We start from the raw sequence: 46,594 nt of genomic DNA on the forward strand, positions 1-46,594 counted from the left end.
GTTCGAATCGTTCCGGGTGCGCCATTTCCCTGATGAAAGCTACAACAGCAGCTTTCTTGGCCTCTATCCTTCCTGCGCCAGCGTGATCAGAGCATCCACATCAACATGCCGTTCCAGATGGTCGGCGAGCGCGTCGAGCGCGTCTTCGACCGACTGGTCATAATCTGCCTCTATCGACGTCGCGCCAATCCGATGCAGCAGGGCTGCGCGCAGCGAGGTGCTGGCAAGCAGGCCATGGACGTAACTGCCCATCACCCGCCCGTCCGGGCTGATCGCCCCGTCGGGCCTGTTTCCGAGCATCGCAAAAGGCCGCGCGCAGCCGGGTCCGTCGCTGCGGCCCATATGCATTTCATAGCCTTGGAAATCCGCCCCGAGCGCGCGGCCACGCACATGCTCCAGCGTCTTGTCACCAGCAAGCATCGTGTCCACTTCCAGCAGGCCCAGGCCATTGATGCTCCGCACTGACCCTTCGATCCCGGCGGGATCGCGGATCGTCCGCCCCAGCATCTGATAGCCCCCGCACAATCCCAGCACCGCGCCCCCGCGCCGGTGATGCGCGCGTATGTCGATGTCCCAGCCCTGCCCGACCATGGCGCGCATGTCCGCGATCGTCGCCTTCGATCCGGGCAGGATCACGAGCGCCGCATCGCCGGGAATGGCTTGCCCAGGCCCAATCATGCGCAGGTCGACGGCTGGCTCCAGCTTCAACGGGTCGAGATCATCGAAATTCGAAATGCGCGGCAGCACGGGGCAGGCGATGATGATCGGGCCGTCGGCGCAAGGCACCGGGCGTTCCAACACCACCGCGTCCTCGCTGGGAAGCCGCGCGACGTCAGCGAGCCGGGGAATGACGCCAAAGCCGCGCCAGCCCGATAGCGCCTCGATCTGACGATAGCCATCTTCGAACAGCGTCAAGTCGCCCCGGAATTTGTTGATGAGGAAGCCCCGGATCATCTTGGCATCGGCGGGGTCCAGCACCGCGCGCGTGCCGACGACCGCAGCAATCACGCCGCCCCTGTCTATGTCGCCCACCAGCACGACCGGAACATTGGCGGCGCGCGCAAAGCCCATATTGGCAATGTCGCCCGCGCGCAGGTTGATTTCTGCCGGAGAGCCTGCGCCTTCTACGACCACGATGTCACATTGCGCGCGCAGCCGATGATAGCTTTCGAGAACCTCGTCCAGCAGTGCGCCCCGCGCCGCGCGAAAATTGCCCGATCCCAACGTGCCGCGCACTTTCCCGTGCACGATCAACTGCGAACTACGGTCGGCCTGCGGCTTCAGCAGCACCGGGTTCATGTCCGTATGCGCGGGAACGCCGCAGGCTATCGCTTGCAGCGCCTGCGCGCGGCCAATTTCTCCACCGTCGATCGTGACTGCGGCATTGTTCGACATATTCTGAGGCTTGAAGGGGCGCACATCATGGCCATGACGCTTGAGCGCCCGGCACAGCCCAGCGACCAGAACCGACTTGCCGACGTCAGAGCCGGTCCCCTGCAACATGATCGCGCCCATGGCGCGTCCATGCCCGACCGACCAAGGCGAGGCAACTTAAAGCCCGCGCTGATAGTCCAGCGCGTCGATGATCTTGCCGCCGGCCATGAAGACTGCGCCAGTGCAGGCGAGTGCCAACAACTGACCGCCAAAACCGGGATATTGCTGCATATAGACAGCGCCGCGCTCAGTCGCGCCAAGCGCGAGCGCATAGATGATCAGAAACGCCTCGAACTTGGTCTTGATCGTGAAAAGGCCCTTGATCCGTTCCATCATCGTCCCATCGGCTTGTCGCCCCTCAGGGAAGAAGATCGCCGGAAAGCTGCAAATGGTCAACAAGCGTTAACCATGATTGCTCGATCCGGGCGATGAGGCGGGTGTCCCCCAAATCATCGGGCGCGATTTCCTCCGGCCAGTAGGTCGCGACGATGCGACCGATTTCGTCCAGCTTGCGCTCGTCGAGCAAGAACCGCGGGTCGATCGTGGCAGGATCGGCAACAACGCGCAGGCGCAGGCAGGCTGGGCCGCCGCCATTGGCCATGGACTGGCGCACATCGACGGGGATGAGCCGGCGAATCGGGCCATTGCCCGCCACCATCTGCTGCAACCAGGACCAGACGGCGGGCGTCTCCTGCGCCTCGGTCGGCAGCACCAGTGCCATGACGCCGTCAGGCAGGGTGACAAGCTGCGCATTGAACAGATAGCTGCGGATCGCGTCGGCCAGGCTGACGGCGCTCGCCGGCACTTCGACAATCTCCACGCAAGGCAGCGCGTCGCGCAAGTCCGCATAGAAACCGTCTTTGTCCACGAAGGCCTGCTCATGGGTGAAGAGCACACGTTCATTGGCCACGGCGACCACGTCATTGTGGAAAGCGCCCGCAGCAATCGCCTCTTCCGATTGTTGGACGAACAGGCAGCGCTCGGGGGCCAGGCCATGCAGCCGTGCGACCGCCTTGCTTGCCTCCACATGCTGGCGCGCGGGGAAGGGACCGCCAGACTGGCCATAGACGAATATTTCCACCCCCGGCAGGTCGTGCCGTTCGGTCAAGCGCATATGGTTCGCCGCGCCTTCATCGCCAAAGGGCGGCGGCACCGGGTCATGGACGGCAAAGCTGCGCGCATCGGAAAAGGCCAGGCGCAACTGCGCCAGCGTCTGCGGCCACTCATGGCTGCGATGTGGCATGGTGACGAGATTGGCGACGGTCAGGTGCGTGCGCCCATCGCGCGTATCGGCCGCAGGCGACACCGTCGCCGCATTGGCCGCCCACATGGAGGATGCCGACATGGCGGCCGCGCGAATATGCGGCTCAGCGCCGGATACGTCCGTTCCCAATCGCGCAAGCCAAGCGCCATCGGGGCGCCACTGCGGCAGGAAAAGCCCCTGAGCCAGGCCGAGCGCTATATTGCCGCGCATCTTGTCCAGCCCCTGCAACGCGGCGGCGCGCGGCTGCGACACCGCGCCCGCATTGCGCGCGGAGGCGAGATTGCCCAGGCTCAGGCCCGCATAATTATGGCTGGGACCGATCAGGCCGTCGAAATTGATTTCGGTGATGCTCATGCGCGCCCCGCCATGGTGAAGCTGTCGCCGATGCCAAGGCCAATCCGCTTTGCGCTGTCCGCGTCGAGCGAAACCGCGCCGTCCGCATCCTCCTCGACAAGGCCCCAGGTACAGCGATAATCGGCAAGCGTTCCGCAGGCGATCAGCATTTTCTGCCCACCGCCATCATGCGTGGCGGCCAGTATGACATCGCGCGCGGCGGCAATCGTCTTCAACTGGTCGACCTGTCCCACCATGGTCGGCCCGCCGTCGAAAATATCGACATAGCCGGCATTTTCGAACCCTTCGGTTTCCAGCATCCGCATCGCCGCCCGGCCATTGGGGTGGGGCAGGCCGATGACAGCGCGCGCGCTGTCGGTCAGCATCGCGGTGTAGATGGGCGTCTTGGGCATCAGGTCGGCGATGAATTGGTTGCCATTGACGGCATTGAACTCGTCGGCTTCCTGAAAGCTCATGCCGAAGAAACGGCCCGCCAGGCCATCCCAGAAGGGCGACCCTCCCGCTTCGTCGATGACGCCGCGCAATTCGGCGATCACCCGGTCGCCAAAGCGCGCGCGGTGATTGCGGATATAGAGGTAACGGCTGCGCGCCAGCAGCAGCCCCAGGCCTTCCGCCCTCTCGCGCGGATGGAGGAACAGGCCGCCTACTTCGACGGATCCTTCCAGATCGGTGGTGAGCGAGAGCATCTGCGCGCGAAATGTCCGGCCCAGTTCGCGGCTATGCTGGGTCAGCATGCCCAAGCGGTAGGAATAAAAGGGCCAGTTCTGCCCGACGGTCGAGAATATCTGGCACGTGCCGCGCACCTGCCCCGTCTCGACATTTTCGAGCACCATGACGATCAGCTCGTCCTCAATGCCATCGCTGGTGCGGGCGAGCGCCTGTTCGGTTCGTTCGAGCTTGGCCGACAGGGACGCGCGATCGGGCGGCAAATTGGTGAAGCCGCCACCGGTCAGCTTAGCCATTTCATACAAGGTCTGCAAATCGTCCGCGCGCGCGATGCGCATGATGAAGCTCAAGCGGTCATCCTCTCTCTTGTCCCGGTTGAAACTGGCCCTGGGCAATCCGCCAAAGGGAAAGCGCCGACAGCCGCGCTCGTTCGGGCAGGCTGTCGGTCAGCAGAAATTCGGCGTCGCTATGGATGCTGCCACCGCGCACGCCCATCGTATCGACCACCGGCACGCCGCACGCCGCGATGTTGTTGCCGTCGCACACGCCGCCCGTATCGCGCCACCCGATCGACAGGCCCAGGTCGGTGCCGCATTGCCGGACGAGGCCGAATAAGCGATCCGCCTTGGCATCCATGGGCTTAGGCGGGCGGCCAAAGCCGCCGTGCAGATGCAGCATGACGTCATGATCGCGCGCGATGTCGGCGATCGTGCGATCAAGAAGCGCGCGGGCGGCCTGTTCGTCCTGCGGTGTGCGGGGACGGAAATTGACGCGCAGAACGGCATGGTCGGGCACGACGTTATTCGGCCCACCGCCGTCGATCTTGGCGGGATTACAGGAAAATCCCGCGCCGCTGGCGGCCTTGAGACGCAGCGCCAGATCCGCCGCCGCGAGCAGCGCATTCCGACCATCGTCGGGGTTCCGCCCGGCATGGGCGCTGCGCCCAGTGACGATCACCGAAAAATTGCCGCTGCCCGCGCGCGCGCCGGCCAGCGTGCCGTCCGGCAGCGCGGGTTCGTAGGTGAAGGCGGCCAGTTTCCCCGCCGCCCTGTCGCGCAGCAAAGCGGCAGACGAGGCGCTCCCGACTTCTTCGTCGCTGTTGATGACCACGTCATAGCCGACATGGTCGACCCCGCCAGTCGACTCCAGCGCCGTCAGCGCGGCCAACATGACCGCGATGCCGCCCTTCATGTCGGCAACGCCCGGACCATTGAGGACGCCCGGCTCCAGCCAGCGTTGGTCCTGAAACGGATGATCGACGGGAAAGACCGTATCCATATGGCCGGTCAGCAGCAGGCGTGTTGGCGCGTCCGGGCGCACGGACAGAAGCAGATGCTGGCCATGGGCAAGCGGCTGGAGCCGGCCGTCCGGGGCGACATTCTCGACAGGCGCCGGATCAATCAGCGACAGCGCGCCGGGCAGGGCGCTGAACGCGTCGGCCAGCATCGTCGCCATGCGCGCCAGGCCGTCCAAGTTACGCGATCCGCTGTTGATCGCCGCCCATCGCTGCACCTGATCCAGCATTGGCGCGCTCGTCACATGGTCCAGCAGCCGCTCTTCTTGGGGAGACAATCGGGTCATCCCGATCATCTATCAGAGCCAGGAAGGCGGCTCCACCCCCGCACGAAAATTACGCGGATCAGAAATCATATGTCAGGGTTAGCCGGCTGAGCGTGTCGAAATCCCGGGCGGCCAACACCGTCTCGGACTCATATTGGATATTGTATGAGAAGGCGGCCGACCAACGCGTGCTCACCTTTGTTTCCAGCGAAGTCAGGGCATTCAGCGTATAGACGTCGCTTTCGGCATAGCCCGACGCCGTCTGCTTGAAAGTCAGGGTCGGACTGGCGCGCCAGGCCAGTGCCATGGAGCCGCGCGCGCCCAATTTGGTTTCGCGTTCCCCGATCAGATATTTCACATGACGGATCGACGGGCCGATATCGGCCGAAAGGTCCACGGGCTTGCTGACGATCAGCTTGTACCCAACGCCCGCCGACGCCGTGTAGCGTTCGGCATAGCCGATCGAGGTGTCGCGTTCGAATTGGGCAAGGCCATAGGCAAAGCCCCTTGGATCAAATTCATAGCGCGGCTCGTAGCCGGCGAAGTAGCGTTCGCGCGACGTCACGCCATTGGCGCGGCGATAATCGGCGCTGGCCGTCAATTTGTGCGTCCATTGAATACCGGTGCGCGTGGCGGTGGCCGATGCGCTGATCCCCAATTCGCTGGTCGACCCAGTGGACCGGAACCCCCCAGCCTCGATCCGGCCGGTCCACAGGTCACCAATGCCGGCTTCGCGGATGACGGTTTCATGCGTCGCCTTGGTCCGTTCCTTCCAGCTGTTGACCATGCGCTGGATCTGGTCGGCCGATGCTGGATTGGTCTGCTTGGCGATTTTTGCGACGGTCGCGATATCGGTTTCGTTGCCATTGGCGATGGCGGCTTCCAGCATCTCGCGCACGGCCGCTGGCAATAGCGCATCCTCCGCGGCTTTAGCGGTGACGGGCAGGGCGGCGAGAGAGAGCGATAACGGTAACAGGACGGCGCGCATGGCGCCCCTCATATCGAATCGACCGCGAAAATTAACCCCTTTCGCGGCGAAAAGATCAGATAAGCGCCCGAAATTCCTGTACGATGTCCCGATACAGCTTGCGCTTGAACGTCACGATCATGTCGGGCAGCGTTTCTGGCGCCGCCCATTTCCAAGCCCTGAATTCGGGATGTTCGGTCGCGATGTCGATATCGCTGTCCTGCCCCAGGAAGCGGGCGAGAAACCAATATTGCCGCTGGCCGCGATATTTTCCGCCCCACAGCTTGCCCATCAATTCGGGCGGCAGATCATAGAAATGCTCGTCCTTCGCCTTGGCGATGATGTCGACATGCGCCCGGTCGATCCCGGTTTCCTCACGCAATTCGCGCAGCGCGGCCGTGCGGGCATCTTCCCCGTCATCAATGCCACCCTGCGGCATTTGCCAGGCTTCAACGACATTATCGAGTCGCTGGCCGACAAAGACCTTACCCTCCCTGTTGACGAGCATGATGCCGACGCAGGGGCGATACCCCATTTCCTGTTCCTTGGTCGCCAAGTCCGTAAATCCCCAATTGCCTTTGTCCGGCAGTTCTTCCCCAAAACCGCCATCGCCGCCCTGATGACGCCAGCCAACGATAATTCGGGGGCGGGATGCCGTCCATGGGCCGAATCGGCGTGGCGCTGCCAGTCTGGGGGTAAATGCGGCAAGATGCCCGAAGGAACATTTGGAACCGCCATGGGCCAAGCGGCATTGGATGCGGATGACCGCTCCTGTCCTGCTCTGGTTCCGCCAGGATCTCCGCCTTTCCGATCAAGCCGCTCTGGCCGCCGCCGCTGCGGAGGGGCCGGTCATCCCGGTCTATGTGCTGGATGACGAAACGCCCCGGCAATGGGCGATGGGTGGCGCTTCCAGCTGGTGGCTGCATCATAGCCTTGTCAGCCTCGACAAGGCGTTGCGGGACAAGGGGTCGCGCCTGATCCTGCGCCGCGGCAAATGCGCTGATGTGCTCCAGGCGCTGGCCAAGGAGAGCGGGGCGGAGCGCGTCCATGCCCTGCACCATTATGAACCCTGGTGGCGCAATGCGGAAAAGTCCGTCGCCAACGCACTCGACCTCTGCCTGCATGACGGCATGCTGTTGCTGCCGCCCGGAGCGGTGCGGACAGGGTCGGGCGGCATCTATAAAATCTATACACCATTTGCCCGCGCCATGATGGAACAGATGCCGCCGGCGGCCCCGAACCGAACCCCGGCGACTATCGAATCGCCTGCGTCCTGGCCGGATAGCGATCGGCTGGACGATTGGGACCTGCTGCCGACCAAACCCAATTGGGCCAGCGGCTTCCACGCGGACTGGACGCCCGGCGAAGACGGCGCACGGGCCAATGTCGCTGCTTTCATTGACGAGGTCGGCGACTATCCTACCGCGCGCAACCTGCCGTCGGTCGAGGGAACGTCCCGCCTTTCGCCGCACCTGCACTTTGGCGAAGTGTCGCCGGCCTATGTCTGGCATCGGGTCACATCTTCCGATGCTGACGCAGAGACATTCCTCAAGGAGTTGATCTGGCGGGATTATACCCATAGCCAGATTTGTGAGATGCCGACTTATGGGTCGGAAAATGCGCGCGACGATTTTGACCGGATGGACTGGCGCGACTTGCGAGAGGCACGCGGCGATTTTGCCGCGTGGAAGGAGGGGCGTACGGGCTATCCGATCGTCGACGCCGGCATGCGGCAATTATGGGCCACCGGCTGGATGCATAATCGCGTGCGCATGATCGCCGCCAGCTTCCTCATCAAGCATCTGCTGATCGACTGGCGGCACGGCGCAAAATGGTTCTGGGATACGCTGGTCGATGCGGACTATGCCAATAACAGCGTCAATTGGCAGTGGGTCGCGGGCAGCGGCATCGACGCCAATATGTTCAGCCGCATCATGGCGCCGCTCACCCAGTCCGAAAAGTTCGACGCCGGGGACTATATCCGCCAATGGGTGCCGGAACTGGGCGACCTGTCCGATGACGTCATCCATGACCCTGACGCCCATGACGCCAGGCCGAAGGACTATCCGGCCAAGATCATCGGGCACAAGGCGGGCCGTGAACGCGCGTTGGCGGCCTATCGCCGCATCAAGGGATGATTGCAGCGCGCGATGGCTTGCGGCAGGATCGCCGCCATGAACGCGACCGATCCTCGCCGTGGCCGGCAGGCCCCGACCATCCGCAGGGCCACCCGTCCGCTGGGTAATGCCCGGCTGTCGCTGTGGCTCGCCCGCCTGTTCCATCGGATGCTGGACCGGATCGACCGGGGTCTGGACGCCGGATCGCTGGAAGCGGCCCTGCCGGACGGCACGCGCAGGCTGCTCGGGGGCCGGGCAGCCGGACCCGATTGCGTCGTTCATCTGCATAGCTGGCGCGCCCTGGTGCGACTGGCGACCGGCGGGTCGGCAGGTTGGTATCGCGCCTGGGCGGCGGGCGAATGGGCCAGTCCCGATCCTGTTCCGCTCTTTGCCCTGTTCATGCGCAATGCCGTCAGTCTGGGCCAGGTCGCGCGGCCGCACGGACCCACCCGATGGATTGGCCGCCTCTGGCATTGGCTCCGGCGCAACAGCCGTGCCGGATCACGGCACAACATCGCCTTTCATTATGACCTGGGCAATGATTTCTACCAGCCATGGCTGGATGAAGACATGCACTATTCCAGTGGGTTGTTTGCTGACACGGGCAATTGGCTGGAGCCGCTGGAAGCGGCGCAACGGCGCAAGGTCGATGCCATATTGGATCGTCTGGACCTTGGGGATGGGGACGCCCTGCTGGAAATCGGGTGCGGTTGGGGCGGGCTGGCGGAGCGAGCGATGGAGCGGCGGGTGCTGCGCTATACCGGCCTCACGCTGTCGACCGAGCAGGCCGACTATGCCCGCGACCGGCTGGGGTCAGGCGCAAGCGTGGAACTGACGGACTATCGCGACGCACAGGGCGCCTATGACGGCGTTGCCAGCGTTGAAATGGTGGAGGCGGTGGGGCAGCGTTACTGGCCCGACTATCTGGAGGCGATTTACCGGCTTCTGAAACCTGGTGGCCGCGCCGCGATCCAATATATCCTGATAGACGATGCGATTTTCGAGCGCTATGCGCGCGGCGTCGATTTCATCCAGACCTATATCTTCCCCGGCGGCATGCTGATTTCGCCAAGCCGGTTCCGGCAAATCTCTCAGGAAACCGGTCTGGAATGGCGCGATGAAACCCGATTTGGCCTCCATTATGCCGAAACGCTGCGCCGGTGGCGGCAGCGTTTTGATCGCGCCATCGAAGACGGACGATTGCCCGCCAGTTTCGACCAGCATTTCGTCGCCCTGTGGCGCTATTATCTCATGTATTGCGAAGGCGGTTTTCGCGGTGGCGGCATCGACGTCGCGCAGGTGACATTAGTAAAGCCCGCATGAGGTTCAGCCTTCGACCCGCATTTTGTGGCCAGTCGGCGTATCGCTCGTCACCAGATTGACGATCGCGTCCGCGACAACATCGGGGGCTTTCAGCGTGGCGGGGTCTTCCCCGGGGAAGGCGCGGGCGCGCATGGCCGTGCGGGTCGCGCCGGGATCGACGATGTGCGTGCGGATCGCCGAAATGTTGCGCACTTCCTCGCCATAGGCGCCGATCAACGTCTCCAATGCCGCCTTGGACGCGCCATAGGCGCCCCAATAGGCGCGAGGGGCTGAACCGACCGACGACGTCAGGGCGATGACGCGCGCGTCACCGCTTGCCCGCAACATGGTGTCGAACGCCGCGATCATGGCTTGCGGCGCGGCGATATTGAGCGTCAGCAGGCGCGCAAATTCTTTGGCATCTATCGCCTGCACCGCCGCCAGTGACCCAAGGGTTGCCGCATTCAGCACAAGAATGTCGAGTGCGGACCAGCGTCCCCCAATGGCTTGCGCCAGCCGGCCGATACTGTCGCCGTCGATCAGATCCAGCGGCGCGATCGTCGCGCTGCCCCCGGCGGCGTGGATGCGCTCCTCCACTTCCTCCAAGGCGCCGGGCGTTCGCGCGGTCAGAATGACATGCGCGCCGGCCTTCGCCAGCGCCTGCGCCGTCGCAGCGCCGATCCCGCGACTGGCCCCGGTGACGAGCGCCAGCTTGCCGGAAAGAGGAAGATTGGACATGGCACTCCCGTTCATGCCGGCCGCCGGCCGAGCTGGTCTGATGTCTGGAAAGAGCGAGCGGCCATCCCCGGCCGCCCGCGCATGCGTGTCAAACGACGCGTTCGGCCAGCAGTTCGAACTGGTTCTGCACGACCGCTTCGTCCTGATCCGTCAGCGTGGTGGGATAATCGCCGGTGAAGCAGGCGTCACAATATTGCGGCCGTATGTCGGCGCGCTTCGCCTCGCCAAGCGCCTTGTACAGGCCGTCGATCGAGATGAAGGACAGGCTGTCGGCATGGATGAAGTCCTGCATGCCGCCAATGTCGAGCCGATGCGCCAGCAGCTTGGTCCGCTCGGGCGTATCGACGCCGTAGAAGCAGCTATGCTTCGTCGGCGGCGAGGCTATGCGCATATGCACTTCCGCCGCACCCGCTTCGCGCATCATCTGCACGATCTTGAGCGAGGTCGTGCCACGCACGATCGAATCGTCGATCAGCACGATGCGCTTGCCTTCGATCAGCGCGCGATTGGCGTTGTGCTTGAGTTTGACGCCGAGGTGACGAACCTTGTCGCCCGGCTGGATGAAGGTGCGGCCGATATAATGCGACCGGATGATCCCCAGCTCGAACGGAATCCCCGATTCCTGGGCATAGCCGATGGCCGCTGGCACGCCGCTGTCGGGCACGGGAATGACATAATCCGCCTCGACCGGGTTTTCGATCGCGAGCTGCGCGCCGATCGCCTTGCGCACCGAATAGACGCTGGACCCGTCCACGATCGAATCGGGCCGGCTGAAATAGACATGCTCGAAAATGCATGGGCGCGCATGGGTTTCGCCAAAGGGACGATGCGACCGGATTTCGCCGCTGTTGGTGACGATCACCAGTTCGCCCGGCTCGACGGTGCGGACATAATCGGCGCCAACGACGTCGAGCGCGACGGTTTCCGACGCAAAGATGGTCGCGTCGCCCAAGGTGCCCATGACCAGCGGACGGATGCCCAGCGGATCGCGGCAGGCGATCATGCCCTCGGGCGTCATGACGATCAGCGAATAGGCGCCTTCCACCTGCTTCAAAGCGTCGATGAACTTGTCGAGCAGGGTCCGGTAGCTGGAGGTTGCCACCAGATGGATGATGACTTCGGTGTCGGACGTCGACTGGAAGATGGAGCCGCGGCGAATCAGCTCGCGGCGCAGCTTCATCGCGTTGGAGATATTGCCGTTATGGGCCACGGCAAAACCGCCCGAATTCAGCTCCGCATAAAGCGGCTGGACATTGCGCAGCGATGTTTCGCCGGTCGTCGAATAGCGGACATGGCCGCAGGCGCTTTCGCCGGGAAGGCCGCGAATCACGTCGTCGCGGTCAAAATTGCCAGCCACATGGCCCATGGCCCGATGGGTATGGAATTCATGCCCGTCCCAGCTGGTGATGCCGGCTGCTTCCTGGCCGCGATGCTGCAGCGCATGGAGGCCGAGCGCGACGATAGCGGACGCCGTTTCGGCGCGGGACACGCCGAAAATGCCGCATTCCTCGCGCAACTTGTCGTCGTCGAAGGGATTGGTCGTGATCATGGGTGCGAACCGGTTCCGTTGCCGTTCTTGCCGCCCGTCCGGGCCGCGTTTGACCGCGCATATAGTCGCTTGGGGCTGGTTTGTCGCCTCCCTGTCACAAAAAAGCCGGCCCGGCCGCCCCAACGCAGCGTTTCCCGACCTGCGCTATCGGCAAAAAGCCCTACTGGCGCAGCCCGCCCGGCGCAGCTACACACGCAGCCCTGATGCATCGTTTCGCCAATCCCGCCCGCTTCCTCAAGATTGCGCGCCCCCTGACCCAGTGGCTGTTCTGGCCGGGCCTGGCGCTGATTCTGATTGGCGCTGGCTGCGGGCTGCTGGTGACTCCGGCTGATTATCTGCAAGGGCAGACGGTGCGCATCCTCTATATCCACGTGCCCGCTGCCTGGCTCGGCATGGGCGGCTGGACGGGGATTGCGCTTGCCGCCTTGGTGCAGCTGGTGTGGCGGCACCCGCTGGCGGCCATAGCGGGACGCGCGATCGCCGCGCCCGGCGCCCTGTTCACGGTCATCTGCCTGGCGACCGGTTCCATATGGGGGCGGCCGACCTGGGGCACATGGTGGGAATGGGACGGGCGCATGACGTCGATGCTGGTGCTGCTTTTCCTCTATCTCGGCTATATCGCGCTTGCTCAGGCCAGCGCCCGCGACGGGCAGGGCGGCGTCAGTCATGTGACGGCGATTTTCGGCCTGGTCGGTGCGGTCAACATTCCCATCATCAACCGATCGGTGGTGTGGTGGAACAGCCTGCACCAGGGACCCAGTATCACGATGCGCGGATCGACCATCGAAACGACTTTATTATGGCCATTGGGGCTGACCTTGTTGGGCTTTTCCCTGTGGTTCGGCGCGATCGTCCTGATGCGGATGCGCGCGATACTGGCGCAAAACAAGGTCGAGGCGCGAATGCAGCGCCTGGCGAGAGGCTAGAATGAACCAGTGGGCCTTCGTGATCGCCGCCTATGCCGTGACGGCTGGCGCGACGATCGTCATGAGCATCATGAGCTGGCGCGCCATGGCAAGCGCCGAGCGCGCGGCGGACAGGCTGTCGGACAGGGCATGAAGGCGAAGCATCAAAGGCTGGTGCTGGCGCTTGTGGCGCTGGCCGCGATCATCGGCGCGGGGCTTCTCGCGGCGTCGGCGCTCAAGGATGAAGCCGCCTATTTTTACGCGCCCGCCGACGTGGAGGCCAAGGGCGTGGAGCCGGGCCGCGCGATCCGTTTGGGGGGCATGGTGGTGAAGGGCAGCCTCAAGCGGGCGGCCGATGGCGTCACCATCCGCTTCGACGTGACCGATGGCAAGGCACGCGTGCCCGCGACATTCAGCGGGATCGCGCCGGACCTGTTCAAGGAAGGCAGCGGCGTCGTGGCCGAAGGCGCTTTTGACGACAAGGGAACCTTCGTCGCGACCAACCTGCTCGCCAAGCATGACGAACGCTATATGCCGCGCGAGCTGGAGGGGATGCAGTATAACGAAACGACGCATGAGATGAAGGTGACGCCGTGATTGCCGAAGCCGGTCTTGCCGCCCTCTGGCTTGCCGCCTCGCTCGCGCTGCTTCAGCTGTTCCTCGCCATCGCCGGGTTGAAGGGGGGCAAGGCGGAATTGCTGGCCGCGATGCGTCCGGTCGCGGTGGGGCAGGGGATGCTTACGGCGATCGCCTTCTCGCTGCTCATCACCCTGTTTCTGCGATCGGATATGTCGGTTTTGCTGGTGGCGATGAACAGCCATTCGGCCAAGCCCTGGCTATATAAATTCGCCGGGACCTGGGGCAATCATGAAGGGTCGATGCTGCTATGGGTCACGGTGATGGGCGTGGCGGGCGGTGCGGTGGCCCTGTTCGAACGGGCCTTGCGGCGCGACACGCACATGGCGACATTGGGCGCGCAGGCGGCGATGTCGCTGGGCTTCTATGCCTTTCTCCTTTTCTCCTCCAATCCCTTTGCCCGGATCGACCCGCCGCCACCCGACGGGCAGGGCCTCAATCCCTTGTTGCAGGACCCCGGCCTCGCCTTTCACCCGCCGACGCTTTATCTTGGCTATGTCGGCCTGTCCGTCGCCTTCTCCTTCGCGGTGGGCGCGCTGCTGACCCGCACGGTCGACGCTGCTTTTGCGCGGGCGATGCGCCCCTGGGTGCTGGGCGCGTGGATATTGCTGACGCTCGGCATCACGGCAGGCAGCTACTGGGCCTATTATGAGCTTGGCTGGGGCGGATGGTGGTTCTGGGACCCGGTGGAAAACGCCTCCTTGATGCCATGGCTGGCGGCGACGGCGCTGCTGCATAGCGTCACCGTGCTGGCGACCCGCGATGGCTTGCGCGCCTGGACCATCATGTTGGCCGTGATCGCCTTCTCCATGTCGATGGTCGGCACCTTCCTGGTGCGATCGGGCATTTTGACGAGCGTTCACGCCTTCGCGGTCGATCCCGAACGCGGCAGCTTCATCCTCGCGCTGCTTGCCATCTATATCGGCGGAGCGCTGGCGCTGTTCGGCTGGCGGATCGGGTCGGTGCGGGAAGGCGCGCCGTTCGAGCTGGTCAGCCGCGAAACGCTGCTGGTGGTGAACAATCTGCTGCTGTCGGTGATCCTGGGGATCGTCCTCATCGGCACGCTCTACCCGCTGATGACCGAAGCCTTCGGTCACAAGGTATCGGTGGGCGCGCCCTATTTTGACCGGATTGCCGGCCCCATTGCGCTGATATTGATGCTGGCGATGGCCGCGGGGCCGCTGACGCGATGGCGGCGCGATCGCGTGCCTGCGGTGGCCAGGCGCCTGGCGATACCGGCGGCGGCGGGCGCGCTTGCGGCAGCTATCCTGGCCACTCTGGCCTGGGGACGGATGGGCCTGCTGCCCTTTTTCGGGCTGACCGTCGCAATCGGCGTCGGCATCGCCAGCCTGGCCCCGCTCTGGAAGCGCAAGCTGCTGCGCACGCCATTATTCACCTGGGGGATGGTGATCGCGCATCTGGGCTGCGCAGTCAGTCTGGCGGGCATGGCGTGCGATGCGGCCTTCACAGTGGAAAAGCTGGTAGCAGCGCGACCGGGCGACACGATCCGAACGGCTGGTTGGGCCTTGCGCTTCGTGCAGATCATGCCGCTGGCCGGTGATAACTGGACGGCATTACAGGCGGACCTGGCCGTCGATCGTGGCGGCAGCGCAGTGATGATGCGCCCGCAGTCGCGCTTTTTCACGTCCCCGCCCACGACCACCAGCGAAGCGGCCTTGCTGCCGCGCTGGAACGGGCAGCTCTATGTGGTGCTGGGCGAAGAGGTCGAAGGCGGCCGCTGGCAGCTGCGCATCTGGTGGAAGCCGTTTGTGACGCTCATCTGGCTTGGCGGCATATTGATCGCCTTTGGCGGCGCGCTTGCGCTGATCGGGCGGGAACGGCGCGGATGGCTGGCGAAATGGCGCGCGCGGAGGGTTGTGGCATGAGGCGCATCCTCATCTGGCTGCCGCTGCTGCTTTTTGCCGCGTTCATCGGCTTGTTCGCAAGCGGCCTGTTCCAGCCGGACGATCGCATCATCCAGTCCCGGCTGGTCGGTCAGCCGCTGCCGGACTTCGACCTGCCGGCCGCCGCGAGCGACCGGCCCGGCCTTGGCAGCCGTGACATGGCGCGCGGCAAACCCCGTCTTCTCAATATCTTCGCCAGCTGGTGCGTGCCTTGCGCCGTGGAAGCGCCGCAGCTCATGGCGCTGAAGCGGGCCGGCGTCGCGATCGACGCCATCGCCATTCGCGATGCGCGCAGCGATGTCGATGCGTTCCTGGCGCGCAACGGCAACCCCTATCAGCGGATCGGGCTGGACGCGCGCAGCGCTGTCCAGATCGCGCTCGGCTCCTCCGGCGTGCCCGAAACCTTCGTCATCGATGGACGGGGACGCATCGCCTATCAGCATATCGGCGATATCCGCGCGGACGATGTGCCGGCGATCCTGGCCCGGCTGGAGGATGCGCGATGAAAATGCTGATCGCCATGTCGCTGGCCCTGGCCGCCGCGCCTGCACTGGCGCAGACCGCGCTCCCGCCCGCGCCCTGGGCGGACCGGCAGATACCCGACGCCGACCAAGAACGCGCGGCCAAGGCGCTGATGGAAACCATCCGCTGCCTGACCTGCCAGAGCCAGTCGATCGCCGATTCCAACGCCAGCATGGCCGCCGACATGCGATCGCAGATTCGCGAACGCATCATGGCGGGAGAAAAACCTGAAGCGATCCGCGCCTGGCTGGTGTCCCGTTATGGCGATTGGGTGAGCTACGCCCCGACCGCCGATCCCATATTGTGGCCGCTATGGGCCGCGCCGCTCATCCTGCTGGCCTTGGGCCTGTTTCTCGTGCGCGGGCGGATAGGGAGGAAGAAGCCATGACCGGCTGGCTCATCGCTTTTGCCCTGGCGGCATTGGTGCTCGCTGGCCTTGTGCTGCTGGGCCGCATTCCGCGATCGGCATGGGAAATCAGCGCCGCGGCCTTGCTGTTCGGTCTTGCCGGCTATGCCTGGCAGGGCAACCCCGGACTGGCAGGGGCGCCGCGCCAGCACGCGCAGGCTGATGCGCAGCCGTTCGATGAGGCACTCGCGGAAAAGCGGCGCGGTCTTGCCGAACGCTTTGGGCCAGCGGCGCAATGGATGATGCTGTCCGATGGCCTGGCGCGGCAGGGCAAGACGAAGGCGGCGGCCAATGTGCTCCTGTCGGCGCTGCGGGATCAGCCCGATGATGCGAACCTGTGGCTGGGGCTGGGCAACGCCCTGGTCGCGCATGGCGACGGCATGCTGTCGCCCGGCGCGCAATTTGCCTATCGCAAGGCGCTGGCCATCGACCCTGACGCGCCTGCGCCACGCTATTTCTACGGCTTGGCGCTCGCCCGCGCAGGTCAGTTGCAGGCGGCGCGCGACCTGTGGGCGCCCCTGGTCGCGCGCGCACCCGCCGACAGCGAAGTGCGCAAGGAACTTGAGAGCAGCATCGCGCGTATCGACGCCATGCTGGCGGGTAATCAGTCTGGTCAGCCATGATGCGGTGCAGCGTTCGCGTTGCACGGCGACAGGAGCCGTGATAGGGCGCGGCGGTTTGCGGGGGTAGCGGACTGTTCCGCCCATGCCCCCGAGTGGGTGTCCAGACGAGCATGACCATTCGGCATATCATTCATGGCTGATCTTCTTCCCAATACCGCTCCTTCGTCGCCTGACGAGGGAGAGGGCGGTCACGGCCATGTGCGACAGAAGGCTACGCTGAAGCTGGTCGTCGGTGCGATCGGCATCGTGTTCGGCGACATCGGCACCAGCCCGCTCTATGCGTTCCGGGAAACCTTCGCCGGCCATCATCATCTCGATCTCGACCCCGATCACATATTGGGCGTCATCAGCCTGATGTTCTGGTCGATGATGCTGGTGGTGACGCTCAAATATGTCAGCATCATCATGCGGGCGGACAATAAGGGCGAAGGCGGCAGCCTGGCGCTGCTCGCGCTCATCAACGGCCAGACGAAGACCCAGCGCTGGTCGCGCGGCATCGTGCTGCTGGGCGTGTTCGCCACGGCGCTGTTCTACGGCGACTCGATGATTACGCCCGCGGTGTCGGTGCTGTCGGCGGTCGAGGGTATTGCAGTCTATAACCCCAATCTGGCCCCCATGATCCTGCCGGTGGCGATCCTGATCCTGCTCGGCCTGTTCTGGATCCAGGGGCTTGGCACCAACAAGGTGGCGTCCCTGTTCGGGCCGATCATGCTCGCCTATTTCGTGACGATCGCGACATTGGGGCTGATTTCGATCTTTCAGACCCCCGGCATCCTGTTCGCGCTCAACCCCTATTGGGCGTTCATGTTCTTCGTCACCGATCCGCTGCCTGCGTTCCTGGCGCTGGGGTCCGTCGTGCTGGCCGTAACCGGCGCGGAGGCGCTTTACGCCGATATGGGGCATTTTGGCCGCAGCCCGATCCGCGTGTCGTGGCTGGCCTTCGTCCTGCCGGCGTTGATGCTCAACTATATGGGGCAGGGCGCCCTGCTGTTCCGCGAAGGCGCGCCGGCCCTCGACAGCCCCTTCTACAATCTTGCCCCGCAATGGGGGCAGTTGCCGCTGGTCATCCTGGCCACCATGGCGGCGATCATCGCGTCGCAGGCGGTCATATCGGGCGCATTTTCCGTGACGCAGCAGGCGATCCAGCTGGGCTTCATGCCGCGCCTGCGCATTTCGCACACCAGCGCTTCGGCGGCCGGGCAAATCTATATTCCCCTGATCAACTGGGGCCTGATGACGATGGTCATCCTGCTGGTGCTGGTGTTCCGCACCTCGTCCAACCTGACCGCGGCCTATGGCATCGCGGTGACGGGCGCGATGTTCATCGACAATCTGCTGCTCACCGTGCTGCTCTATCGCCTGTGGCATTGGAAATGGTATTATGCCGCGCCATTGCTGGCGGTCTTCTTCCTGGTCGACGGCGCCTATCTGGCGGCGAACCTGACCAAGGTGCCCGACGGCGGGTGGTTCCCGCTGCTGATCGGCTTCATCGTCTTCACCCTGCTCACCACCTGGTCGCGCGGGCGCAGACTGGTGCAGGACCGGTTGCGCGAAGCCGCCATGCCGATCCCGGTCTTTGTTGCGTCAGCCGCCAACAGCGCGGTGCGCGTGCCCGGCACGGCCGTGTTCATGACGTCCACGCCCGACGGCGTGCCGCATGCGCTGCTGCATAATCTGAAGCATAACAAGGTACTGCATGAGCGGGTCATCCTGCTGACGGTTAAGATCAAGGACGTGCCCGTCGTCGAGGATGAAGGGCGCGCCAAATTGGAGGATCTGGGCCGGGGCTTCTTCCGCCTCGTGCTTCAATATGGCTTCATGCAGGAGCCCGACGTGCCTGCCGCGCTCAAGAATGTCACGGGCTGCGGGCAGGCGTTCAAGATGATGGACACCAGCTTCTTCCTGGCGCGGCAGACGCTGCTTCCATCGGCCAAGCCGGGTATGCCGCTCTGGCGGGAAAAGATTTTCGCCTGGATGCTGCGCAACGCGGAAAGCGCGATGGAGTTTTTCCGCTTGCCCACGAACCGCGTCGTCGAACTGGGCAGCCAGGTCGAAATCTAGGCCCGCGTTTTACACTAACCGGCCATCAAAAAGGGCGCGACCTTCACGGCCGCGCCCCAATCATCTTCGATGATCCGCCGATCAGGCGGCGTCGCGATCCTGCGCGTTGATGTCGACCAGTTGACCGCCGTTGATGGCGATCTTCTTGGGCTTCATCGCTTCGGGCACTTCGCGCACCAGTTCGATCACCAGCAGGCCGTCGGCCAGATCGGCCTTTTCGACACGTACGAAATCTGCCAGCTCGAACCGGCGTTCGAAGCTGCGATTGGCAATGCCGACATGCAGGAATTTGGAACGATCCGCTGCGGAGTCATCCTTGCGACCAATCACCTGCAACAGATTCTGCTGCGCGGTGATATCGATCTCGTCGGGGCGGAAACCCGCGACGGCCAGGGTCACGCGATACCGATCCTCCGACAGGCGCTCAATATTGAAGGGCGGATAATTGTCGCTCTGCTGCAACCGGGCGTTGTTTTCGATCAGGTCGAACAGACGATCGAAGCCCACGGTCGAGCGGCGATAGGGGGTCAAGTCAAAAGCACGCATCGTCATAATCTCCTAAAGAGCAAAATGAACCATGCCGAACCCGTTAAACTGGCGTTCGGCGATACTGAGCCCGGTCCCATGCGGCGACCGGACGACATGAATATGGTTTGACGAATAGGGCTTTCAAGAGGGCCGATGGCGCCCGAAATTTCCTGGTGACGCCCACGCCTCTGTCGAACGATTGTCGCCCGGTACAGACATATCACGTGGCCGAGATCAATATTGGCTGTGCCGCAGCAAGCAGACGTGAAGACGCAGATGCCTGATCGCTATGTGGCCAAAGAAAAAGCACCCGGATCATGCTTTCATGATCCGGGTGCTTAATGGACGATTGCTCGTCTCCCCCTTGGCCTGCCTCAACCACTTCTTAGCCCCCTAAGCTCGAAGCGGGAAGCAGTATCCCTGAACCACGGCCTTTCACCTGTGCTTCGATTGTCTTGCTATGCTTACGGACGCAGCGAGTCACGGGCAAAATCGGGATGTTGTGATTTTCGCTGCGACCCTGTTGCGACGATGCAACAATCCGGCAATGCTTGCCGTGGGTGCCGGCCGGTCCTAGAGCCTGTTCCAAATCTCCATGACAAGGGCCATTCGCGCCACATGATTCTGTCCCGTTACGAACGCATGATCGCCAAGCGCTATTTGCTGCCGGGCAAGGGTGAAGGCTTCATCTTCCTGGTCGCTGGCATCAGCCTGGTCGCCGTGATGCTGGGTGTCGCGGCGCTCATCATCGTCATGAGCGTGATGAACGGCTTTCGCGCGGAGCTGTTCGACAAGATTGTCGGTTTGAACGGCCATGCGGTGGTGCAGGGCTATGGCGGACGCCTGCCCGACTGGCAGTCCATCCTCAAGCAGGCAAAGGCGACGCCGGGCGTCACCAGCGCCACGCCCATGATCGAGCAGCCCTTGCTGGCGACGTTCAACGGCCGTGTCGAGGCAATTCTGGTGCGCGGCATGACGGTGCCTGACATTCGCGCGAACAAGACGCTGAAGGGCAAGGTGCTTGCCGGCAGCCTGGACAGCCTGACGCCGGGCGCAGGGAAGGTCGGCATCGGCTCACGGCTTGCCGAAAATCTGGGCGTGCAACTGGGCGACAGTCTGACGATCATCAATCCCGCAGGCCGGTCGACCCCATTTGGAACCGTCCCGCGGCAAATATCCTATCAGGTGTCGGCGATCTTCGAAGTCGGCATCTATGATTATGACAAGGCGATGGTTGTCATGCCGGTGGAGGATGCGCAGACGCTCCTCCTGTTGGGCGACGTCGTTGGCATGATAGAGGTGGAGACGGTCAATCCCGACCGTGTCGGCCAGATTTTGGAGCCGCTGGCCGCCAAGGTCGCCGGCCGGGCGGTCATCACCGACTGGCGGCAGATGAACGCATCCCTGTTTGAGGCGCTGGCGGTCGAACGGGTGGCGATGTTCGTCGTCCTGTCGATCATCGTGCTCGTCGCCGTGTTCAACATCCTGTCCTCGCTCATCATGCTGGTGCGCGCAAAGACCCGCGACATCGCGATCCTGCGCACCATGGGGGCAAGCAGGGCGGGACTGGTCAAGATATTCATGACGGTCGGGGTCACCATCGGCACGCTTGGCATGGTGGCGGGCATGATCTTGGGCTTCACCTTCCTCTTTTTCCGGCAGAATGTGGTCAATGCCATCCAGTTCGTGACCGGTCAGAATTTGTGGGACCCCTCGATCCGCTTCCTGACCGAATTGCCGTCTCAGCCCGACCCGGTCGAAATCGCGGTGATATGCGTCATGGCGCTGCTGTTCAGCTTCCTTGCCACCCTCTATCCGGCCTTCAAGGCTGCCAATACCGATCCGGTCCAGGTGCTGCGCTATGAATGATGTTCTGAAAGTCACGGGCCTCGCGCGCAGCTTCACGCAGGGCGGCGTGACGATCGACGTGCTGCGCGGGGTCGACCTGCGCGTGGGCGAGGGCGAGATCGTCGCGCTGCTCGGTCCATCGGGATCGGGCAAATCGACGCTCTTGCAGGCGGTCGGTCTGCTGGAGGGCGGATTTGAAGGGTCGATCCGCATCGCTGGCGAGGAAGCGGCGAAACTGGACAATGACGGACGCACCCGGCTGCGCCGCGATGCTTTGGGCTTCGTCTATCAATTCCATCATCTCCTGCCCGATTTCAACGCGACCGAAAATGTCGTGTTGCCGCAGGTCATTCGTGATGCGGACATGGCGACGGCTCAGTCGCGCGCGGAATCCCTGCTGACGTCGCTGGGGCTTGGCCACAGGCTGGACCATCGCCCCAGCCAATTGTCGGGTGGGGAGCAGCAGCGTGTCGCCGTGGCCCGCGCACTCGCCAACCGGCCGGCGCTCGTGCTGGCCGACGAACCGACAGGCAATCTGGACGAGCGGACGGCGGACGTGGTGCTCGCAGAATTTCTGCGGCTGGTCAGGGGCGAAGGCTCCGCCGCGCTGGTCGCCACGCATAATGAGCGGCTGGCGCAGAAGATGGACCGGGTGGTGCGCCTGCACGAAGGGCGCTTGCAAACGGCCTGACGCAGCGGAATCGGGGGTCAGGCTGCGTCCCGCACCACCGCCACCAGTACCCGGTCGCGCCCTTCCGCCTTGGCGCGCAACAGCGCGGCGTCCGCCGTCTGGATCAGCCGGTCGGCGCGGCCATGATCGGGGAAGGCGGACAGGCCGAAGCTGGCGGTCACGGGTCCCAATGGCTTGCCGTCATGCTGGACCCGCAAGGATTGGAGTCGCTGCTGTATCTGCGCCGCGCGCGCCATCGCCTGATCCAGCGAGAAACCGGGCATGAGGACCACAAATTCCTCGCCTCCCAGGCGAAAGGCGTGGCCGTCTTCCCGCAGCGATTCATTCAGCAAGCCACCGACCGCGCGCAAAATCGCATCGCCGGCATCATGCCCATGATTGTCGTTGAACCGCTTGAAATGGTCGATGTCGATCATCAGGCAAGACAGCGGCGTGGCGTTGCGCTCGGCCTCCTGTGCCAGTCTGGTGAACAGCATGTCGAACTGGCGGCGATTGGGCAGGCCGGTCAGCGGATCGACCATCGCCATGTCGCGCAGCACGTCACGAAGCCGCAGGTTAGACAGGGCCAGGCCGATATTTTCCGCCAGCATCTCCAGATAGGTGCCGCTGCGCTCCAGATGCGCCTGGCTCGCGCCCGCCGGCTCCTCGAAGTAGAGCAGGCCGATGCTCTCGCCCTGCGCCGTGAGCGGAATGCAGATCGTCTGGAGCGTGTCCCGCGCGCCCAGATGCTCACAGGGAATGTCCACCATTTCCCCGATGGGCCGATGGGTCTGGCCCCGGCGCAAGGCCCAGCAGGCCGATGGCGCGAATTCCGTCAGCGAATGGGCGGGGTCCAGCCATTGGCACGCCTGCGCCATCGCATTGCGATGGGCGTCATAGATATACAGCCTGCCTGGAAAATCAGGCGTGATTTCCGGCACGAAGCGGCGCACCACGCCCACCAGATCGGCGGTATCGTCGCATCCCTGCAACCGCTGCGTCAGGCGCGACAACAGGTCGCGCATCCGGTGATCCACGTCCCGCTCACGCTCCAGCCTTTGGCGTTCCAGCCCGTTCTCCCGGAAGATGCGGATCGCCTGCGCCATATCGCCAATCTCGTCGACATGCGCCATGTCGGGCGGGACCGCATCATAATCCTGCGCCGCGAGCCGCGTGACGACATCGCTCAATCGCACCACCGGGCGAAGAATGCGCTGTTTGAGGATGAAATAGAGGACGCACAGGAACAGCAGCGCGGTAACGCCCAGCATGATTTCCGACATGGTGCGCCACAGCCGCGCGCTTTCGGTCGCGCGCGCCACCGCCTGATCGGTACGTTGATCCAGCATATATTGAAAGCGGTCAATCTGCGCGGCGACCCGGTCCATTTCCCGCCCATATTCGTCGCCGAACAGGATGGCCCGCGCGGATTGCGCGTCGCCGCTTTGCGCGGCCTTCAGCGCTGCTTCCTGCTCCTCCATCAGCGCGTCCGCCCAATGGATGCCCTGCCGCAATGCCTGAAGCTCGGCATAATTCGCGCCGGCGTCCTTCAGATGCGCAATCCGTTCCTCGACCGATCGCAATCCTGCCCGTTCGCGGCGATAGGCGATCAAATGGCTGGGGTTGCCGGTGACGACGAAGCCGCGCGCCTGCTCGCTCAGGCGATAGACATCCTCCTCCAGCGTGGCGGTAAGCTGGTCGAAGGTCGCGCGCTGGCTGACGGCGGCGCGCTCCTGCTCCTCGACGGACGAGGCGCGCAGCATTGTCGCGCCGGACACGAGTGTCAGCGCGACGGTAGCGCCATAGGCCCAGTTGGTGATGGTGGAAAGCCGCATGGCAGCAATCTACCGGTCAGAAGTTGGCGATTGATTAAGCATGACGGCAGATTGGACGAAAGTGCGGCCCGCATGCGCTTTCGTCCACAGCTTTCGCGCCGCAGGGGCTGGCGTCGACTCATGCGCGCCGCCTAAGGTGCCGTCATGTCCCATGCCGCTTTCGTCCCGCTTCGCGTCTTTTCCTCCTTCACCATGCTGGAAGGGGCGATAGATCCCAAGAAGATCGCCAAGCAGGCACGAGCGCTCGGCTTTCCGGCGGCGGCGATCACCGACCGCAACGGCCTGTACGGCTCCATGGCCTTTTCCGACGCCTGCAAAGGGGAAGGCGTGCAGCCGATCATCGGCGCGATGCTGGGCGTGCTGCGTCCCGGCCGGCCCGCCAATGCGGCGCAAGTCCATGACTGGATCGCGCTTTATGCGCAGGATGCGCGCGGTTACGACAATATCTGCGCGCTCGTGTCGATGGCGCATCTCGATCGCCCGGTGGAGGAAGTGCCCCATGTGACGCTCGATGCGCTGGAGGGGCGCACCGATGGCGTCATCGCCCTGACGGCGGGCGGCGAGGGCGCGTTGGCGCGGCTGTTCGCGGAGGATCAGCCCGAGGCCGCTTTGGCCTATGCCGAGCGGCTGGAGGCGCTGTTCCCCGACAGGCTCTACGTCGAAATCTGCCGTCGCCTCGACCCGGTGGAGGGCAAGGCGGAAGGCGCGCTGCTCGACCTGGCCTATGATCGCGGCCTGCCCCTGGTAGCGACGAATCCCACCTGCTTTACCGAACCGCATTTCCACGAAGCCCATGATGTCATGCTGTGCATCGCTGATAGCGCCTATGTGGACACGGCCGACCGTCGCAGAAGCTCGCCCGACGCTTGGATGAAGCCGGCGGCGGAGATGCGGCGCCTGTTTGACGACCTGCCCGAAGCGCTGGCCAACACCCTCGTCGTCGCGCAACGCTGCGCCGTGGCCGCCCCCAAGCGCAAGCCCATTCTCCCCAGCCTGGCCGGCGATATCGAGGGGGAGGCCGCGATGCTGCGAGATCAGGCGGCGGCGGGGCTGGAAGCGCGGCTGGAAAAGGCCGGCATCCTGGGTGAGGAGATGCGGCGGCCCTATTATGAACGGCTGCAATTCGAAACCGACATCATCATCCAGATGGGCTTCCCCGGCTATTTCCTGATCGTGGCCGATTTCATCAAATGGGCCAAGGATCAGGATATTCCCGTGGGGCCGGGGCGCGGATCGGGCGCGGGCTCGCTCGTCGCCTGGGCGCTCACCATCACCGATCTTGATCCCTTGCAACTGGGCTTGCTGTTCGAACGCTTCCTCAACCCCGAACGCGTGTCGATGCCCGACTTCGACATCGACTTTTGCGAAACCCGACGCGGTGAGGTCATCCGTTACGTCCAGCAGAAATATGGCGCGGATCATGTGGCGCAGATCATCACCTTCGGGAAGCTCAAGGCGCGCGCGGTGCTCAAAGACACCGGCCGCGTGCTCCAGATGAGCTATGGCCAGGTCGACCGCCTCGCCAAGCTGGTGCCCAATCACCCGACCGACCCCTGGACGCTGGAACGGTCCCTGAATGGCGTCAGCGAGTTCAAGGCCGAATATGACAATGACAATCAGGTCAAGCGCCTGATCGACTATGCGATGAAGCTGGAGGGCTTCCCGCGCCACAGTTCCACCCACGCGGCGGGCGTGGTGATTGGCGACCGGCCGTTGAGCCAACTGGTGCCGCTTTATCGCGACCCGCGCTCCGACATGCCGGTGACGCAATTCGACATGAAATATGTCGAGGGCGCCGGGCTGGTGAAGTTCGACTTTCTGGGTCTGAAAACGCTGTCCGTGTTGCAAAAGGCTGTGCAATTGCTCGCCGCGCGCGGCGTCACGGTGGACCTCGATACACTCGCCTGGGATGACATGGCGGTCTATGACCTGCTCCAGCGCGGCGACACGGTCGGCGTGTTCCAGCTGGAATCGGAAGGGATGCGCAAGACGCTTGCCGCCGTGCGCCCGACCAATTTCGGCGACATCATCGCGCTGGTGTCGCTCTATCGTCCCGGCCCGATGGACAATATCCCGATGTTCGGCCGTCGCAAGAACGGCCAGGAAGATATTGAATATCCCCATATTCTCCTGAAGCCGATCCTCGAAGAAACCTATGGCATCTTCGTCTACCAGGAACAGGTGATGCAGGCCGCGCAGATCCTGGCGGGCTACAGCCTGGGGGACGCCGACCTGCTGCGTCGCGCGATGGGCAAGAAGGTGAAGGCGGAAATGGACGCGCAGCGTTCCCGCTTCGTCGAAGGCTGCGCCGCCAAAAGCGATATTCCGGTGGCCAAGGCGAATGAGCTGTTCGACTTGATCGACAAATTTGCCGGCTATGGCTTCAACAAGTCCCACGCCGCCGCCTATGCGCTGCTCGCCTATCAGACGGCGTGGCTCAAGGCGCATTACCCGGCCGAATTCTATGCCGGGTCGATGGCGTTCGACATTCACCTCACGGAAAAGCTGACGGTGTTCGTCGACGATATGCGGCGCATGGGCCTGACATGCCTGCCCCCCGACATCAATCGCAGCGAAGCGGATTTCACCGTCGAGCCCATTGCTTATGAGGGCGAAGACGCGCGATTGGGCTTTGCCGTGCGCTATGCGCTGGGCGGCCTCAAGGGCGTGGGCGAAAAGGCGATGGAACAGCTGGTCGAGGAGCGCAACAAGGGCGGCGCCTTCAACAGCCTGGACGATTTTGCGGACCGGATCGAGCCGCGCCTGCTCAACCGGCGCCAACTCGAAAGTCTGGCGGCGGCGGGCGCGTTCGATGGCATCCACGCCGACCGCGCGGGGGTCCATGCGGCGGCGGAGACGATCCTGTCCGTCGCTGCCAGCAACGCCGCCGCGCGCGAAAGCGGGCAGGGCGGCCTGTTTGGCGACGTGGAAACGCCCCATGCCGATGTGCGCATCCCCCCGCATCAGGCCTGGACGGTGGCGGACCGCATGGCGCAGGAAAAGGAAGCGTTCGGCTTCTATTTCTCCGCGCATCCGGTGGATCGCTACAAGCATCTGGCCGACGCGCGCGGCGCACGCAGCTATGGCCTCATCTGCCAGTCGCCCATGCCTGCGCCCAATGCCGAAGCGCGGGCGATGACGATCATGGCGGCGATGGTGGAGGATGTGCGCTGGCGCGAGACAAAGCGCGGCGCGCGCTACGCCAGCGCCACCTTCTCCGACCAGAGCGGCCAGTTCCAGGCCAGCTGTTTCGACGAGGATGGCTGCAAGGCGATCGAGGAACTGGCGCGCGATGGCGACTGCGCGCTGCTGATCGTCGAACTGGACCGCCTGCCGGGCGAGGAAACGCCGCGCGTTACCGTGCGCAGCGTCGAACCCTTCCGCGCGATCGCCAGCGCGTCGCGCATGGAATTGACGGTCGATGTGGAAAGCGCCGAAGCGGTCGAGGCGCTGGCGGCGCTATTGGCCGGCGCGGGCGGGGGCCGCAGCGAAGTCTTCCTGCGCGCGCGATTAAGCGACGGGCAGGCGGCGCGGGTGTTTCTGGGTGATGGATATAGCCTGGGCGCCGATCAGGTGGACGCGATCGCAACCATCAAGGGGCTGACTATCCACAAATTCGAGCGGATGGACGTGAAGGCCGACGGCTACCGCACGCGCACGCGCCGGTCGGGCATGCGGCTGGTGGGATAGCAGACTGCGGCGGTGCGCCCAGGCGTCGCTGCCCATGCTCTTCCAATGTAGGATTTCTTCTGATCTACCCTGGCGGATGACCTATTTGTCCGTCCGCGCCATTGCCCGCCGGTTGCCCTACTGGCCGCAAGTGCATCCTGCGCGAGGTGTCGCCTTGCGGTCGCTTCGCGGTCGCGTCCTGGTCGCTTCGGGCCGAAAAAGGGCCGACGACACTGTGAACTTCGCTCCGGCGATTTCGTTGTGATCTCGCGCGGGTATCGACGTTCCCGCGCTATCGCGAATCACAATATCCGGAGCCACGCATGAAGAGCATCAATCCCGCCACCGGAGAGGAAATCGCCACCCACCAGGAGATGACGAAGGCGCAGATCGACACCGCGCTCGACCGGGCGGAGGCGAGCTTTGGGATTTGGCGAGAAACGCCGATCGCGGAGCGGACCACGCTGCTATCCGCGCTGGCCGACGCCTATCACGACCATCGCGAACAGCTTGCCCGCATGGCGACGCTGGAAATGGGCAAGACGCTCAAATCGGCGCTGGCGGAGGTCGACAAATGCGTCGCCGCCTTCCGCCATTATGCCAAGGAGGGGCCGGCGATGCTGGAAGGCGGCAGCATCGCGCTGGCCTCGGGCGGCAAGGCCGATCTGGTCTGGCTGCCCATCGGGCCGGTGCTGGCGGTGATGCCCTGGAATTTCCCCTATTGGCAGGTGGTCCGCTTCTTGGCGCCTTGCATCCTGGCGGGCAATGTCGGGCTGCTTAAACATGCCAGCAATGTGCAGGGCGTCGCCGCGCTGATGCAGGATATGATGGGCGTGGCCGGCGCACCTGACGGGCTGTTCCAGAACTTGCCCCTTCGTTCGGACGCGGTTGCGGACATCATCGCCGACGACCGGGTCGCCGCCGTCACCCTGACCGGCAGCGAGGGGGCGGGCCGCGCCGTGGCCGAGCAGGCAGGCAAGGCGCTCAAGAAGGTCGTGCTGGAACTGGGCGGGTCCGACCCGTTCATCGTCATGCCTTCGGCCGATCTGGACGCGGCGGTCGAGCAGGCCGTGACCGCCCGCATTCAGAATACGGGCCAGTCCTGCATTTGCGGCAAGCGGATGATCGTCCATGCCGATATCTATGACGAATTTCTGGAGCGCTATGCCGCCGCCATGGCCGCGGTGAAGCCGGGCGATCCCTTCGCGGAGGATAGCGACATGGGGCCGCTTTCCAGCGCAGAGCAACGACAGACCGTGTTGGACCAGATCGACAAGATGATAGCTGCCGGCGCGACGCTGATCGGCGGGGAAAGCATGGCAGGGCCGGGTGCCTATATGCGGGCGGGCATCCTGACCGACGTGCCGGTCGATCCTGCGCTGATGGGTGAGGAAATTTTCGGGCCGATCGCGATGCTGTTCAAGGCGAAGGACATGGACGACGCCATCGCCATCGCCAATGCCATCCCCTTCGGCCTGGGATCGTCGGTGTGGACTGAGGAGCCCGAGGAAGAAGAACGCTTCGTCCGCGACGTGCAGGCGGGCATGACCGCGGTGAACCAGATGCTGGCCTCCGCGCCCGAAGCTCCCTTCGGTGGCGTCAAAAAGTCCGGTCATGGCCGTGAGCTGGGGCCATTCGGCCTGCACGAATTCATGAATTTGAAGAGCGTCTATCGCAAATAGGCTGAACCCATCATCGTTGAGAGCATGGGCATCAAGGAGTAGAGACTGGCCCCATGCCGCACCTCTCCACCTTCGCCATCGTCTGCGCCGTGCGCGCCCATGGCGAACATGGGGCGATCGCCCGGCTGCTGACGCCCGATCATGGGCTGACGGCGGGCTATGTGCGCGGTGGCCGGTCGCGGGCGATGCGGCCGGTGCTGCTGCCGGGCAATGTGGTAAAGGCGGATTTCCGGGCGCGGACGGAGGATCAGCTGGCAGGGCTGACGGTCGAACTGGCACACAGCCGCGCGCCCCTGCTCGCCGAACCTCTGCCCGCCGCCGCCATCGACTGGGGCTGCGCGCTGACCGCCGCCGCCCTGCCCGAAGCGACGCCCTATCCGGCGCTGCATCAGGCGCTCGCCGGCCTGCTCGACGCGGTGGAGGCGGCGCCGGCGGCACGCGGCTGGGCCGTGGCGCTGGTGCGCTACGAATTGCTGCTGCTCGCGGAACTGGGCTTTGGCCTCGACCTGAGCCGCTGCGCCGCACTCGGTGATGTCGATGACCTGGCCTATGTCAGTCCGCGCAGCGCGGCGGCGGTCAGCCGGGCGGGCGCATCGGGCTATGAACAGCGCCTGCTGCCGCTGCCGCCCTTCCTTGTTGCCGGCGGCACAGGGGAATGGGCGGAGATCATGGATGGCCTGCGCCTCACGGGCTTTTTTCTGGAGCGATCGGTGCTGACCGACCGCCGCGCTGACGTGCTGGCGGCACGCGAAAGACTGGTCGAGCGACTGAAAAGGGCGGTTGCCTGAAACCTCCTGTCTCCATAAGGCGCTGCCACGCAAGATAAGGAGTTTTCGCCATGTTGATCGCCCTGTTCCCCGGAGACGGCATCGGACCCGAAATCGTCGAACAGGCAAAGCGCGTGCTCGATGCGTTGGCGATCGACGGGCTGACATATGAGGACGGGCTGGTCGGCGGCGCCGCCTACAAGGCGGTGGGCCATCCGCTGCCGCCCGAAACGCTGGACATTGCCAAGCGCGCCGACGCCATCCTGTTCGGCGCGGTGGGCGACCCGGACTGTGACGCGCTGGAGCGGCATTTGCGGCCCGAACAGGCGATCCTTGGCCTGCGCAAGGAACTGGGCCTGTTCTCCAACCTGCGCCCTGCAAAGGTTTTTCCCGAACTGGCGCATGAGAGCGCGCTGAAACCCGACGTGGCTGGCTCGATCGACCTGCTCATCGTGCGGGAAACCAATGGCGACGTGTATTTCGGTGAAAAAGGCTTCCGCACGACCGCGGAGGGGCACCGTGAAGGCTATGACATCATGTCGTACAATGAAGCGGAGGTCCGGCGCATCGCCCATGCCGGTTTCCAGGCCGCGCGCGCCCGTCGCGGCAAGCTCTGTTCGGTGGACAAGGCCAATGTGCTGGAAACAAGCCAATTGTGGCGCGACGTGGTGATCGAGGTTTCGGCCGACTATCCCGACGTGGCGCTCAGCCATATGTATGTCGACAATGCCGCGATGCAGCTGGTGCGCAATCCCGGTCAGTTCGACGTGATCGTGACCGGCAACCTGTTCGGCGACATATTGTCGGATCAGGCCAGCATGTGTGTCGGGTCGATCGGGATGCTGGCATCGGCCACGCTGAATGGCAGCGGGCAGGGCCTCTATGAACCCATCCACGGGTCCGCGCCCGACATTGTCGGCAGCGGCAAGGCCAATCCGCTGGCGACGATCCTGTCTGCCGCAATGATGCTGCGTTACTCGCTGAACCTGCCTGAACAGGCGGATCGGATCGAGGCGGCTGTGGCGCAGGCGCTGCGCAATGGCGCCCGGTCGGTGGATCTGGGCGGGACAATGACGACGGTGGAGATGGGGGACGCAGTGCTGGCTGCGTTGTGACGGCTCGATCCGTCGCAAAAGCAACCTGCGCGCTTAAGTTTTCCGGTCCCAATCCGATTTAAGGATAAAATGGGGTCGAAGATGATGATGACGGATTTACGGCACGATCATGATGGTCTGCGCCGGATGATGCAGGATTTCGCGCTGATGATGCGGAGCGCGGGGCCGGAGGATATGCCGGAGGTCACGCAGCGGCGGATAGCCTTTTCCCAAGCTTTTCGTGAGCATATGGCGCGCGAGGACAGAATGGTGCAGCAATTGCGTAAAGGGCTTTTGTCCCCAGAGGCAGCCCAGGTGCTGCGCGAGCATGGCCGCGCGATCGTGGCCCTGTTTCTGCGCTACAGCGATCATATCAAGATATGGACGCCAGCGCAGATCGAGGCGGATTGGGTAGGCTATCGGACTGCGGTATTGGGCTTGCAGGATGGCTTGCGCGAACGGATGGCGTGGGAGGAGCAGCATCTTCACCCGCTGATGACGCCACAGACTCGCATCGCGGCCTGACGGGGCCAATCGGCGCGCATCGGTCCTATGCCGCCAAATGTCGGCAGCCTAGAAGTGCAAGGATGACCGACCTTTCGCTCCCTTCGCTTCGCGCCGCCGCCGCCATGGTCCATGCACAGGTGCCCCCGACGCCGCAATATGCCTGGCCGCTGCTGGCGGCACGGACCGGGTGTGATGTCTGGGTCAAGCATGAGAACCACACGCCCACTGGCGCGTTCAAGGTGCGCGGTGCCATTCCCTATATCGACTGGCTGCGGCGTATGCATCCTGACGTTACCGGCATCATCACCGCGACGCGGGGCAATCACGGGCAGGCGCAGGTTCGCGCGGCCCGGGCGGCTGGGTTGTCCGTCACGATCGTCGTGCCGCACGGCAATGCGCTGGAGAAAAATGCCGCGATGCGCGGACTGGGCGCCACACTGATCGAACATGGCCATGATTTCGACAGCGCCAAGGCAGAGGCATTGCGCCTCGCGCAGGATAAAGGGCTCTATATGGTGCCTGCCTTTCATGGCGAATTGGTGCGTGGGGTCGCGAGTTACGGGCTGGAGTTGTTCGATGCGGTGCCCGACATCGACACCGTCTATGTGCCCGTGGGTTGCGGATCGGGCCTCTGCGGGACGATCGCGGCGCGTGACGCGCTGGGTCTGGACACCAAGGTCGTGGGCGTCGTATCGGCCCATGTAGACGCCGCCAAGCGATCGTTCGAGGCCGGAAAGCTGCTGGCCAGCCCCAGCGCCCATACCTTCGCCGACGGCGTCGCCGTATGCACACCGGTACAGGAAGCGCTCGACTATTTCGGGCCGCGCGCCGACCGGTTCGTGGCGGTAAGCGATGATGAGGTCGCCGCCGCGATCCGCATTTATTGGGAAGATACGCATAATCTGGCCGAAGGGGCGGGCGCGGTGGCGCTGGCGGCGCTGATCCAGGAAAAGGAGCGAATGCGCGGCAAGACGGTTGCGGTAATCCTGTCGGGCGGTAATGGCGACAGAAGCCAGATGGCCGAAATATTGGGCGGCGGCACGCCGCGCGTTCAGCAGGATATGCGAAGGGCGATATGAAGCGGAAGAGCGGACAGAATCCCGATATCACGAGGAACTGGAAACCGGCGACGCTCGCAGTTCGGGGGGGAACCGCGCGCAGCGAATATGGCGAAACGTCCGAGGCGCTCTTTCTAACGAGTGGCTATTGCTATGACCGGGCGGAAGACGCCGCCGCGCGTTTTGCCGGCGAGCAGACGGGCATGACCTACAGCCGGCTTCAGAACCCCACGGTCGAGATGCTGGAACAGCGCATTGCCCTGCTGGAAGGGGCGGAGGCCTGTCGCGCCACAGCCACGGGCATGGCCGCCATGACCGCCGCCTTGCTGTGCCAGCTTTCAGCGGGCGATCATGTCGTTGCGGCCAAGGCGGCGTTCGGCTCCTGCCGCTGGCTGGTCGATACGCTCCTGCCCAAATTCGGCATCGCGACGACGACGATCGACGGACGCGATACCGCTGCCTGGGAGGCAGCGATCAAGCCCAATACCAAGGTGTTTTTCTTCGAAACGCCGGCCAATCCGACGATGGACGTGGTGGATATCGCAGCGGTGTGCGCCATCGCCAAGGCGCGCGGGATCACGACCGTTGTCGACAACGCCTTTGCCTCGCCCGCCTTGCAGCGCCCCATGGAATATGGCGCCGATGTCGTGGCCTATAGCGCCACCAAGATGATGGACGGGCAGGGCCGCGTATTGGCGGGCGCGATTTGCGGCACGCGGGACTGGATCGATTCGGTGCTGCTGCCCTTCCATCGCAATACCGGGCCGACGCTGAGCGCGTTCAACGCCTGGGTGGTGCTCAAGGGGCTGGAGACGCTGGACCTGCGCATCCGGCGGCAGAGCGAGAATGCGTTGAAGGTGGCGCGCTTCCTGGAAGGCCGCCTTTCCAAGGTCAATTATCCGGGACTGGAAAGCCATCCCCAACATAAGCTGGCAATGCGGCAGATGGAGGCGGCGGGGCCAATCTTCTCCCTCTATGTCGGTGGCGGTCGCGCGGAGGCGCATGGCCTGCTCAATGCGCTGGAACTGGTCGATATCAGCAACAATATCGGCGATTCCCGGTCGTTAATGACGCATCCGGCGTCGACCACCCATTATGGCATGGCCGAGGAAGCACGGCTGGAAGTCGGCATTACCGAGGATATGCTGCGCCTGAACGTAGGGCTGGAAGACCCGAACGATGTCATAGCCGATTTCGATCAGGCGCTGCGGGCGATAGGCCGTTGACCTTATCGGGGGCAGGGCGCATCTGTCGGCCATGACGACCAGCTTTGCGCTTTTCCCCTTCCACGCGACGACGCGCGATATTGGCGTGCATGTGGCCGTCACTTATCTGCCCGAACAGTCGGAACCGGACCGGGGGCGCTGGTTCTGGGCCTATCATATCCGGATCGAGAACCGGGGCGATCACCCGGTACAGTTGCTGACCCGCCACTGGATCATCACCGATGGGCGCGGCAATCAGCAGAGCGTCGATGGCGACGGCGTGGTGGGCGAACAACCGGTGGTCCAGCCTGGCAAAAGCTATGATTATGTGTCCGGTTGCCCGCTCGCCACGCCGACCGGGTCGATGAAGGGCAGCTATCGCATGATCGGGCTGGACGGCGAGATATTCGAAGTGAAAATCCCGCATTTCGCGCTGATTGCCCCGGCGGTCGCGGAATGAAGCGGACGCATCTGCCGTTGAACGGCCTGCGCGTTCTGGACGCGGCCGCGCGGCATCTGTCTTTCACGCGTGCCGCCGATGAACTTGCCGTGACGCCGGCAGCGGTCGGGCAGCAAATTCGCGCGTTGGAGGATATGCTGGGCGTCGTGCTGTTTCGGCGCACGCCCAAGGGGCTGGAACTGACCCCGGAAACCGAAGCCGGGCTGGAGGCCCTGCGCGCCGGCTTCCTGCAATTTGAGGAAGCGGTGCGGGCGATGCAGGCCGGGCAGTCGAGCAGTGCGCTCACCATCGCCGCGCCGCGCGACATCACCGCCAAATGGTTGCAGCCGCGCCTTGCGGCTTATGCCGCGAGCCAGCCCGACCTGACATTTCAGCTGGTCGCGGCGGACGACGCGCTCGATTTTACCGAGGCCAATCTGGACCTGGCGCTGCGGCTTGCGGATGGTCCGGGCGAGCATGAAGGGGTCAAGATCGGCGAACCCGCCTATGTGACGGTCGAGGCGGCCACCGGCGGCCCTGATCTGCGGATCGATTGGCCGGGATGTGCGGCTGGCGACCGGCCGGCGGTCATCCGCGTCGCCGATGGCGGCCTTGCGATCGAGGCGGCGGCAAACGGCTTTGGACGCGCGCGCGTGCCGCAATTGCTGGCCCACGCGGACATCGCCGCCGGGCGGGTGCGCCAGGTCGGGGAGGCCGCGCCGGCGCTGCTCGCTTACTGGCTGATCGCGCCGCTGCCGCAATGGCGGCAGAAGAAGGTCAAGGCGCTGGTGGAGGCCTTGACGGCCTGATCCCCTGGTCAGTGACGGAAGAACAGTGTTACGGACGCAACATGATTGACGCGCGTATTACCGCCGCGCTGATTGATGATCTGGTTGAGATAGCCCACCTCCAGCGTGGAAGCGCCGGGCAGGCCCACCTCCGCCCCGATGAAGCTGCGTAGCTGATCGAAGCCGTCGCGCGCACCCCAGTCGGTGTCGTTCAGTGCAACGAAACCTTCGGCATAGACCAGCGCGTTGAGCGCATCGCTGTTTGGCTCAAGCGGCTTTTCATAGCGGAGCATTTCGCGCAGCCGCCAGCCCATGTCATTGCCGTCAGACCGCCAGCGTTGCTCAAGGCGGGTGCGAGACGACAATTCGCCCGCCCAGGGTTTGCCGAGCGTCCAGTTGAGTTGCTGAAAGCTGCGTTCCTCATTGACGTCCTTGCCGCCCTCGACCGGCGCGGCGATATGGGCAAAGCCCTGATAGAACGTCACCGAAGGCGAGAATTTCCAGCCGATAGCGCCGCGAAACAGCGCCTGGTCGATCCGGGATACGCCATCGCCTACGCGCGGCTGTATTTCGGCGAAGTAGACAAGGTCGTCCTTGATCGATCCCATGCTGGTGAGGTTGAGCCAGAATTGTTCGTCCTGGCTCGTTTCGGCGGAAGCGGGCGCACCGACCAGGATCAGGGCGGCGGCAAGGCATGGAAACAGGCGGTGCATGATGGTCCGGGGCAGGGGGCAACAAGGCAGCAGCCTTTAGGCCCCCGATGTTTCCCGGCCATGTCTGCGTGGTGACTTACTGTGCCAGGCGATCAGGTAATGACGCTGGGACTGTCCATGCCGGTAAAACCGCGGATGTCCGCAATCTCCTGCGCCGCGGCGATCAAAGGCGCCAACGCATCGGCGGTTTCCATGGCCAGATTGCCATCGGGTCCCACATAGCGTTCGATATAGACGCGCAGGGTCGCGCCCTCCGTGCCGGTGCCCGACAGGCGGAAGACGACGCGCGACCCATCGTCGAACAGAATGCGGATGCCCTGGTGCCGGCTGACCGACTGGTCGGTCGGATCGCTATAGGCAAAATCGTCGGCGCTGCCGATTGTGCCGCCGCTGTTGCTGGTGCCTGGAAGGGCATTCAACTTGTCCCGCAGAGCCGCCATCAGGGCGTCGGCCTTGTCCTTGGCGATCGCTTCATAATCATGCCGGGCGTAATAATTGCGGCCATAGGTCGCCCAATGATCCGCCATGATGGCAGCGACGCTTTGTTTGCGCGCAGCCAGGATGTTGAGCCACAGCAGCACCGCCCAGATGCCGTCCTTTTCCCGGACATGGTCGGATCCAGTTCCTGCGCTTTCCTCACCGCAGATCGTCGCCATGCCAGCGTCGAGCAGGTTGCCGAAGAATTTCCAGCCCGTGGGCGTTTCATACAGCGGGATGCCGAGCTTTTCCGCCACGTGGTCCGCCGCGCCGCTGGTCGGCATGGACCGGGCGATGCCCTTCAGTCCGCCGGCATAGCCGGGAGCGAGATGAGCATTGGCCGCCAGCACCGCCAGGGAGTCGGAGGGCGTCACATAGCAATGGCGGCCGATGATAAGGTTGCGGTCGCCATCGCCGTCCGACGCGGCGCCGAAATCTGGCGCGTCCGCCGCCATCAGCCGATCATAGAGGTCCTTGGCGTGGACGAGATTGGGATCGGGATGGTGATGGCCAAAGTCGGGAAGCGGCGTGCCGTTCATCACGGTTCCCGATGGCGCGCCTAGGCGGCGCTCGAATATCTCGGTCGCATAGGGACCGGTCACGGCGCTCATCGAATCGAAAGCCAGGGTGAAACCACCGGCGATCATCGCCCCAATCGTACCGAAGTCGAACAGGCTTTCCATCAGGTCCGCATAGGCGGCGACGGGGTCGACCACCTCGACTACCATGTCGCCAAGCTGGCGGGTGCCAGGGCTGTCGATATCGACGTCCGCCGCATCGACGATCGTGTAGTGATCGATGACGAGGGAGCGCGCGGCGATCGCGTCCGTCACCTTTTCCGGTGCGGGGCCGCCATTGCCGATATTATATTTGATGCCGAAATCCTCGTCGGGGCCACCCGGATTATGGCTAGCCGACAGGATCAGGCCGCCAAAGGCCCCGGACGACCGGATGAGATGCGACGCGGCAGGCGTCGAAAGAATGCCGCCCTGACCCACGAGCACGCGGCCAAAGCCATTGGCGGCCGCCATCTTGAGTACCGACTGGATGACTTCGCGGTTGAGGTAGCGGCCGTCTCCGCCGACAACCAGCGTGTCGCCTTCAAAGCCTTCCAGGCTGTCGAACACCGACTGAATGAAATTTTCCGCATAATGGGGCTGGGCGAAAACTCGCACTTTCTTGCGCAGGCCCGACGTGCCGGGTTTCTGGTCGGAGAAGGGGGTAGTGGTAACGGTCTGGATCACGCCGGCATCCCTTGCATCATTGAATATGTCCTTTTCGCGCGGCCAACCGCGTCCTGCAATGGCGCATGTTCAGCCTTTTTGCGCAAACCAGATGACATGGCGTGGCCCTTTGCCATTATCACGGGCACGAACGGCGACTTCGTCGACACGAAAGCCGGCGCTGCGCAGGCGGCGGGTGAAGGCGTCATCCGACCCTGCCGACCATATGGCGAGAATGCCGCCTGGCCGAAGCGCCGCGCGCGCGGCTTGCAGGCCCTTTGCATCATAGAGCCGGTCGTTGGCGGCGGCAGTGAGGCCATCGGGTCCATTGTCGACATCGAGCAGGATCGCGTCATAGCTGCCCTGCGCGTTAGCAATTACGGCCACGACATCGTCAATTACCAGATGCACGCGCGGATCGTCGAGGCATCCGGCCGCAAGCTCCGCCATCGGGCCGCGCGCCCACTCGATGATTTCGGGCACCAGTTCGGCCACAGTGATGCGCGCGTCCGCCGACAGCGCGCCCAGCGCCGCACGCAGGGTGAAGCCCATGCCATAGCCACCGATCAACAGATGCGGGGCCTTCCCATCGCGCAGCCGGTCGATCGTCATCAGCGCAAGCTGCTTTTCCGACCCGCTCATGCGGCTGCTCATCAGCTCGTTTCGGTCTAGCACGATCATATGGTCGCCGCCGCGCCGATAGAGTTTCAGTTCCTGCCCGCCCGGAACGATGGCGGAGCCCAAATATTCGCGCGGCGTCATCATGATGTCCTAACAGCTCAAAAAATCGTCTTGCGCATGGCAGCTTGGCTTGCGTCGTGCAAATGCTACAGGCCGTCGCGCGTTTGGACCGGTGCTTGGCCGACCGGCGCCGGCGATGCTATCCGCCGCTCATCCCCCCCGAATCGACACAGGCAAATTTCCCTTCCATGCGCTATTTTCTCGACACAGAATTTAACGGTTTTGGCGGCACGCTGATCAGCGTTGCCCTGGTTCCCGAACATGGCGATCAGGAATGCTATGTTTCGCTGCCGTTGCCCGAAGTGATCGAGCCGTGGGTGGCAGGGCACGTCATTCCTTATCTTCGCCATGTGCCGCCGGGTATCGATCATGAGCTGGATCGCGTCGAGGCGGCCGACCTCGTCGCGGCCTATCTGGCCGGCGATTCCGACCCGGTGATTATCGCGGACTGGCCGGAGGATCTGGCGCATTTTTGCGCGCTGTTGGTGACGGGGCCGGGACGGATGGCGGGCGTCGATTTCGGCCTGAAGCTGGAACTCATCAACGCAGCGGGCTTCAGCGCGGCCGCCAACAGCCGCGTGCCGCACAATGCACTGCACGATGCGCGGGCGCTGCGTGATTTCTACATGCTGGACCGGGCCGGCTGAGCCCTGCCGATTCGGCTGCGCTCCAGCCACCAGAGCAGGGCGCTCACCAACAGCCAGGCGGCCGCGAAGGGCCAGGCGGGACCAGGCGTTTGCCGCGTCGCTTCGGCGGCGGCTGTCGGGCCGCCGCGCAGCAACGCTGTTGCGTCCCTGTTACGAATGCTTTTCATGGCGGTCAGGGCATCGTCCGGCTGGACGTAGAAGGACATGCTTCCCGCCTTTGTGACGAGCCGATGCCATCCCGGCTGCGCAGGCCAGAACGCGGCGCAATCCGCAACGGGTTGCAGAGCAATAGCGCGACCGTCGGGCTGCTCGACGGAGGCGCGCGGAGCAGTTCCGCACAGCGCTACACGTTCGCCTGCCCAACTGATCGCTGGGGGTGAGGCGAGCCTTGGTGCGGGGCGGACGACCGCGCGAATGAGGCCTCTCCACCAGTCGTCATAAAGGGGCGTTCGCCCGGTAAGAACGAGCGCGTAGCTGTCGATGCCGGTAAAAAGCGCGACACGCCCTCGTCCCTGCGGCCGCCACGCAGCAATGGGCGCGTCGCCCGCATCGTGCAGCAGGGCCGCAGACGTTCCGCCCAAGGGCGAGAGCGCCAGACGGCTGACGTCCGGAAGGAAATCGGCAGGCAAACGCAGATCATCCGGCAAAATTTCAGTCGGGATGCCAAGGCGCGTGCGCGCAATAGGGGCAGGGCCCGCTGTTGGCAGGGCCAGAGGGGCAATGCTGTTGGCGCCGGTGAGGGCAAACCCCAAATTGCGCCACTGGGATAGAGTCGCGGCGTCCAGCGGGCCGGTGGGGCGAAGTATCAGGCCCAGGCCGTTGCGCACCGCGGCCATGAGGGCGGTTCGCTGGCCGCCCAGCGCCGCCCAGCTTCGATCATCTATCACAATGATGTCGAATCGGCCGAGCGTGGCGGCATTGATGGCGATCGGGGCATCCCCCAGCGAGATGCCGCCGCCTGCGCTGATCTGGCTCATGACGTCGAACCCTGCGTCGGTGGCCCAGCGGCGAAGATATTTTATTTCAGGTCCAGGCGCTGCGGCAAGGAGCAGGAGGCGCTGCGGCTTTGGCTGCAGGACGACCAGCGGGACCGACGCCTGCGCAACGGTGCGATCCTTGATTCGAACACGCAAGGTGAAGAGGCTGTTTCCTGCGGCGCGCGCCGTGCCGGTCAGGCGCACATGCCCCTGCTGATCGGGCGTTGTCCTGTCCGTCACGCGTCCGGCCGGATCGAGCAATTCGACGATTGCATTGTTCGTCGGTGAGACTGTGGCGCCCACATCGAAGCTTTCTCCGGGAGCGGCGGCAGTTGGTGGTGTCAGGGACAGGATACCGCTTCCTTGAGCGGGCGGGTCGAAGCGCACGGCAAGGCCCGATGCGGCCTCAATGTCGCGGGGGGTGAGGCCAGACCCCAGCACCGTGATGCGCTGAGCCTCCGGATGGCGGCGCAGGCCGGTGGCGAGATCGGGCACATGCTCGGCGCCCTGGATAGGGCCGGCTTCCGGCAGGGCCAGCGTGGGTGCGCCAGAATTGGGGGTGAAGCGAGGGGCGCCGGCGGTCGCAATGATGAGAGCGCCGCTCTCGACCGGAATCGGCGGCGGGTACAAAGTCATGAACAGCAATGCGGCGCAGGTGGGTTGCAAGACGAGCAACGCGACGAATCGCGGCCAGCGCGGATGGGGCGATGCGCGATTCCACAGGATGAGGCGAATGGCTGAAATCAGGACGGCGATCGCCAGGATCGCGGCAGTGACATGCTCCAGTCTCATGAACCGCCCCCCCCTATCATTTGCAGATAGCGGGCGCCCATGTCGTCGGGACGTCGCCTCGGCAAGGCTTGGCCCATCGGTCGTTCCATGGCGGTCCAGAGCAGGGATTGCAGACGGGCGCGACAGGCTGCGCAGCGCGGGCTTTGGCGCAGGGTGTCGATTGCGGCGGTGAGCGCCAGCGGATCGGGCAGCCGCCCTTCATTGGCGCGGACCCAGTTCCCAAGCGCTGTCAGGTCGGGAGCGGCGCTGCCCTCCAGCGCACGCCATGCCGATGCGGCGGGGCCATCGCTGCTTTTGACGCCTGCAAGGGGAAGCGTCCGGCTCGCAATGCCGTCCCGCTCGCCTGTCATGCGGCGGCTAGGATCGATGGGCGGAAGTTCAGGGCCGACTTTCGACAGGAAGATGCGTGTTGCCTGCTGCACTTCCTTGATGAAACGCAGGGCGCGGTTGGCATAAGGCAGGGCAAGGTCTGGCCGCCCCTGCTTGAGTTCGCGTTCCGACCCCCACATTTCATCGACCGCTTTTTTCAGGATCGCACGCGTTTCCGGGTCGAGGCTGGAGGCAGGGGATTCGTCATGAGGGTGGCCAAATTCCGCCAGCACATCTTCGGGGGCGCCGAAACCTGCGCTCGCTTTGGCGGGCGGGCCATGATCGTGGCCATCCCCATCCGAATGACCCTGCGCATCGGCGGTTGGCAGCGTGGGTTCGCCCTCCTCTTCGCCGCCAAGAAACTGGCTGTAGCGGCCGCGCAGGATTTGCTGATCGTTGCCGATCGTGCCGGAATTGGCGAGGTAGCGATCGGCCGAGAGGCTGCCCTTGCGTTTGAGAAGGGCTTCGGCGTCGATGATGATTTGACGCTGGCTGCGGAAATAGGCGGGCAGGGTGGTGTTCACCATGCCTTCCAATCCGCTGCTTTCCGGCGCGCGGGCCGATGGCCACCGCAGAATGACGCTGGGGCCGCGCACCTCCTGCGGGCTGGGGCTGCGATTGTCGCGGACGATGAGTTGCACCACCATGTCCCCGCCCGCTGCAAAGCCGAAGCGTGCAAAATCGAGACTGGGGGCGAAACGGCGATCGCGGGCTGCGCCGGTGCCGCTGACGGGAATTTCTCGTTCGGAAAAGGTCACATTTTCGCCTTCGCCAATGGCAAGCGTGACGCGCAAGCGGGCGGATGCTGCCACTCCATAATCATCGGTCGCGGCAAAGGCTGGAGTCCAGATGCGTTGGCCCGGCTTTACGAGGGTTAACGCCGGGCTGAGCGCTTTCACCTGCGGCGGGTTGTCGGGTAGCGCATCGATGCGATGAAGCGGCGGGGTAGGGCCGCGACCGGCGGCGGCATCGACCCGGTACAGGAAGGACCGATCCAGCGTCATGCCTGCGATCCAGCTATCGCCATCGCGGCGAAGTGTTACCGGCTTGCCATCGACCAGCAACAGGCGGGGGGCCTCTGCTGCCGGATCAAATCGCAAGGTCCATTCCAGCCGCGAACCGAGCGGCGCTTGCGCATCAAGCCTGGCGGAGTCGCGCTTGGGAAGCGCGGTATAGGCAGGTGGCAGGATGCGGAGATTTTGGGCAATCAGTCGCGGAAGGCCGGGCGCGGCGGCGATGCCTTCCTGGCTGGGCGCAAGGGGCGGCGGACCTTCGCCGGGGCGCGGCCACAGCACCATGGCGACGACGATGAGGACGGCTGCGCACGACAGTGCAATCAACCACCCCCTTGACCAAGGAGCAGCGAGGTCGTGCGGCGACCCTTGGTCGAGGCGATCGGCGATCCGTGCGCGCTGAAGCGCCTGAAGGGGGGTCGGTATCGCAGGGGGGAGGAAAAGCAGGGCACTGCTGTCCTCCAGGTCCGGGCGGGTTGCATCCAGGCGGCGGATGAGCCAGGCGCGGTCATGGCTAATGGCCCGTTTGCGGGCGATGAGCAGCGCAAGTCCGACCCCGAGCACAGCCATCGCGAGCGCGACAGAAGGGCCGAAGACGCGCCAGGCCATAGCCGAAAGTGCGGCAAGGACAGGCAGGGCGAGGCCAATTATATCAAGGACCGACCGCCGGCGCGCCGGGGCGACCCATTGTGCAAAAAGACTCTCGGCGCTCATGGCGACGGGTTCCGGCTGCGTCGGGTCGCCAACCAGCGTTCGACGCCGAAGAGCAGGGCGATGAGCAAGGCAAGCCAGGGCGTCAGCGGTTGTGGCGGCAGGTCATAGGCGTGCGCGCCCGGCAAAGGCGCATAGTCGCGGGCGGCAACGCGATCCGGTGGGCTGGGTGCCGGGTAAAGGGCATCGCGCAGTTGGGCCGGGAAATCCGCGTCTAGGAGCAGCGGCATGGCATCGGCGCGGAGCGGGCGCGTCAAACGAAGGACGAAGCCTTGGCCAAGACGCGCGGCTTCGGCCAGAGGCAAGCCCTGCTTGTCGCGCCAGACGCTGACGAAACGGACATTTTCCGGCAAGCGGGCATCATGGGGCAGCAGCAAGGTGCCGCCCTGAGAGGTCCAGTCCTCAACGCTTTTTGGGACTGCGCCAGCCCCCAGCCACGCGAGCGCCCGGCGACGATCGGGAAGGGGGGCGGTCAGATCGCCACTATCGGAAGCGGCTTCCTTTTCAGTCTGCCACGCCTTGGCGACCGCGCGCAGATAGCGTGCGCCATCCTGATGCGCCCTGTCATGGCGTATCGCAAGAGATGTCGCAGGCGGTTTGGCGGGAGGGCTTGACGGCATGGCGCCCGGCTGAATGCGCCAAGTCACCGTGCGTGACAGCCTGATGCGATCGGCGTCCGCGCCGCTGATGATTTGAGGGGTGACGATGGTAAGGGCGGCACCCTGCGGCAGATCAGCGTCCAGTTCCCGGATCAGGCTGGCGACGGGAAAGGGACCACGCGGCTCTTCGGTGTCGATTTTCGGGAAACCGGGCGCAAGCCAGTGAAGACGGGCTTCGGGATAAGCGGTGGGGTCGATCCCGGCGCCGGGAATGACCGCGACATAGAGGGAGTCATTGGCAGCGCCCCACAGCACGGGCCTTGCGAGGAAAAGCGCAAGCAGCGTGAGCAAAGCCAGCCGGACGAGCAGCAGAGGCCATTCGTCGAACCGCAAGCGCGACCGAGGGCGAGGCCTCTGCCGCAGCCAGCGCAGCGCGGCGAAGTCAGTTGGCTGTTGCTCGCTGCGGCGCGCGATATGGATGACGAGCGGAACGATCAACGCGGCCAGCGCAGCCAGCGCGGCGGGAAATAAGAGACCGAAACCCATCGCGCTTAGCCCACCGTGCCCTGCGCCGAGAACAGGCGACGCAAAGGCAGATCGACCGGCTCATCCAGCACATGCGTCACATGGCCTATGCCGACGGCATCCAGACGGGCGTGCAGCGCTTCCCGTGCCGCGCCAAAGCGCGCCAGAAATTCGGTGCGGAGCGCGGCGCCATCCGCCAGCAGTTCCTCGCCGGTTTCCGGGTCGCGAAACCGATAGCCGCCGGCGAAGGGAAAATCCCTTTCGGCGACCGTCAGCATTTCGATAACCAGTGTCTCGCGCCCTGCCAAAGCCAGCTTTTCCGCCAGGGCAACGGCTTGTTCGTCGAAACAATCGCTGAGCAGGATCACCAGATCATGCGTGCCGACCCTTTCCCACAAAGGGCCAAGCTGTTCACCCGAAGCAAAGACCCGACCGGCGCTGACGTCCAGCAACTCCAGCATCATGCGATCGCGCTGGCGCAATCCTGTCGCGGGGGGCAGCAGGCGAAGGCCCGTGTCGCCGAGCGCCATGAAGCCGAACCGATCGCCCTGCTGCATCGCAAGCTCTGCGACGGCCGCGGCGATCGCCTTGCCAGCGTCAAGGCGGCTGTAATCGGGCCGGGTGGTGTCGCGCTGATCCATCGATGCGCTGGCGTCGATCAGAATCCAGACCGCGACCGGACTTTCACGCTCGGCCTCACGCACGAAGAATTTGTCGGAGCGGGCGTACAGCTTCCAGTCGATCTGGCGCAGTTCGTCGCCCGGTTCGTACGCGCGATATTGTGCGAATTCGAGGCCCGCGCCCCGGCTATGACTTTGATGCAGGCCGATGCCATGCGACCCCACCGCCCGGCGCGTGACGAGGCGAAGGCCGCGAAGGCGGCTGCGCACGTCTGTAGGCAGGAAATCGACCATGGCGGGGCGGATCAGGCCAACGGAACCGCGCGGACGAGCGCAGCGACAACGTCGTCGGCGCTGCGACCCTCGGCTTCTGCCGCGAAAGAGAGCAGCAGGCGGTGGCGCATCACCGGCGCAGCCAGCGCGGCAATGTCCTCGCGCGTGGCTGCGAGGCGGCCGTGGAGCAAGGCCCGCGCCTTGGCGCAGAGGATAAGCGACTGGCCGGCGCGAGGCCCGGCGCCCCATTTGACATATTTGCGAATGTCTTCGGACGCCGCTTCGCCCGGGCGACTGGCGCGGACGATGCGCGTGACCCAGCCAAGCAGTTCGTCGCTGAGATGAACGTCGCGCACCATCCCTTGCAGCGCCAGCACTTCCTCACCAGCCATCACCATCGGCACTGCGCCGCCGCCCGTGCCGGTGGTCTGGGCCAGGATCGCCCGTTCCTCCTCCTCGGATGGGTAATCGACGCGGACATGAAGAAGGAAGCGGTCGAGCTGCGCTTCGGGCAGGGGATAGGTGCCCGCCTGCTCCAGCGGGTTCTGGGTTGCCAGCACGAAGAAAGGGCGGGGAAGCTGATGCGTGACGCCGCCATAGCTGACGGTCTTTTCCTGCATCGCCTCCAGCAGCGCGGCCTGGGTCTTGGGCGGCGTGCGGTTGAGTTCGTCGGCCAGCAGCAGGTTGGTGAAGATCGGGCCTTGTTGGAAACGGAAGCTGCGATGGCCGGTGCCATGGTCCTCCTCCAGCAATTCCGTGCCCAATATGTCGCTGGGCATCAGGTCGGGCGTGAATTGCACGCGGCGAAAATCAAGTTTCAGCGCTTCGCCCAGCGAGCGGACGAGCAGCGTCTTGCCCAGGCCCGGAACGCCTTCGAGCAGGCAATGGCCGCCGGCCAGAAGGCCGATCAAAAGCTGCTCCACGACATCGGCCTGGCCGACGATCGCCTGACCAATGGCGGCGCGCAGGTCGGTGAGGCGTGCGAGGCGTGCCTGGATATCGGCTTCGGTAAGCTCGGTCATGATAGTGATGGCCCTTGTTTGACGCGCAATTGGAAAGTCACACCGACAGCGCGTACATCACGATGTTGACGGCGAATTTCGTGTTATCTTCGGCCAGGAAACGCTTGTTGCGCCAATCATAGTCCCATTCGCAGCCATAATCCTTGTTGCTGTAGAGAACGCCCAGGCGGCCGTTGACCTCTATGCCCTTGAGATATTCATGGACGAGGTCGTCGCCCCAGCCATTGAGTTCGAGCGCGGTGTTGGGCGGCCCGTCGAATTTGAAGAAGCTGCGGTAGATACCATGGCTGTCGGGCAGTTCGATCATGGCTTTGGGGCCGAAGATCTTGGCCATCTGGGCTTCGAAAGATCGGGCGAACAGGCCGTCAATGTCATGGTTGCAATCATCGACCATGACAAAGCCGCCACTTCGCACATAGCGTTCGAAGTTATGACGTTCGGCCGGCGAAAATTCGACGAGCTTATGGCCGGCCATATAGCAGAAAGGCGCGGTCAGCATGCGCGGGTCGGACAGCGCGATCACATGCTCCTTGGGGTCGACGCGCAGGGTGGTGTAATCGATGAGCGATGTGATGATGTTGGATGGGGTGCGCTGGTCAACGTCCCAGTCACCTGAATCGTAGCGCAACCGGGTAAACCAGAAATCATATCCGCCCGTTGCCGCGGACAGCGGCCCGGCCAGCATCGTGCCGGAGAGACCGCCCGCCATCAGCCGGAGAAAGTCGGCGCGCGTCATGTGTCAAAGTCAGCCGATCCTCCCCTGGAAGGGGAGGTGTCTGGCGAAGCCAGACGGA

The 46,594-nt window shown here is 64.3% G+C and carries 42 protein-coding genes and 1 tRNA gene (1 of these 43 running past the window's edge); 23 read left to right on the forward strand and 20 right to left on the reverse strand.

The features are described from left to right. Window positions 1–24, forward strand: a tRNA-Arg gene (locus RLDS_RS38070) (it extends 53 nt beyond the left edge of the window). Window positions 25–63: 39 nt separating this feature from the next. On the opposite strand, the gene RLDS_RS38075 is transcribed toward RLDS_RS38070, so the two are convergent. From RLDS_RS38075 to RLDS_RS0128015, 7 genes are read right to left on the reverse strand one after another with little or no spacing between them, the layout of a single operon-like run. Further along, window positions 64–1,515 carry a cobyric acid synthase gene (locus tag RLDS_RS38075; protein WP_021225669.1) on the reverse strand — a complete coding sequence of 484 codons (1,452 nt, stop codon included), beginning with the start codon at window positions 1,513–1,515 and terminating at the stop codon, window positions 64–66. Between the two features lie 36 nt (window positions 1,516–1,551). Further along, window positions 1,552–1,767, reverse strand: a complete 216-nt coding sequence (locus RLDS_RS38080) for a hypothetical protein (RefSeq protein ID WP_021225670.1) — start codon at window positions 1,765–1,767, stop codon at window positions 1,552–1,554. 25 nt (window positions 1,768–1,792) lie between these two features. After that, window positions 1,793–3,052, reverse strand: coding sequence for an N-succinylarginine dihydrolase (locus RLDS_RS38085; RefSeq protein WP_021225671.1), 1,260 nt, complete (start codon window positions 3,050–3,052; stop codon window positions 1,793–1,795). Beyond that, window positions 3,049–4,068, reverse strand: coding sequence for an arginine N-succinyltransferase (locus tag RLDS_RS38090; protein ID WP_021225672.1), 1,020 nt, complete (start codon window positions 4,066–4,068; stop codon window positions 3,049–3,051). Before RLDS_RS38090 ends, RLDS_RS38085 begins: the two co-directional genes overlap by 4 nt. Before the next feature lie 4 nt (window positions 4,069–4,072). Continuing rightward, complete coding sequence (locus RLDS_RS38095; protein WP_031297925.1) at window positions 4,073–5,299, reverse strand: hydrolase; 1,227 nt, start codon at window positions 5,297–5,299, stop codon at window positions 4,073–4,075. A 58-nt stretch (window positions 5,300–5,357) separates the two neighbouring features. After that, complete coding sequence (locus tag RLDS_RS38100) at window positions 5,358–6,266, reverse strand: DUF481 domain-containing protein (RefSeq protein ID WP_021225674.1); 909 nt, start codon at window positions 6,264–6,266, stop codon at window positions 5,358–5,360. 55 nt (window positions 6,267–6,321) lie between these two features. Continuing rightward, entirely contained in the window at window positions 6,322–6,780 is a 459-nt protein-coding gene (locus tag RLDS_RS0128015; protein ID WP_152528030.1) for an RNA pyrophosphohydrolase, read from the reverse strand. Window positions 6,781–7,006: 226 nt separating this feature from the next. On the opposite strand from RLDS_RS0128015, the gene RLDS_RS38105 reads away from it, so the two are divergent. Together RLDS_RS38105 and RLDS_RS38110 are read left to right on the forward strand one after the other, a co-directional pair. Then, window positions 7,007–8,383, forward strand: a complete 1,377-nt coding sequence (locus tag RLDS_RS38105; RefSeq protein ID WP_031297928.1) for a cryptochrome/photolyase family protein — start codon at window positions 7,007–7,009, stop codon at window positions 8,381–8,383. 36 nt (window positions 8,384–8,419) lie between these two features. Further along, the gene (locus RLDS_RS38110; RefSeq protein ID WP_021225677.1) at window positions 8,420–9,685 is read left to right on the forward strand and encodes a class I SAM-dependent methyltransferase; all 1,266 of its coding nucleotides are present in this window, start codon (window positions 8,420–8,422) and stop codon (window positions 9,683–9,685) included. Window positions 9,686–9,688: 3 nt separating this feature from the next. Here RLDS_RS38110 and RLDS_RS38115 read toward each other — a convergent pair whose 3' ends face one another. Then, window positions 9,689–10,402: an SDR family NAD(P)-dependent oxidoreductase gene (locus tag RLDS_RS38115; protein ID WP_021225678.1), complete on the reverse strand. Its 714-nt coding sequence runs from the start codon at window positions 10,400–10,402 to the stop codon at window positions 9,689–9,691. Between the two features lie 88 nt (window positions 10,403–10,490). Beyond that, the gene (purF, locus tag RLDS_RS38120) at window positions 10,491–11,951 is read right to left on the reverse strand and encodes an amidophosphoribosyltransferase (protein ID WP_021225679.1); all 1,461 of its coding nucleotides are present in this window, start codon (window positions 11,949–11,951) and stop codon (window positions 10,491–10,493) included. A gap of 203 nt (window positions 11,952–12,154) precedes the next feature. Here purF and ccmC point away from each other — a divergent pair, with 203 nt between their 5' ends. The 8 genes from ccmC (at window position 12,155) to RLDS_RS38155 (ending at window position 19,008) form a co-directional block, all read left to right on the forward strand. Next, window positions 12,155–12,877 carry a heme ABC transporter permease CcmC gene (ccmC, locus tag RLDS_RS38125; protein WP_021225680.1) on the forward strand — a complete coding sequence of 241 codons (723 nt, stop codon included), beginning with the start codon at window positions 12,155–12,157 and terminating at the stop codon, window positions 12,875–12,877. A 1-nt stretch (window position 12,878) separates the two neighbouring features. Beyond that, entirely contained in the window at window positions 12,879–13,010 is a 132-nt protein-coding gene (locus tag RLDS_RS57200; protein ID WP_021225681.1) for a hypothetical protein, read from the forward strand. Beyond that, window positions 13,007–13,453, forward strand: coding sequence for a cytochrome c maturation protein CcmE (gene ccmE, locus RLDS_RS38130; RefSeq protein WP_021225682.1), 447 nt, complete (start codon window positions 13,007–13,009; stop codon window positions 13,451–13,453). Before RLDS_RS57200 ends, ccmE begins: the two co-directional genes overlap by 4 nt. Further along, a complete protein-coding gene (locus RLDS_RS38135; RefSeq protein WP_021225683.1) occupies window positions 13,450–15,378 on the forward strand; it encodes a heme lyase CcmF/NrfE family subunit in 1,929 nt (642 codons plus the stop codon). The genes ccmE and RLDS_RS38135 overlap by 4 nt, the downstream gene beginning before the upstream one ends. Continuing rightward, on the forward strand, window positions 15,375–15,902 hold the full coding sequence (locus RLDS_RS38140) for a redoxin family protein (RefSeq protein WP_236616838.1): 528 nt from the start codon (window positions 15,375–15,377) through the stop codon (window positions 15,900–15,902). Before RLDS_RS38135 ends, RLDS_RS38140 begins: the two co-directional genes overlap by 4 nt. After that, window positions 15,899–16,306: a cytochrome c-type biogenesis protein gene (locus RLDS_RS38145; protein ID WP_021225685.1), complete on the forward strand. Its 408-nt coding sequence runs from the start codon at window positions 15,899–15,901 to the stop codon at window positions 16,304–16,306. The genes RLDS_RS38140 and RLDS_RS38145 overlap by 4 nt, the downstream gene beginning before the upstream one ends. Next, window positions 16,303–16,947: a tetratricopeptide repeat protein gene (locus RLDS_RS38150; protein ID WP_021225686.1), complete on the forward strand. Its 645-nt coding sequence runs from the start codon at window positions 16,303–16,305 to the stop codon at window positions 16,945–16,947. Before RLDS_RS38145 ends, RLDS_RS38150 begins: the two co-directional genes overlap by 4 nt. A gap of 132 nt (window positions 16,948–17,079) precedes the next feature. Beyond that, entirely contained in the window at window positions 17,080–19,008 is a 1,929-nt protein-coding gene (locus RLDS_RS38155) for a potassium transporter Kup (RefSeq protein ID WP_021225687.1), read from the forward strand. Window positions 19,009–19,089: 81 nt separating this feature from the next. Here RLDS_RS38155 and RLDS_RS38160 read toward each other — a convergent pair whose 3' ends face one another. After that, entirely contained in the window at window positions 19,090–19,560 is a 471-nt protein-coding gene (locus tag RLDS_RS38160; RefSeq protein ID WP_021225688.1) for an Hsp20 family protein, read from the reverse strand. A gap of 594 nt (window positions 19,561–20,154) precedes the next feature. On the opposite strand from RLDS_RS38160, the gene RLDS_RS38165 reads away from it, so the two are divergent. Both RLDS_RS38165 and RLDS_RS38170 read left to right on the forward strand, forming a co-directional pair. Next, the gene (locus RLDS_RS38165) at window positions 20,155–21,405 is read left to right on the forward strand and encodes a lipoprotein-releasing ABC transporter permease subunit (RefSeq protein WP_021225689.1); all 1,251 of its coding nucleotides are present in this window, start codon (window positions 20,155–20,157) and stop codon (window positions 21,403–21,405) included. Next, on the forward strand, window positions 21,398–22,075 hold the full coding sequence (locus RLDS_RS38170; protein WP_021225690.1) for an ABC transporter ATP-binding protein: 678 nt from the start codon (window positions 21,398–21,400) through the stop codon (window positions 22,073–22,075). The genes RLDS_RS38165 and RLDS_RS38170 overlap by 8 nt, the downstream gene beginning before the upstream one ends. A gap of 17 nt (window positions 22,076–22,092) precedes the next feature. Here the strand turns inward: RLDS_RS38170 and RLDS_RS38175 are convergent, their stop codons facing one another. Beyond that, the gene (locus tag RLDS_RS38175; RefSeq protein ID WP_021225691.1) at window positions 22,093–23,889 is read right to left on the reverse strand and encodes a diguanylate cyclase; all 1,797 of its coding nucleotides are present in this window, start codon (window positions 23,887–23,889) and stop codon (window positions 22,093–22,095) included. Window positions 23,890–24,033: 144 nt separating this feature from the next. On the opposite strand from RLDS_RS38175, the gene dnaE reads away from it, so the two are divergent. The 9 genes from dnaE (at window position 24,034) to RLDS_RS38220 (ending at window position 35,119) form a co-directional block, all read left to right on the forward strand. Then, a complete protein-coding gene (gene dnaE, locus RLDS_RS38180) occupies window positions 24,034–27,579 on the forward strand; it encodes a DNA polymerase III subunit alpha (RefSeq protein ID WP_021225692.1) in 3,546 nt (1,181 codons plus the stop codon). A gap of 302 nt (window positions 27,580–27,881) precedes the next feature. Next, window positions 27,882–29,240 carry an NAD-dependent succinate-semialdehyde dehydrogenase gene (locus tag RLDS_RS38185; RefSeq protein ID WP_021225693.1) on the forward strand — a complete coding sequence of 453 codons (1,359 nt, stop codon included), beginning with the start codon at window positions 27,882–27,884 and terminating at the stop codon, window positions 29,238–29,240. A 53-nt stretch (window positions 29,241–29,293) separates the two neighbouring features. Next, on the forward strand, window positions 29,294–30,028 hold the full coding sequence (gene recO, locus RLDS_RS38190) for a DNA repair protein RecO (RefSeq protein ID WP_021225694.1): 735 nt from the start codon (window positions 29,294–29,296) through the stop codon (window positions 30,026–30,028). Between the two features lie 50 nt (window positions 30,029–30,078). After that, window positions 30,079–31,122, forward strand: coding sequence for a 3-isopropylmalate dehydrogenase (leuB, locus tag RLDS_RS38195; RefSeq protein WP_021225695.1), 1,044 nt, complete (start codon window positions 30,079–30,081; stop codon window positions 31,120–31,122). Between the two features lie 81 nt (window positions 31,123–31,203). Continuing rightward, window positions 31,204–31,626 (forward strand): hypothetical protein, encoded by a 423-nt coding sequence (locus RLDS_RS38200; protein WP_236616839.1) that lies wholly within the window; start codon window positions 31,204–31,206, stop codon window positions 31,624–31,626. A 62-nt stretch (window positions 31,627–31,688) separates the two neighbouring features. Beyond that, window positions 31,689–32,687: a threonine dehydratase gene (locus RLDS_RS38205; protein ID WP_021225697.1), complete on the forward strand. Its 999-nt coding sequence runs from the start codon at window positions 31,689–31,691 to the stop codon at window positions 32,685–32,687. Beyond that, the gene (locus tag RLDS_RS38210) at window positions 32,684–33,892 is read left to right on the forward strand and encodes a trans-sulfuration enzyme family protein (RefSeq protein ID WP_021225698.1); all 1,209 of its coding nucleotides are present in this window, start codon (window positions 32,684–32,686) and stop codon (window positions 33,890–33,892) included. Before RLDS_RS38205 ends, RLDS_RS38210 begins: the two co-directional genes overlap by 4 nt. Before the next feature lie 31 nt (window positions 33,893–33,923). Then, complete coding sequence (gene apaG / locus RLDS_RS38215; RefSeq protein ID WP_021225699.1) at window positions 33,924–34,331, forward strand: Co2+/Mg2+ efflux protein ApaG; 408 nt, start codon at window positions 33,924–33,926, stop codon at window positions 34,329–34,331. Continuing rightward, window positions 34,328–35,119, forward strand: coding sequence for a LysR family transcriptional regulator (locus RLDS_RS38220; RefSeq protein WP_021225700.1), 792 nt, complete (start codon window positions 34,328–34,330; stop codon window positions 35,117–35,119). Before apaG ends, RLDS_RS38220 begins: the two co-directional genes overlap by 4 nt. An 8-nt stretch (window positions 35,120–35,127) precedes the next feature. Here RLDS_RS38220 and RLDS_RS38225 read toward each other — a convergent pair whose 3' ends face one another. The 3 genes from RLDS_RS38225 to RLDS_RS38235 form a co-directional block, all read right to left on the reverse strand. Then, the gene (locus tag RLDS_RS38225; protein WP_021225701.1) at window positions 35,128–35,811 is read right to left on the reverse strand and encodes a DUF2490 domain-containing protein; all 684 of its coding nucleotides are present in this window, start codon (window positions 35,809–35,811) and stop codon (window positions 35,128–35,130) included. 92 nt (window positions 35,812–35,903) lie between these two features. Continuing rightward, window positions 35,904–37,532: an alpha-D-glucose phosphate-specific phosphoglucomutase gene (locus RLDS_RS38230; RefSeq protein ID WP_021225702.1), complete on the reverse strand. Its 1,629-nt coding sequence runs from the start codon at window positions 37,530–37,532 to the stop codon at window positions 35,904–35,906. A 69-nt stretch (window positions 37,533–37,601) separates the two neighbouring features. Next, a complete protein-coding gene (locus RLDS_RS38235; RefSeq protein ID WP_031297934.1) occupies window positions 37,602–38,273 on the reverse strand; it encodes a spermidine synthase in 672 nt (223 codons plus the stop codon). A gap of 167 nt (window positions 38,274–38,440) precedes the next feature. Here RLDS_RS38235 and RLDS_RS38240 point away from each other — a divergent pair, with 167 nt between their 5' ends. After that, the gene (locus RLDS_RS38240) at window positions 38,441–38,899 is read left to right on the forward strand and encodes a hypothetical protein (protein ID WP_031297935.1); all 459 of its coding nucleotides are present in this window, start codon (window positions 38,441–38,443) and stop codon (window positions 38,897–38,899) included. On the opposite strand, the gene RLDS_RS38245 is transcribed toward RLDS_RS38240, so the two are convergent. From RLDS_RS38245 to RLDS_RS38270, 6 genes are read right to left on the reverse strand one after another with little or no spacing between them, the layout of a single operon-like run. Continuing rightward, window positions 38,875–40,668 (reverse strand): hypothetical protein, encoded by a 1,794-nt coding sequence (locus RLDS_RS38245; RefSeq protein WP_021225705.1) that lies wholly within the window; start codon window positions 40,666–40,668, stop codon window positions 38,875–38,877. The genes RLDS_RS38240 and RLDS_RS38245 overlap by 25 nt on opposite strands. Then, window positions 40,665–42,764: a DUF4175 family protein gene (locus tag RLDS_RS38250; protein WP_021225706.1), complete on the reverse strand. Its 2,100-nt coding sequence runs from the start codon at window positions 42,762–42,764 to the stop codon at window positions 40,665–40,667. The genes RLDS_RS38245 and RLDS_RS38250 overlap by 4 nt, the downstream gene beginning before the upstream one ends. Further along, complete coding sequence (locus RLDS_RS38255) at window positions 42,761–43,906, reverse strand: BatA domain-containing protein (RefSeq protein WP_021225707.1); 1,146 nt, start codon at window positions 43,904–43,906, stop codon at window positions 42,761–42,763. Before RLDS_RS38255 ends, RLDS_RS38250 begins: the two co-directional genes overlap by 4 nt. 5 nt (window positions 43,907–43,911) lie before the next feature. Continuing rightward, window positions 43,912–44,799, reverse strand: coding sequence for a DUF58 domain-containing protein (locus tag RLDS_RS38260; protein WP_021225708.1), 888 nt, complete (start codon window positions 44,797–44,799; stop codon window positions 43,912–43,914). Window positions 44,800–44,810: 11 nt separating this feature from the next. Further along, a complete protein-coding gene (locus RLDS_RS38265) occupies window positions 44,811–45,800 on the reverse strand; it encodes an AAA family ATPase (protein WP_021225709.1) in 990 nt (329 codons plus the stop codon). Between the two features lie 37 nt (window positions 45,801–45,837). After that, window positions 45,838–46,536, reverse strand: coding sequence for a DUF4159 domain-containing protein (locus tag RLDS_RS38270; RefSeq protein ID WP_021225710.1), 699 nt, complete (start codon window positions 46,534–46,536; stop codon window positions 45,838–45,840). Window positions 46,537–46,594: the final 58 nt, after the last annotated feature.

Origin of the sequence: Sphingobium lactosutens DS20, assembly GCF_000445105.1 — a bacterium.
Classification (GTDB): Bacteria; Pseudomonadota; Alphaproteobacteria; order Sphingomonadales; family Sphingomonadaceae; genus Sphingobium; species Sphingobium lactosutens.

Coding starts and splice junctions, on each gene's coding strand:
- RLDS_RS38075 (WP_021225669.1), bottom strand. CDS start 1,515: ATGGGCGCGATCATGTTGCAGGGGACCGGCTCTGACGTCGGCAAGTCG.
- RLDS_RS38080 (WP_021225670.1), bottom strand. CDS start 1,767: ATGGAACGGATCAAGGGCCTTTTCACGATCAAGACCAAGTTCGAGGCG.
- RLDS_RS38085 (WP_021225671.1), bottom strand. CDS start 3,052: ATGAGCATCACCGAAATCAATTTCGACGGCCTGATCGGTCCCAGCCAT.
- RLDS_RS38095 (WP_031297925.1), bottom strand. CDS start 5,299: ATGACCCGATTGTCTCCCCAAGAAGAGCGGCTGCTGGACCATGTGACG.
- RLDS_RS38100 (WP_021225674.1), bottom strand. CDS start 6,266: ATGCGCGCCGTCCTGTTACCGTTATCGCTCTCTCTCGCCGCCCTGCCC.
- RLDS_RS0128015 (WP_152528030.1), bottom strand. CDS start 6,780: ATGGGGTATCGCCCCTGCGTCGGCATCATGCTCGTCAACAGGGAGGGT.
- RLDS_RS38105 (WP_031297928.1), top strand. CDS start 7,007: ATGACCGCTCCTGTCCTGCTCTGGTTCCGCCAGGATCTCCGCCTTTCC.
- RLDS_RS38110 (WP_021225677.1), top strand. CDS start 8,420: ATGAACGCGACCGATCCTCGCCGTGGCCGGCAGGCCCCGACCATCCGC.
- RLDS_RS38115 (WP_021225678.1), bottom strand. CDS start 10,402: ATGTCCAATCTTCCTCTTTCCGGCAAGCTGGCGCTCGTCACCGGGGCC.
- purF (WP_021225679.1), bottom strand. CDS start 11,951: ATGATCACGACCAATCCCTTCGACGACGACAAGTTGCGCGAGGAATGC.
- ccmC (WP_021225680.1), top strand. CDS start 12,155: ATGCATCGTTTCGCCAATCCCGCCCGCTTCCTCAAGATTGCGCGCCCC.
- RLDS_RS57200 (WP_021225681.1), top strand. CDS start 12,879: ATGAACCAGTGGGCCTTCGTGATCGCCGCCTATGCCGTGACGGCTGGC.
- ccmE (WP_021225682.1), top strand. CDS start 13,007: ATGAAGGCGAAGCATCAAAGGCTGGTGCTGGCGCTTGTGGCGCTGGCC.
- RLDS_RS38140 (WP_236616838.1), top strand. CDS start 15,375: ATGAGGCGCATCCTCATCTGGCTGCCGCTGCTGCTTTTTGCCGCGTTC.
- RLDS_RS38145 (WP_021225685.1), top strand. CDS start 15,899: ATGAAAATGCTGATCGCCATGTCGCTGGCCCTGGCCGCCGCGCCTGCA.
- RLDS_RS38150 (WP_021225686.1), top strand. CDS start 16,303: ATGACCGGCTGGCTCATCGCTTTTGCCCTGGCGGCATTGGTGCTCGCT.
- RLDS_RS38155 (WP_021225687.1), top strand. CDS start 17,080: ATGGCTGATCTTCTTCCCAATACCGCTCCTTCGTCGCCTGACGAGGGA.
- RLDS_RS38160 (WP_021225688.1), bottom strand. CDS start 19,560: ATGACGATGCGTGCTTTTGACTTGACCCCCTATCGCCGCTCGACCGTG.
- RLDS_RS38165 (WP_021225689.1), top strand. CDS start 20,155: ATGATTCTGTCCCGTTACGAACGCATGATCGCCAAGCGCTATTTGCTG.
- RLDS_RS38170 (WP_021225690.1), top strand. CDS start 21,398: ATGAATGATGTTCTGAAAGTCACGGGCCTCGCGCGCAGCTTCACGCAG.
- RLDS_RS38175 (WP_021225691.1), bottom strand. CDS start 23,889: ATGCGGCTTTCCACCATCACCAACTGGGCCTATGGCGCTACCGTCGCG.
- dnaE (WP_021225692.1), top strand. CDS start 24,034: ATGTCCCATGCCGCTTTCGTCCCGCTTCGCGTCTTTTCCTCCTTCACC.
- RLDS_RS38185 (WP_021225693.1), top strand. CDS start 27,882: ATGAAGAGCATCAATCCCGCCACCGGAGAGGAAATCGCCACCCACCAG.
- recO (WP_021225694.1), top strand. CDS start 29,294: ATGCCGCACCTCTCCACCTTCGCCATCGTCTGCGCCGTGCGCGCCCAT.
- leuB (WP_021225695.1), top strand. CDS start 30,079: ATGTTGATCGCCCTGTTCCCCGGAGACGGCATCGGACCCGAAATCGTC.
- RLDS_RS38200 (WP_236616839.1), top strand. CDS start 31,204: ATGATGATGACGGATTTACGGCACGATCATGATGGTCTGCGCCGGATG.
- RLDS_RS38205 (WP_021225697.1), top strand. CDS start 31,689: ATGACCGACCTTTCGCTCCCTTCGCTTCGCGCCGCCGCCGCCATGGTC.
- RLDS_RS38210 (WP_021225698.1), top strand. CDS start 32,684: ATGAAGCGGAAGAGCGGACAGAATCCCGATATCACGAGGAACTGGAAA.
- apaG (WP_021225699.1), top strand. CDS start 33,924: ATGACGACCAGCTTTGCGCTTTTCCCCTTCCACGCGACGACGCGCGAT.
- RLDS_RS38220 (WP_021225700.1), top strand. CDS start 34,328: ATGAAGCGGACGCATCTGCCGTTGAACGGCCTGCGCGTTCTGGACGCG.
- RLDS_RS38225 (WP_021225701.1), bottom strand. CDS start 35,811: ATGCACCGCCTGTTTCCATGCCTTGCCGCCGCCCTGATCCTGGTCGGT.
- RLDS_RS38235 (WP_031297934.1), bottom strand. CDS start 38,273: ATGACGCCGCGCGAATATTTGGGCTCCGCCATCGTTCCGGGCGGGCAG.
- RLDS_RS38240 (WP_031297935.1), top strand. CDS start 38,441: ATGCGCTATTTTCTCGACACAGAATTTAACGGTTTTGGCGGCACGCTG.
- RLDS_RS38245 (WP_021225705.1), bottom strand. CDS start 40,668: ATGAGACTGGAGCATGTCACTGCCGCGATCCTGGCGATCGCCGTCCTG.
- RLDS_RS38250 (WP_021225706.1), bottom strand. CDS start 42,764: ATGAGCGCCGAGAGTCTTTTTGCACAATGGGTCGCCCCGGCGCGCCGG.
- RLDS_RS38255 (WP_021225707.1), bottom strand. CDS start 43,906: ATGGGTTTCGGTCTCTTATTTCCCGCCGCGCTGGCTGCGCTGGCCGCG.
- RLDS_RS38260 (WP_021225708.1), bottom strand. CDS start 44,799: ATGGTCGATTTCCTGCCTACAGACGTGCGCAGCCGCCTTCGCGGCCTT.
- RLDS_RS38265 (WP_021225709.1), bottom strand. CDS start 45,800: ATGACCGAGCTTACCGAAGCCGATATCCAGGCACGCCTCGCACGCCTC.
- RLDS_RS38270 (WP_021225710.1), bottom strand. CDS start 46,536: ATGACGCGCGCCGACTTTCTCCGGCTGATGGCGGGCGGTCTCTCCGGC.